General features: G+C 70.3%; 48 protein-coding genes, 3 pseudogenes and 1 riboswitch (2 of these 52 cut by a window edge). Of the genes and pseudogenes, 23 read left to right on the forward strand and 28 right to left on the reverse strand.

All coding sequences use genetic code 11. The annotated features are described in order from the left end of the window. Window positions 1-763: the beginning of a tetratricopeptide repeat protein gene (locus ACWBNA_RS14520; RefSeq protein WP_482704735.1), read on the reverse strand. 902 nt of this gene lie to the left of the window's left edge; only the first 763 of its 1665 coding nucleotides appear in the window; its start codon is at window positions 761-763; its stop codon lies beyond the left edge, outside the window. A 269-nt stretch (window positions 764-1032) separates the two neighbouring features. On the opposite strand from ACWBNA_RS14520, the gene ACWBNA_RS14525 reads away from it, so the two are divergent. From ACWBNA_RS14525 to ACWBNA_RS14535, 3 genes are read left to right on the forward strand one after another with little or no spacing between them, the layout of a single operon-like run. After that, window positions 1033-1578 carry a DUF6668 family protein gene (locus ACWBNA_RS14525; protein WP_482704736.1) on the forward strand — a complete coding sequence of 182 codons (546 nt, stop codon included), beginning with the start codon at window positions 1033-1035 and terminating at the stop codon, window positions 1576-1578. 34 nt (window positions 1579-1612) lie between these two features. Next, complete coding sequence (locus tag ACWBNA_RS14530) at window positions 1613-2824, forward strand: amidase (protein ID WP_482704737.1); 1212 nt, start codon at window positions 1613-1615, stop codon at window positions 2822-2824. A 60-nt stretch (window positions 2825-2884) separates the two neighbouring features. Next, a complete protein-coding gene (locus ACWBNA_RS14535; protein WP_482704738.1) occupies window positions 2885-3469 on the forward strand; it encodes a flavodoxin family protein in 585 nt (194 codons plus the stop codon). A 28-nt stretch (window positions 3470-3497) separates the two neighbouring features. Here ACWBNA_RS14535 and ACWBNA_RS14540 read toward each other — a convergent pair whose 3' ends face one another. The 3 genes from ACWBNA_RS14540 to ACWBNA_RS14550 are packed head-to-tail and all read right to left on the reverse strand — an operon-like array spanning window position 3498 to window position 6601. Continuing rightward, on the reverse strand, window positions 3498-4370 hold the full coding sequence (locus ACWBNA_RS14540; RefSeq protein ID WP_482704739.1) for an ABC transporter permease: 873 nt from the start codon (window positions 4368-4370) through the stop codon (window positions 3498-3500). After that, window positions 4357-5352 carry an ABC transporter ATP-binding protein gene (locus tag ACWBNA_RS14545; protein WP_482704740.1) on the reverse strand — a complete coding sequence of 332 codons (996 nt, stop codon included), beginning with the start codon at window positions 5350-5352 and terminating at the stop codon, window positions 4357-4359. Before ACWBNA_RS14545 ends, ACWBNA_RS14540 begins: the two co-directional genes overlap by 14 nt. 10 nt (window positions 5353-5362) lie before the next feature. Continuing rightward, entirely contained in the window at window positions 5363-6601 is a 1239-nt protein-coding gene (locus ACWBNA_RS14550; RefSeq protein WP_482704741.1) for a LolA family protein, read from the reverse strand. 421 nt (window positions 6602-7022) lie between these two features. Between ACWBNA_RS14550 and ACWBNA_RS14555 the strand changes: the two are divergent. Next, window positions 7023-8654: pseudogene (locus ACWBNA_RS14555) on the forward strand (nuclease/transposase family protein). A 50-nt stretch (window positions 8655-8704) separates the two neighbouring features. On the opposite strand, the gene ACWBNA_RS14560 reads toward ACWBNA_RS14555, so the two are convergent. Together ACWBNA_RS14560 and ACWBNA_RS14565 are read right to left on the reverse strand one after the other, a co-directional pair. After that, on the reverse strand, window positions 8705-9646 hold the full coding sequence (locus tag ACWBNA_RS14560; protein ID WP_482704742.1) for a CHRD domain-containing protein: 942 nt from the start codon (window positions 9644-9646) through the stop codon (window positions 8705-8707). Between the two features lie 126 nt (window positions 9647-9772). After that, the gene (locus ACWBNA_RS14565; RefSeq protein WP_482704743.1) at window positions 9773-10783 is read right to left on the reverse strand and encodes a polyprenyl synthetase family protein; all 1011 of its coding nucleotides are present in this window, start codon (window positions 10781-10783) and stop codon (window positions 9773-9775) included. Between the two features lie 207 nt (window positions 10784-10990). Here ACWBNA_RS14565 and ACWBNA_RS14570 point away from each other — a divergent pair, with 207 nt between their 5' ends. From ACWBNA_RS14570 to ACWBNA_RS14580, 3 genes are all read left to right on the forward strand, one after another. Further along, entirely contained in the window at window positions 10991-11146 is a 156-nt protein-coding gene (locus tag ACWBNA_RS14570; protein ID WP_482704744.1) for a hypothetical protein, read from the forward strand. Between the two features lie 18 nt (window positions 11147-11164). Continuing rightward, entirely contained in the window at window positions 11165-13183 is a 2019-nt protein-coding gene (locus tag ACWBNA_RS14575) for a CocE/NonD family hydrolase (protein WP_482704745.1), read from the forward strand. Between the two features lie 281 nt (window positions 13184-13464). Then, window positions 13465-13628, forward strand: a riboswitch (cyclic di-AMP (ydaO/yuaA leader). A 5-nt stretch (window positions 13629-13633) separates the two neighbouring features. After that, window positions 13634-14365 carry a LysM peptidoglycan-binding domain-containing protein gene (locus ACWBNA_RS14580; protein ID WP_482704746.1) on the forward strand — a complete coding sequence of 244 codons (732 nt, stop codon included), beginning with the start codon at window positions 13634-13636 and terminating at the stop codon, window positions 14363-14365. Window positions 14366-14383: 18 nt separating this feature from the next. On the opposite strand, the gene ACWBNA_RS14585 is transcribed toward ACWBNA_RS14580, so the two are convergent. The 5 genes from ACWBNA_RS14585 to ACWBNA_RS14605 all read right to left on the reverse strand — a co-directional run bounded on the left by ACWBNA_RS14585 (window position 14384) and on the right by ACWBNA_RS14605 (window position 19583). Beyond that, window positions 14384-15196, reverse strand: a complete 813-nt coding sequence (locus ACWBNA_RS14585; RefSeq protein ID WP_482704747.1) for an HAD family hydrolase — start codon at window positions 15194-15196, stop codon at window positions 14384-14386. A gap of 103 nt (window positions 15197-15299) precedes the next feature. Then, the gene (locus ACWBNA_RS14590; RefSeq protein ID WP_482704748.1) at window positions 15300-16328 is read right to left on the reverse strand and encodes a LacI family DNA-binding transcriptional regulator; all 1029 of its coding nucleotides are present in this window, start codon (window positions 16326-16328) and stop codon (window positions 15300-15302) included. A 35-nt stretch (window positions 16329-16363) separates the two neighbouring features. After that, window positions 16364-17251: a carbohydrate ABC transporter permease gene (locus ACWBNA_RS14595; RefSeq protein WP_482704749.1), complete on the reverse strand. Its 888-nt coding sequence runs from the start codon at window positions 17249-17251 to the stop codon at window positions 16364-16366. Then, window positions 17248-18249, reverse strand: coding sequence for a carbohydrate ABC transporter permease (locus ACWBNA_RS14600; RefSeq protein ID WP_482704750.1), 1002 nt, complete (start codon window positions 18247-18249; stop codon window positions 17248-17250). The genes ACWBNA_RS14595 and ACWBNA_RS14600 overlap by 4 nt, the downstream gene beginning before the upstream one ends. After that, window positions 18246-19583, reverse strand: coding sequence for an ABC transporter substrate-binding protein (locus ACWBNA_RS14605; RefSeq protein WP_482704751.1), 1338 nt, complete (start codon window positions 19581-19583; stop codon window positions 18246-18248). Before ACWBNA_RS14605 ends, ACWBNA_RS14600 begins: the two co-directional genes overlap by 4 nt. A gap of 280 nt (window positions 19584-19863) precedes the next feature. Between ACWBNA_RS14605 and ACWBNA_RS14610 the strand changes: the two genes are divergently transcribed. The 12 genes from ACWBNA_RS14610 (at window position 19864) to ACWBNA_RS14665 (ending at window position 34425) form a co-directional block, all read left to right on the forward strand. Then, a complete protein-coding gene (locus ACWBNA_RS14610) occupies window positions 19864-21864 on the forward strand; it encodes a beta-galactosidase (protein WP_482704752.1) in 2001 nt (666 codons plus the stop codon). A gap of 63 nt (window positions 21865-21927) precedes the next feature. Further along, window positions 21928-23079, forward strand: a complete 1152-nt coding sequence (locus ACWBNA_RS14615) for a glycoside hydrolase family 53 protein (RefSeq protein WP_482704753.1) — start codon at window positions 21928-21930, stop codon at window positions 23077-23079. Window positions 23080-23266: 187 nt separating this feature from the next. Beyond that, window positions 23267-23686 carry an SNARE domain-containing protein gene (locus ACWBNA_RS14620; protein WP_482704754.1) on the forward strand — a complete coding sequence of 140 codons (420 nt, stop codon included), beginning with the start codon at window positions 23267-23269 and terminating at the stop codon, window positions 23684-23686. 87 nt (window positions 23687-23773) lie between these two features. Further along, window positions 23774-24424 carry a hypothetical protein gene (locus ACWBNA_RS14625; RefSeq protein WP_482704755.1) on the forward strand — a complete coding sequence of 217 codons (651 nt, stop codon included), beginning with the start codon at window positions 23774-23776 and terminating at the stop codon, window positions 24422-24424. 220 nt (window positions 24425-24644) lie between these two features. Then, on the forward strand, window positions 24645-25877 hold the full coding sequence (gene fahA, locus ACWBNA_RS14630; RefSeq protein WP_482704756.1) for a fumarylacetoacetase: 1233 nt from the start codon (window positions 24645-24647) through the stop codon (window positions 25875-25877). 179 nt (window positions 25878-26056) lie between these two features. Beyond that, window positions 26057-26995, forward strand: a complete 939-nt coding sequence (locus ACWBNA_RS14635) for a M56 family metallopeptidase (RefSeq protein WP_482704757.1) — start codon at window positions 26057-26059, stop codon at window positions 26993-26995. Window positions 26996-27359: 364 nt separating this feature from the next. After that, window positions 27360-28148: a GntR family transcriptional regulator gene (locus ACWBNA_RS14640; RefSeq protein WP_482704758.1), complete on the forward strand. Its 789-nt coding sequence runs from the start codon at window positions 27360-27362 to the stop codon at window positions 28146-28148. A gap of 82 nt (window positions 28149-28230) precedes the next feature. Then, window positions 28231-28458 (forward strand): 4Fe-4S dicluster domain-containing protein, encoded by a 228-nt coding sequence (locus tag ACWBNA_RS14645; RefSeq protein ID WP_010986276.1) that lies wholly within the window; start codon window positions 28231-28233, stop codon window positions 28456-28458. Window positions 28459-28474: 16 nt separating this feature from the next. After that, window positions 28475-29821 carry an ABC transporter substrate-binding protein gene (locus ACWBNA_RS14650; RefSeq protein ID WP_482704759.1) on the forward strand — a complete coding sequence of 449 codons (1347 nt, stop codon included), beginning with the start codon at window positions 28475-28477 and terminating at the stop codon, window positions 29819-29821. Beyond that, entirely contained in the window at window positions 29818-30711 is an 894-nt protein-coding gene (locus tag ACWBNA_RS14655; protein ID WP_482704760.1) for an ABC transporter permease, read from the forward strand. Before ACWBNA_RS14650 ends, ACWBNA_RS14655 begins: the two co-directional genes overlap by 4 nt. Then, window positions 30695-31564, forward strand: a complete 870-nt coding sequence (locus tag ACWBNA_RS14660) for an ABC transporter ATP-binding protein (RefSeq protein WP_482704761.1) — start codon at window positions 30695-30697, stop codon at window positions 31562-31564. Before ACWBNA_RS14655 ends, ACWBNA_RS14660 begins: the two co-directional genes overlap by 17 nt. A gap of 83 nt (window positions 31565-31647) precedes the next feature. After that, window positions 31648-34425 (forward strand): fumarate reductase/succinate dehydrogenase flavoprotein subunit, encoded by a 2778-nt coding sequence (locus ACWBNA_RS14665; protein WP_482704786.1) that lies wholly within the window; start codon window positions 31648-31650, stop codon window positions 34423-34425. A 47-nt stretch (window positions 34426-34472) separates the two neighbouring features. Here ACWBNA_RS14665 and ACWBNA_RS14670 read toward each other — a convergent pair. The 16 genes and pseudogenes from ACWBNA_RS14670 to ACWBNA_RS14745 form a co-directional block, all read right to left on the reverse strand. Further along, a pseudogene (locus ACWBNA_RS14670) lies at window positions 34473-35075 on the reverse strand (HRDC domain-containing protein); the annotation flags it as partial. A 29-nt stretch (window positions 35076-35104) separates the two neighbouring features. Continuing rightward, a pseudogene (gene recQ, locus ACWBNA_RS14675) lies at window positions 35105-36601 on the reverse strand (DNA helicase RecQ); the annotation flags it as partial. 291 nt (window positions 36602-36892) lie between these two features. After that, window positions 36893-38542: an NADH-quinone oxidoreductase subunit NuoN gene (nuoN, locus tag ACWBNA_RS14680; RefSeq protein ID WP_482704762.1), complete on the reverse strand. Its 1650-nt coding sequence runs from the start codon at window positions 38540-38542 to the stop codon at window positions 36893-36895. Beyond that, window positions 38539-40110: an NADH-quinone oxidoreductase subunit M gene (locus tag ACWBNA_RS14685; RefSeq protein WP_482704763.1), complete on the reverse strand. Its 1572-nt coding sequence runs from the start codon at window positions 40108-40110 to the stop codon at window positions 38539-38541. The genes nuoN and ACWBNA_RS14685 overlap by 4 nt, the downstream gene beginning before the upstream one ends. Before the next feature lie 5 nt (window positions 40111-40115). Beyond that, window positions 40116-42080 carry an NADH-quinone oxidoreductase subunit L gene (gene nuoL / locus ACWBNA_RS14690; RefSeq protein WP_482704764.1) on the reverse strand — a complete coding sequence of 655 codons (1965 nt, stop codon included), beginning with the start codon at window positions 42078-42080 and terminating at the stop codon, window positions 40116-40118. 14 nt (window positions 42081-42094) lie between these two features. Continuing rightward, entirely contained in the window at window positions 42095-42394 is a 300-nt protein-coding gene (gene nuoK, locus ACWBNA_RS14695) for an NADH-quinone oxidoreductase subunit NuoK (protein WP_004927567.1), read from the reverse strand. Further along, window positions 42391-43233, reverse strand: coding sequence for an NADH-quinone oxidoreductase subunit J (locus ACWBNA_RS14700; protein WP_482704765.1), 843 nt, complete (start codon window positions 43231-43233; stop codon window positions 42391-42393). Before ACWBNA_RS14700 ends, nuoK begins: the two co-directional genes overlap by 4 nt. Further along, window positions 43230-43871, reverse strand: coding sequence for an NADH-quinone oxidoreductase subunit NuoI (gene nuoI / locus ACWBNA_RS14705; RefSeq protein ID WP_482704766.1), 642 nt, complete (start codon window positions 43869-43871; stop codon window positions 43230-43232). The genes ACWBNA_RS14700 and nuoI overlap by 4 nt, the downstream gene beginning before the upstream one ends. Then, the gene (nuoH, locus tag ACWBNA_RS14710; protein ID WP_482704767.1) at window positions 43864-45228 is read right to left on the reverse strand and encodes an NADH-quinone oxidoreductase subunit NuoH; all 1365 of its coding nucleotides are present in this window, start codon (window positions 45226-45228) and stop codon (window positions 43864-43866) included. Before nuoH ends, nuoI begins: the two co-directional genes overlap by 8 nt. Continuing rightward, on the reverse strand, window positions 45225-47729 hold the full coding sequence (locus ACWBNA_RS14715; protein ID WP_482704768.1) for an NADH-quinone oxidoreductase subunit G: 2505 nt from the start codon (window positions 47727-47729) through the stop codon (window positions 45225-45227). The genes nuoH and ACWBNA_RS14715 overlap by 4 nt, the downstream gene beginning before the upstream one ends. Next, the gene (nuoF, locus tag ACWBNA_RS14720; RefSeq protein ID WP_482704769.1) at window positions 47726-49075 is read right to left on the reverse strand and encodes an NADH-quinone oxidoreductase subunit NuoF; all 1350 of its coding nucleotides are present in this window, start codon (window positions 49073-49075) and stop codon (window positions 47726-47728) included. Before nuoF ends, ACWBNA_RS14715 begins: the two co-directional genes overlap by 4 nt. Beyond that, on the reverse strand, window positions 49072-49944 hold the full coding sequence (gene nuoE / locus ACWBNA_RS14725; protein ID WP_482704770.1) for an NADH-quinone oxidoreductase subunit NuoE: 873 nt from the start codon (window positions 49942-49944) through the stop codon (window positions 49072-49074). The genes nuoF and nuoE overlap by 4 nt, the downstream gene beginning before the upstream one ends. Beyond that, a complete protein-coding gene (locus tag ACWBNA_RS14730) occupies window positions 49941-51263 on the reverse strand; it encodes an NADH-quinone oxidoreductase subunit D (protein WP_482704771.1) in 1323 nt (440 codons plus the stop codon). Before ACWBNA_RS14730 ends, nuoE begins: the two co-directional genes overlap by 4 nt. Further along, complete coding sequence (locus ACWBNA_RS14735) at window positions 51260-52015, reverse strand: NADH-quinone oxidoreductase subunit C (protein ID WP_482704772.1); 756 nt, start codon at window positions 52013-52015, stop codon at window positions 51260-51262. Before ACWBNA_RS14735 ends, ACWBNA_RS14730 begins: the two co-directional genes overlap by 4 nt. Continuing rightward, the gene (locus tag ACWBNA_RS14740) at window positions 52012-52566 is read right to left on the reverse strand and encodes a NuoB/complex I 20 kDa subunit family protein (RefSeq protein WP_018528252.1); all 555 of its coding nucleotides are present in this window, start codon (window positions 52564-52566) and stop codon (window positions 52012-52014) included. Before ACWBNA_RS14740 ends, ACWBNA_RS14735 begins: the two co-directional genes overlap by 4 nt. Before the next feature lie 13 nt (window positions 52567-52579). Then, window positions 52580-52939, reverse strand: a complete 360-nt coding sequence (locus tag ACWBNA_RS14745; RefSeq protein WP_007383963.1) for an NADH-quinone oxidoreductase subunit A — start codon at window positions 52937-52939, stop codon at window positions 52580-52582. Window positions 52940-53684: 745 nt separating this feature from the next. Between ACWBNA_RS14745 and ACWBNA_RS14750 the strand changes: the two genes are divergently transcribed. Beyond that, the gene (locus ACWBNA_RS14750; protein ID WP_482704773.1) at window positions 53685-54494 is read left to right on the forward strand and encodes a C40 family peptidase; all 810 of its coding nucleotides are present in this window, start codon (window positions 53685-53687) and stop codon (window positions 54492-54494) included. A gap of 165 nt (window positions 54495-54659) precedes the next feature. Continuing rightward, window positions 54660-55286, forward strand: coding sequence for a peptide deformylase (gene def / locus ACWBNA_RS14755; protein WP_482704774.1), 627 nt, complete (start codon window positions 54660-54662; stop codon window positions 55284-55286). Between the two features lie 72 nt (window positions 55287-55358). Here def and ACWBNA_RS14760 read toward each other — a convergent pair whose 3' ends face one another. Continuing rightward, window positions 55359-56648 (reverse strand): geranylgeranyl reductase family protein, encoded by a 1290-nt coding sequence (locus tag ACWBNA_RS14760; RefSeq protein ID WP_482704775.1) that lies wholly within the window; start codon window positions 56646-56648, stop codon window positions 55359-55361. A gap of 70 nt (window positions 56649-56718) precedes the next feature. Between ACWBNA_RS14760 and ACWBNA_RS14765 the strand changes: the two genes are divergently transcribed. Together ACWBNA_RS14765 and ACWBNA_RS14770 are read left to right on the forward strand one after the other, a co-directional pair. Next, complete coding sequence (locus ACWBNA_RS14765) at window positions 56719-57276, forward strand: GNAT family N-acetyltransferase (protein ID WP_482704776.1); 558 nt, start codon at window positions 56719-56721, stop codon at window positions 57274-57276. Window positions 57277-57359: 83 nt separating this feature from the next. Continuing rightward, a protein-coding gene (locus ACWBNA_RS14770) for a PASTA domain-containing protein (protein ID WP_482704778.1) crosses the window boundary here: on the forward strand, window positions 57360-57671 show its 5' portion. The gene runs 42 nt beyond the window's last position; the window shows 312 of its 354 coding nt (coding positions 1-312); its start codon is at window positions 57360-57362; the stop codon falls past the right edge of the window.

The following is a 57671-nucleotide window of genomic DNA, read 5'->3' on the forward strand; positions in this document are numbered from 1 at the left end:
CGGCCGGATACGACTCGTCGGCCGGATACGACCCACCGGCCGAGGGCGCCCCCTCAGCCGGGGTGGATCCACCGGCATGGGGCAGCTCCCCGGTCGGAGACGTTCCACCGGCGTGGGGCGCCTCCCCGGCCGCCGGCGGAAACGCGGTGGCCGTGCCTACTCGCGGCTCAGGCTCGGCAGCCGCGCCCGGAGGAAAGCCAGGGCCCGCCGCGTCGCCCGGCTCCGCCTCCGGAACCGCCCGCATCCGGAACGTGGGGACCGCGTCCCGCACGGGCTCGTCGACCGGCCGTAGAAGGTGGGTGGGCAGATCATGCCGGGGCTGCTGCCCCTCCGCAGGCACCCCGGGCCGGCCCGAGTCCCCCGCCCCCGATGCCGGAGTCCCCGTGCCCGTCCCCGTCCCTCTGGAGTCGACCCCCGCGGCAGATCCCCGCTCCACCGGCGGAGCCAGCGGCGTCGGGTCCTCGGTGAAGCGGCTCGCGCCGTCCGGGTCGACCTGGAGGGGGACGACGTAGCCGATGCGCTCGTCGCGGATCGTGGCGAGGACGGCGTGGCCGGTGTCGGCGGCGAGGTGGTGGAGGTGGGTGAGGACGGCCTGCTGGACCTCCTCGCCGGGGGCCGCGACGATCCGTATGGCACCGATCCACGCCGCGCCCGCGCCCGGGCCGGACGCCGGGACGTGGACGTCGATCGGTGCCGCCGCCGGGGCGGCCGGGGACACGGCGCGCTGCTGGTCCCGCTTCTTGTCGCGGCTGAGTCGAGCCATCGGTTCCCTCACTCGGATGCGTCGGGGAGTCGCCGGGCGACGCGTTCGGATTCCATGGTGCTCCCTCCCGCCGCCGGTCTTCCGCACCCTCAGCGCAAGATCCGGTGGTACACGTACTGTCGAGTCTCTCCGCTCGCTCACGGTTCTCACGTCACCGCGACGTCACAGACTCGTTCCAGGAACTCATGCCTCGTCAGGACACGTTCAGGATGCCGTGCGTGTCGCCGGGTAGCAGGGGGGTGTCGGGGTTGACGAGGGAGGTCGCGGGCATGCGGACGGACGCGGGGACGGGAGTGCGGACGGAGAAGCGGCAAGGGCCCGAGATCTGGCTCCGCGGGCCGGTGGCCGCACGGCGGGACGGGCCGCCGGAGCCCGCCCACGCCTGCGCCACGCCCCCGCGCCACGCCTGCTCCTTCGTCGGAGTGCACGGCGGGGCGGGCACCTCCACGCTCGCCATCGTCTACGGCGGCCACGACTGCGGACGCGACTGGCCGGGCCCCGCCGACCCGAGGTCGGTCCTGCTCGTCGCCCGGACGCACGCGGCCGGACTGAGCGCCGCCCTGCGCACCGTGGACCTCTTCCGGCGCGGCGGGACTCCGCCCGGTCTCGGCCTCGACGCCGTCGTCCTGGTCGCCGACGCGCCCGGCCGGCTGCCGCGCCCCCTCGCCCAGCGGATCAAGGTGATCGAGTCGGCGATCGACGTACACCGCGTGCCCTGGGTGTCCGACTGGCGTCTTGGCGATCTGAGCGGGGCCGTGCCGCGCGGGACCGAGGCACTGGCCCGCCTCACGGGGGCGGCGGACCGGTCCCGCTGACGGGTGGACGGAGTGCGGTGCCGACAATCGCCGTATGACAGCCGCCAATCGCCGTACGACAGGCGCCGGGTCCGCGAGCCGTTCCTTCCCCTCCGACTTCGCCGCGCTCTCCGCCGAGGAGACCGCGGTCGCCGTACGGTCGCGTGCGCTGCGGGCGGTCGACGTGGTCGCGGCGGCCCTGGAGCGCATCGGTCGGCTGGACCCGGAGTTGTGCGCGTTCGTCGAGGTGTGGGGCGAGGAGGCGTTGCTGCGGGCGGAGGAGGTGGACGGGCGGGTCTCGGCGGGTGAGAGGCTGCCGTTGGCCGGGGTGCCGATCGGGGTGAAGGGCCAAGGCGGGCTGCGTACGGCGGCTCCGCTACTGGCGGCCGGGTGTGTGGCGGTGGGTGCCACGGCCGTACCGGGTCCCGGAACTCCCTGGCAGACCTGGGGACTTGGCGCCCATGGCCGTACGGTCAATCCCTGGCGGCCCGACCGTACGCCGGGTGGCTCCTCGGCCGGATCGGCCGCCGCGGTGGCGGCCGGGCTGGTGCCGCTCGCGACCGGGAGCGACGGGGCGGGGTCGGTGCGGATCCCGGCGGCGTGGTGCGGTGTGCTGGGGCTGAAGGTCACGAACGGACGGCTGCCGACGGCCGACCGTACGGGGCTCACGGCGCCCGGTGTGCTGACCCGGTGCGCCTCGGACGCGGCGGCGTACTGGCGGGTGGTCGCGGGAGACGCTCCGGCTGCGGGCGGCCGAGCGACTCCCACCGCCGTCTGGTCCGCGGACCTCGGCTTCGCCGTCCCCGACCCGGACATCGCGGCGGTCGCCCACGCCGCGGCCGTACGCCTCACGGAAACCGGCACCCTACGGCTCGTCCGACCGTCCGCGCCCTTCCGCCTCGAAGACCCGGCTCCGGCCTGGCTCGCCCTCCGGTCCCCCGGCACGGACCCCGCCTCCGCGCAGCGCATCCGTGCGGAGAACGATCGCCGTCTGGCCGCCCTGTTCCTGGACGCGGAGTTGCTGCTGACCCCGACGACGCCCAACCCGCCGCACGGCCACGAAGGCCCCGGCGACCGCTACTCGACCGCCCTGACCTGGGCGTTCAACCTGAGCGGGCACCCGGCGGTCAGCATCCCGGCGGGCTTCGGCGACGACGGGTGCCCGATCGGGCTCCAGATCGTGGCACCGCACGGGCGGGAAGACCTGCTGCTCCGGACGGCCGACCACATTGCCCGACCACTTCGCCCGTCCACATCCCCCTACTGATTGCGTGTGCATATAATGCAGGCGCATGATGTTGTCGCACGCCGACCACTGGGGGATCCCATGACCCGCCGCTTCCTGTTCGTCCTGGGCAGCAGCCGCACCGAGAGCAACACGGAGATGCTGGCCCGCAGGGCCGCCGAGCAACTCCCCACCGACGCCGAACAGCAGTGGATCAGCCTCGCCGGGCATCCGCTGCCCGACTTCGTGGACCTGCGCCACGACAGCGACCACACCCGCCCGACGGAGGGCAACGCCGCACTGCTGCTCGACGCGACCCTCGCGGCGACGGACATCGTGATCGCGTCCCCGCTGTACTGGTACGCGGTCTCCGCCCCCGTCAAGCACTACCTGGACCACTGGGCGGGCTGGCTGCGCACCCCGGGCGTGGACTTCAAGGCCACGCTGGCCGGGCGCACGCTGTGGGGCGTCACCGCGCTCGCGCACGAGGAGGGGGAGGTCGCCGACCCGCTGGTCGGCACGCTCAACAACTCGGCCGCGTACCTGGGGATGCGCTTCGGCGGGGTGCTGCTCGGCAACGGCAGCAAGCCCGGTGACGTACTCAAGGACACCGAGGCGCTGACCCGCGCCAAGACGTTCTTCGCGAGGGAGGCGCCGCTCGCGCGCTTCCCGTACGAGACCGCGTAAGGGCCCGGGCCACGAGGCGGAGAGACGGCTACGAGCCGATGTCCTTCGTCGTGAACCGCGCCCACGCCGCCGAACCGAACACCGCCGCGTACAGGGCCTGCAGGCCGAGGTTCTTCACCAGGTCGTCCCAGTAGACGGGCTCGCGCATGAGGTCGGCGAAGGACAGCCAGTAGTGGGAGAAGAAGTACGGCTGGATCGCGTGCAGTTGGGGGATCTGGTCCAGGATCTGGATGGTGATCAGCAGGCCGACCGTGGTCGCCATCGCCGCGATGCCGCTGCTGGTGAGGGTCGACACGAACAGGCCCAGGGCCGCCATGCCCACCAGGGACGCGGCGACGGCCAGGGCCATCAGCAGGGCCCTGCCCAGACCCTCGGCGAAGCTGATCTGCGTGCCGGAGATGGTCGTCAGGTCACCCAAGGGGAAGAGCAGCGCCCCGACCGTCAGGGCCGAGACCGCGACCACCAGGGTGGCGAGCAGACAGAAGGCCAGCACGGTCGCGTACTTGGTGAGCAGCAGGCGGGTGCGGCCGGCGGGGGCGACCAGGAGGTAGCGGAGGGTGCCCGTGCCCGCCTCGCCGGCGATCGAGTCACCGGCGATGACGCCGATGGCCATCGGCAGGAAGAACGGGAGCGTCGCGGCGAGCGCGGTGAAGACCAGGAACAGACCGTTGTTGGTGATCTGCGAGATGAACGCCGGGCCCCCGCCGCCGCCTCCGCCGCCGGGCCCCGATCCGTCCCCGGTCTCGATCTTCACGGCGACCCCGACCAGGACCGGCACGGCCGCCAGCACGCCCAGCAGGGCGAGGGTGCGCCAGCGCCGGAAGGTGGTCCACAGCTCGTTGCGGAGGAACCCGAAGGTCCACAGCACACTCGGCGTACGTACCGCTTCAGCCTGCGACATCGAAGCCCTCTCCGGTCAGCGCCACGAACGCGTCCTCCAGTGAGGCCCGTTCGACGCCGAAGCCGCGGACGCGGACGCCCGCCGTCACCAACGCGGCGTTCACGTCGGCCAGGTCGCGGTCCTGGGGCGGCTCGGCGCTCACCCGGTCGTCGACGATGACCACGTCGGCCGCGCCCTGCTCCTTCAGGGTCCGGGCCGCGTCCGCCGGGTCGGGGGTCGTCACGACCAGCCGGCCGCGCGTGCCCGCCGCCAGGTCGGCCACCGGGCCCTGGGTGATCAGGCGGCCCTGGGCCATCACCGCCGCGTGCGTGCAGACCTGCTCGATCTCGTCGAGGAGGTGGGAGGAGAGGAAGACCGTCGTGCCGTCCGAGGCCAGCTCCCGGATCAGGGAACGGATCTCGCGCATGCCCTGCGGGTCGAGCCCGTTGGTCGGCTCGTCCAGGACGAGGAGCCTGCGCGGCTGGAGCAGTGCGGCGGCGAGGCCCAGCCGCTGCTTCATGCCGAGCGAGTACGCCTTCGCCTTCTTGCCGGCCGCCGCCGCGAGGCCGACCCGGTCCAGCGCCGCCGCGACGCGGGTGCGCCGGGTGCGCGGGTCGGCGGTCGGGTCGGCGGCGTCGTAGCGCAGCAGGTTGTCGCGGCCGGAGAGGAAGCCGTACAGGGCGGGGCCCTCGATGAGCGCGCCCACGTGCGGGAGCACCGCGCGCGTCGCGCGCGGCATGGGCCGGCCCAGCACGTGGGCCGAGCCGGAGGTGGGCTCGATGAGGCCCATCAGCATGCGGATGGTGGTGGTCTTGCCGGAGCCGTTCGGACCGAGGAAGCCGAAGACGCTGCCCGCCGGGACGGTCAGATCGAGACCGTCGACGGCGAGTTGCCCTCCTCGGTAGCGCTTGGTGAGCGCGCGGGTGACGATCACGCCGTCACCCGCGCGCCGCTGCTCCGGTTCCGGCTCCGGCTCCGGCTCCGAGGCCGGCGTTTCGCTCATGGCTGCCTTACTACCCGGCGTTGGCGGCCTTCACCAGGGCGTCCTTGGTGACCGCACCGACGTAGACCTTGCCGTCGTCGGTGATCAGCGCGTTGACCAGGCGGGTCGAGAAGACCGTGCCCGAGCCGAACTTGCCGGTCACCTTGTCGCCGAGCGAGCCGAGGAAGCCGCCGAGGTCGCCGCCGGCGTCGGCGCCGGAGGGCATGCCCTCGCCGCCGCTGTCGAAGGTGGCGACGGAGTTCCAGCCCTCGCCGATGACCTTGAGGCCGTCGAGGCCCTTGCCGAGGTCCTTGTCCAGGTCCTTGCCGAGGTCCTCCTCGGACTTCCGGGTCGCCTTGTCGTGCGTGCCGTGCCCGCCGCCCTCGATGGCATCGCCCTCGGTGACCTTCGCGCCCTTGGGCGGCGTGAAGTCGAACGTGGACGCGGCCGGCTTGGCGAAGCTGACCTGGGTGAAGCCGGCGTCGATGACGGCGGCGCCGCCGCTCGCCGGGGTCAGCGTGAACTTGAGCGGCAGCCCGGTCTTCGCGTCCACGGCCACGGTGATCTGGCCGACCGTGGACCCGGAGCCCTTGGGCTTGACCACGAGCCGGTAGGCGTCGCGGCCCGCGACCTGCGCGGTGCCGTCGACGGTCACGGAGGTGGTGTCGTCGACCGCCTTCAGGGCCTCCTCGGTGAGGTCCTTGGGCGTGGCGGGGACGTCCTTCTCCTTCTCGGCCGCCGCGCTGTCGGACGCGGTGGCGTGGTAGACCTCGTTGGACTTGCTGTCGTAGCCCCAGACGTCCTTGCCGTCGTGGATCACGCTGTACTCGGAGCCGCTCTCCAGCAGAGACAGCTTCTGCCGGTCGGGGCCGTCGGCCGCGACCCGCAGGGTGTGCGTGCCGGACGCGAGCTCGGTGAGCTTGGTGGACGGGTCGGCGGAGGAACCGCCGTCGTCCGAGCCCATGGCGCCGGAGGTCAGGCTGCTCTCCAGACCGCCGAGGTCGGGCAGCCCGAGATCCGTGCTGATCTTCACCGTGCCGGACAGCTGCTGCACGTCCGAAGCGGCGATCTTCTCTATGAGTGCCTGTGCGCTGATCTTCGGCAGGTCGGGGTCGCCGGAGTCGGCGAGCGCCGGGACGAGCCCGATGGTCGCCGCCGCCACCCCCACCACCGCGACCGGGACGACGTACCGTGCGGCCTTGCGGCGCCCCGCGGGCCGGTCGTCGGCCTCCGCGGCGGTCGTGCTGTCGTCGGTTTCGTACGGTGCCATGTGTGCCTTACCTCCGTCGTCGGCGGCGGCTGCCCAACTCCCCTATGTCCACCCCGTAGCCGCCATTCTCACCCGAATCGGTGAGGAGTGGTGTTTTCCCTGGTGTCCATCTGACCAAATCGGCCGGGAGGAAGCGTCAGACCCCGGACTCAACTCCGCGTACACCTGCGGTATGACACACGGAGGCGGCGCCTCCCCCGACCCGTAGGGGTTGGAGCTGCTGCCGTTGGAGTGCGTTCAAAGGTGTTCTGGTACGCGGGAGTGAGTGTGGGTGGTCTGTGTCGTGTGTTGTGCCTCGGCCGTGTGGTCGCTTCCAGCAGGGAACTGATGTTCTTTCATCGAATACGTGACCTTCCTGGGGGGTGCTCGTTTGCCATGGCGACAGGGTTCTTCGGGTGGGGCCGGGCGGGGGTGTGACGGGGTGGGTGAGCTGAGGAGCATCGCGTCGCCGTTCGTCGCGTCCGGCCCAGGTGGTGTGGCTGTGCGGACCCGTCTCAAGCACCTGACGCCCGGCGATGAGAAGGTGCTGCGTCTGGTGGGCGCGCATCTGGGGTCGCTGGCCTCGAAGGACCTCAAGACGCGGTGCCGGGACGGCCTGGGGCATTCCGGTGAGAGGTGGGCGGTGCGTAAGCGGGAGCTGACGCCGCTGTCGTCATCACGGTGGGCGGGCAGCATCACCAAAGCGACGCACGACCAGTGGGTGCTGGCCCGCCGCTGCCAGCTCGCACACATCCACAACCTGGAAGCCGGCATCCGCACCATCGAGCACCGCCTGTCCCTGCCGGTCGGGCAGAAGGGGACGAGGAAGGCGCCAGGGGGTTACCGGTCCCAGCGGGAATGGCACGCGAAGTCAAGGCGCCTGCGGGTACTGGAGGACCGGCTGACTGCCGCGCGGGCCGAACGCGAGGTGGGCATCGTCCACGTCGTACGCGGCGGCAAACGCCTGGCTCGCACCCGGCACCACCTGGACGAGGCCGGGCTCACGGAGTCGCAGTGGCGTGGGCGTTGGGAAGCGGAGCGCTGGTTCTGCCAGGCGGACGGCGAGTCCGGCAAGCGCTACGGCAACGAGACCATCCGCATCAGCCCCGACGGCGAGGCCAGCATCAAGCTCCCCGCACCGCTCGCGCATCTGGCCAACGCCCCGCACGGCCGCTACATCCTCGCCAGCCGGGTCACGTTCGCACACCGGGGCACCGAGTGGGCCGACCGCGTCACGGCGAACCGGGCCATCGCCTACCGCATCCACTACGACACCGGCCGGGACCGCTGGTACCTGACCGCCTCCTGGCAGATCCCACTCACCCCCACCCTCCCCATCGAGGCTACCCTCGCGCACGGGGTGATCGGCGTCGACATGAACGCCGACCACCTGGCCGCCTGGCGCCTCGACACCCACGGCAACCCCACCGGCAGCCCCCGCCGCTTCTCCTACGACCTCACCGGCACCGCCGAACACCGTGACGCCCAGGTCCGCCACGCCCTGACCCGTCTCCTGCACTGGGCCACGGTCTGTGGTGTGCGGGCGATCGCGGTGGAGGACCTGGACTTCGCCGCGGAGAAGACCCGGGAGAAACACGGCCGCCGCAAACGCTTCCGCCAGCTGATCTCCGGCATGCCCACCGGCAAACTCCGCGCCCGGCTGTCCTCGATGGCCGACGCCACAGGTATCGCGGTCATTGCCGTGGACCCGGCCTACACCAGCCGCTGGGGCTCCCAGCACTGGCAGAAACCCCTCACCACCACAACCCGCACCATCACCCGCCACGACGCAGCCGCCGTGGCGATCGGAAGACGCGCCCAGGGACACCCGATCCGGCGACGGACGACACCGCCCCCACACGACCGGAGTGATCGTGCGGGGCATCGGACCGTCCAGGCCCGACCAGGTGAGCTTGGGCGTGAGGAAACCCGCCCCCGCATCCCCGGACCACGGACACGATCCGTGCCGCCCGGGCGCGGAGCGAACGCGGGCAACCAGAACGCCCAACACCGTCCGGGGCGTTCGGCCGAGCATGAGACCTGGCAACAGGACTCACTCCCGCTCAGTCTCTAGGAACGGTTGGGGTGCAGACGCCGCCGTCCGCGGTCGCTCTGCTCAGCTGCTCAGTCGCGCAGGAACACGTAGTCGGCCTGGTACGGCACACCGACGATCGCGCCCTGCGTGCAGGAGCCGGCCGGGGCGACGCCGCCGACGGTGTTCAGCCGCAGGATCTCCGTGACGCCGGCGAGCAGGCCGTGGTCCTTGCCGGACCCGGTGGCCTTGAGGTCGAGTTCGGGGATGTTGCCGGTCCCGTTGGGGGTCCTGGAGAGGACCGCCCCGGTGACCGCGCTGCGGTCGGGCGCGATCCACTGCGGCGTACCGGAGTTGGGCTGCACGAAGGAGTGCGCGATGCCGCCGCCGAGCACGGCGCTGACGTCCCGCTGGGCGAAGGCGTACCCGCCGCCCTCGGTCGGCTTGCACTCGTAGATCTGCTTGCCCTTGAGGACGGAGGCCTGGACGTTGTGGAGGGCGTCGCGGAAGTCGAAGGCGGCGACGGTGACCTTGTGGAGCCGGCCTCGGACGGCTCCGCCCGGGAACGCGGCGGTGTGCAGGTTGGCGTAGAAAGACCCGGGGTCGCTCGTGAGGGCGTCGAGCAGTGCCGCGTCCGTGACCTTGACGGTCCCGGTGACGGCATGATTCTTGCCGTTGCCCTTCAGGAGCTTGGTGAAGTCGATCTCGACGCCGCCGTTGGTGCCCTGGGCGCCCCGGTGGATGTGGAGGGCGGTCGGCCTGTCGGTGCCGCGCCACCTGACGGCGACGGAGACCTTGTCGCCCTTGACCTGGACGAACTGGAGCGCGGTGCCGTCCTTGTCGCCGACGGCGGGGCCGCCCTCGACGGGCACCTCGTTGGCGCCCCTCAGGCTCGCGGCGAGGACGGTGCCGTCACCGGCGCTGTCATCGGCGGCGACGGCGGGAACGGTGGTGACCGCGACACCGCCGACGGTGGTCAGGACGGCGGCGGTGACGAGCAGGGTGGTACGGCGCTTCGAGAACGTCGTGCTCATGCCCATGATGGTTTTTTCTTCCCGTTTCGCAGCCGACACACCCTGCGTCAGCTTCTGGGCATGCATACGGGAGCGATCTCACACGGGATCAGCCCCGCATGAGTGACCTACGTCACTTCCCGGCCGCTAGCCGGCCCGGTGCACCACCGCTTCGCACATCTCCATCAGCGCGGCCTTCGCGTCGCACTCCCGCAGCGGAGCCAGTGCCGCCCGCGCGTCCTCGGCGTACCGCACCGTGTCCCGCCGGGCCTGCTCCAACGCGGGATGCGCCCGCAGCGCCTCCAGTGCCTGCGCGTGCCGGGCGTCGTCGGTCAGGTCGGAGTCCAGCAGCTCGCACAGCGCGAGGTCCTCGGCCAGCCCCAGGCGCTCCGCCCGCTCCCGCAGACGCAGCACCGGAAGGGTCCGGATGCCCTCGCGCAGATCCGTGCCCGGCGTCTTCCCGGACTCGTGCGAGTCGGACGCGATGTCCAGGACGTCGTCCGCGAGCTGGAAGGCCACGCCCAGCCGCTCGCCGTACTGCGTCAGCACGTCGACGACCGTCTCGTCGGCGCCCGACATCATGGCGCCGAACCGGCACGCCACGGCCACCAGGGAGCCTGTCTTGCCGCCCAGCACGTCGAGGTAGTGCTCGACCGGGTCACGCCCGTCCGTCGGACCGGCCGTCTCCAGGATCTGGCCGGTGACCAGCCGTTCGAACGCCTCTGACTGGACCCGGACCGCCTCGGGGCCGAGGTCGGCCAGGATGTGCGAGGCGCGCGCGAACAGGAAGTCGCCGGTGAGGACGGCGACCGAGTTGCCCCAGCGGGCGTTGGCGCTGGCGACCCCGCGCCGCACCTCGGCCTCGTCCATCACGTCGTCGTGGTACAGCGTCGCCAGGTGGGTCAGCTCCACCACCACCGCCGACGGCACGATCCCCGGCGCGTAGGGGTCCCCGAACTGGGCCGCGAGCATCACGAGCAGCGGCCGGAACCGCTTTCCACCCGCCCGCACCAGGTGCTGGGCGGCCTCCGTGATGAAGGGGACCTCACTCTTGGTGGCTTCGAGCAGTCCCTCCTCGACAGCCGTCAATCCGGCCTGGACATCGGCTTCCAGAGCCTGGTCCCGCACGCTCAGCCCGAACGGCCCGACGACGGTCACGAGGGGTCTCCTGTCTGCTGGTGTCTACTGGCGATTACACGGTTTGTCGATAGGTCGCTGCCATCACTCAAGTCAGCGTATCCGGTCACGTTTCGATCACCGATAGCGCCCGCCCGTCCAGCCCGGGCGGTATCGGATCACGACGGGTATGTTTTTGATCACTTGAAAAGAACGGATATCTATCGACTTACATGGAAGTAGTGGAGTGTGTCCCGATCCTTCGTCGATACCCCGTCCAGCGGCCGGCCGCCACCCGGGGACGACACCGCCTTCTCCGGCCGGCCCAAGGGCCTGCTCACGGCCCACGACGGCATGGGCATGACGGCCACGCCCCTCTGCTTCCTGTCCCTCGCGGTCCACTGAACTCACGGGGTCACGCTCATGCACATCCGTACGTCCTTCCCCTACGAGACGGCCCACGAGGACCTCCGCATCCCACTCCCGGACGGGACCCTCCTCTACGCGCGCGTGTGGCGTCCCCTCACGGACGAACCAGTACCCGCGATCCTCGAATACCTGCCGTACCGCCTGACCGACTGGACCGCGCCCCGCGACTGGCAACGCCATCCCTGGTACGCGGGCCACGGTTACGCCTCCGTACGAGTGGACGTGCGCGGACACGGCAACAGCGAGGGCATGCCCGGCGACGAGTACTCGGCGACGGAGCTGGCCGACGGCGTCCACGTGATCGACTGGATCGCGGCGCAGCCCTGGTGCGACGGCAAGGTCGGCATGTTCGGCGTCTCCTGGGGCGGCTTCAACTCCCTCCAGATCGCGGCCCTCGCTCCCGAGCCGCTCAAGGCGATCGTCACGGTCAGCGCCACCGACGACCGCTATGACAACGACGTGCACTACATGGGAGGTTCGGTCCTCGCGGTGGACATGCACGCATGGGCGGCCACCATGCTGGCCTTCGTCTGCCGCCCGCCGGACCCGCGGTACGTCGGCGAGGCGTGGCGGGACATGTGGCTCAAGCGCCTGGAGGAGGTCGACCCCCTCATCCACACCTGGCTCGACCACCAGACCCGGGACCGCTACTGGCGCCACGCCAGCGTCTGCGAGGACTACGGCGCGATCGACGCCGCCGTCCTCGCGGTCGGCGGCTGGCACGACCCGTACCGCGACACGGTCCTGCGCCTCGTGGAGCATCTCCCGGCCGACCGGATCCGCGGCCTGATCGGACCCTGGTCCCCCCAGTACCCCGACCGCGGCCTGCCGCCCGGCCCGGCGATCGGCTTCCTCCAGGAGACCCTGCGCTGGTGGGACCACTGGCTCAAGGGCAAGGACACGGGCGCGATGTCGGAGCCCCTCCTGCGCGCCTACGTCAGCGACTCCCACCCCCCGGCGACGGTCTACGACACCCTGCCCGGCCGCTGGGTCGGCGAGCCGGCCTGGCCCTCCCCCAACGTCTCGACGATCTCGTACGGCCTTCAGGGCTCCCCCTTCCTCGTCCGCTCCCCGCAGCACACGGGCATCGACGCCGGCCGCTTCTTCCCGATCGGGAACGACGCCGACCTGCCGCCCGACCAGCGCGAGGAGGACGGCAGGTCGGTGTGCTTCGAGTTCGAAGCCTCCGAGGAGACCTGGGTGTTGGGGCGGCCGAGGGTTCGGCTCAGGCTGACCTCCCAGGTGCCGCGCGGCCAGGTGATCGCCCGGGTCTGCGACGTCGCCCCGGACGACTCCTCGACCCTGGTCACCCGGGGCGTGCTGAACCTGTCGGCGCGGCAGGGGCGGGACAGGGTCGTGCCGTGGGAGCCGGGTGTCACGCAGGACGTGGAGTTCGAGCTGAACGGCATCGGCCACGCCTTCCCTCCCGGTCACCGCATCCGCCTGTCGGTCTCCTCCACGTACTGGCCGTGGATCTGGCCGCAGCCCGACTCGGGGGCGGGCTTCACGCTGGACCCGGAGGGCAGCTTCCTCGAACTCCCGGTGCGGACAGGGGAACCCGCCGCCGACATCCCCTCCCCCATCACCTCCGGCATCACCTTCGAGGAACCGGAGCAGTCCGAGCCGCTCGGCGTCAACTCCCCGGTCACCCTGGACGAACCGCGGCCGGAGCGCCTGGTCGTGCGCGATGTGGCCAAGGGTGAGTGGCGGCTGGAGGTCGATCCGCGCCACGGCGGCACCCGCGTGTATCCCGACGGTCTGGAATGCACCGAGGACGCGCTGGAGACGTACACGATCAACGAGTCGGACCCCCTGTCGGCCCATGCCCGCTCGGACTGGTCGGTCGGGCTGCACCGCCCGGAGCTCGCCTGGGAGGCGACGGTCCGCACCCGGTCGGAGCTCGGCTGCGACGAAACGGGCTTTTTCACCTCCAACGAGGCGATTTGCATGGATGGTGGCGAGGTGGTCTTCCACCGGACCTGGGAGAAGCGGATTCCACGGACGGCCGGTTGACTCCGAGTTGGGCCCATTGCCCGATTTGACACTCTTGCGAACGCGCGTGAGTTGGGTCACTCGCGCCCCTTTTCGGCCTCGACGCCACCAGCCCGCTTTCACCCTTGCCCAATGCGCGAGTTGAGTCTTGGCAACCGCAAAGAATCAAGCGCCCCATATGCCTCAGACCAAGGTCAACAGGTTGATGTGTGATTCCGCCACTTGTTACGGACATGTGCTCTCGCATACGTTCCGGGCCTGTCGGGCGGACGCCTAATCCTGCCGCCGCCCCACAGGACACCCATCGACCATCACCGCACGGCAGGAGCGGGGGAACCAGGTAAGCCGCCGCACCGGAGATCACGCCGGTACGGCTAGGGGTGAAGTCGCGCCGCCTCACGGCGGCACGGCCGGGCAGCTCCCGCCCGAACCCGACAGCTCACCTCGTAGGCGCCGGAGAGGAACAGCGCCATGGCCGCACGAGGCAAGCACCGTCGTACCCGCACCAACCCGCTCACCCGAGGCGTCATCACAGCCGGAACGGGCATCGCCGCCCTCGCCCTCCCGCTCCTGGGCGCGACCACCGCGAGCGCCGCACAGCCGGCCAAGGCCCCCGCCACCGCGCAGGCCGCGGCGCAGGTCAAGTCCCTCAAATACACCACGGTCAAGGGCGACACGCTCTACGACATCGCGGACAAGTACGACACCCCCGGCGGCTGGCGGCAGCTCTACAAGGACAACCGCAAGGCCGTCGGTGACAACCCCCGGCTGATCCACGCGGGTCTCGATCTGACGGTCAGGACGGCCAAGAAGGCGAGCACGCCCGCCAAGAAGGCCACCCAGTCCGTGACCCAGGCCACCCAGGCCTCCGTCAAGACGTACGCGAACAACCTCGACGGCTGGATCAACGAAGCGCTGGACATCATGGCGCAAAAGGGAATTCCCGGCTCGTACGACGGCATTTACCGCAACGTCATGCGCGAGTCGTCCGGCAACCCGCAGGCCATCAACAACTGGGACTCCAACGCCGCCGCCGGCACCCCGTCCAAGGGCCTGCTCCAGACCATCGACCCGACCTTCCAGGCGTACCACGTGGACGGCACGTCGTGGGACCCGTACGACCCGGTCGCGAACATCACCGCGGCCTGCAACTACGCGGCCGCGCGGTACGGCTCGATCGACAACGTCTTCGGGGCCTACTGAGCCCTGCCGACCGCGGACCTACCGGCGGGGAAACAGTCTTTCGAGGACGACGGCGATGCCGTCGTCCTCGTTCGACAGGGTGATCTCGTCGGCCACCGACCGGAGTTCGGGGTGGGCGTTGGCCATGGCCACGCCGTGCGCGGCCCAGTCGAACATGGGGATGTCGTTGGGCATGTCCCCGAAGGCGATGGTGTCTTCGGGCCCGAGGCCCAGATGGTCGGCGGCCAGGGCGAGGCCCGTCGCCTTGGTGATGCCGCATGGCTGGAGTTCGACGGTCCCGGGGCCCGACATGGTGACCGTCGCCAGGGAACCGATCACTCCGCGGGCCGTCGCCGCCAACTCGTCGTCGGACAGGTCGGGATGGCGCAGCAGCACCTTGCTGATGGGCGCGCTCCACAGGTCGTCGCGCCGCCCGACCCGTACCGCGGGAAGGGTCGGGTGGGGCATCAGATAGCCCGGCTCGATGAGGGTCAGCCCGTCCACGCCGTCCTGGTCGACGGCCGCGTACACCTGGCCGAGTTCGGCCTCGATCTTGCCGAGCGCGGTCTCGGCCAGCTCCCGGTCCAGGGTGACCGACCACAGCAGACGGTGCGCGCCGGCGTCGTACACCTGCGCGCCCTGCCCGCACACCGCGAGCCCCTCGCTGCCGAGGTCGTCGAGGAGCGGCCGCACTCTGGGCGCCGGGCGGCCGGTCACCACCAGATGCCGGGCCCCGGCCGCCGCCACCCGCGCGAGCGCGGCGAGCGACCGGTCGGAGAGGGTGTCGTCGCCTCGGAGCAGCGTTCCGTCCAGGTCGGTGGCGATGAGTGAATATGCGGTGGGTGCGGCCATGATCAGAGAATACGGATGGAACGCGCCGGCGACTCGACGCGAACCGGACGGCTACAGCCTTCACATGCGTTGACGCCTGCTCCGGTTACGGCAGTTGGCACCCTCACGCGGAGTCCCGTACCACCAGTTCCGTGGGGAGTATCACTCCCGACGTGTCCTCCCCCGCGATCTGCGCGAGCAGCATGCGGACCATCTCGGCGCTGATGCGCTCGAAGGGCTGGCGGACGGTGGTGAGGGCGGGGGTGATGGCGGTGGCCGCGGGAGAGTCGTCGAAGCCTCCGACAGCGATGTCATCGGGGACCGAACGGCCGCTCTGCTGCAGGGCGTTGACGACGCCCTGGGCCATGAGGTCGGAGGCGACGAACACCGCGTCCATGTCGGGCGCCTGGGCGAGCAGCCGGTGGGCCGCCTGCTCGCCGCCGGTGCGGCGGTAGTCGCCCTCGGTCACCAGGGCCTCGTCGTAGGGCAGCCCCGCCTCGGCGAGCACCTCGCGGTAGCCCGCCAGCCGGTCCGTGCCGCCGGGGGTGTCCAGCGGACCGGTGATCATGCCGATGCGGCGGCGGCCGCCGCCAAGGAGGTGGCGGACCATCTCCCGGGCCCCGTCGCGGTCGTCGGCCGCCACGTAACTCACCCTGGAGCCGAGGCCCATGGGCTTGCCGCAGGCCACCAACGGCATCCCGGCCGCGCGCAGTTCGGCGGCGACCGGATCCCCGCTGTGGCTGGAGACCAGCAGGACGCCGTCGACGTGGCCCGAGGTGATGTAGCGGGTCACGCGGCGGCGGTCGTCGTCGGTCGCGGCGAGCATCAGCAGCAGCGGGATGTCGTGCCGGGCGAGGTGCTCGGTGCAGCCGCGCAGCAGCACGTTGAAGTTGGGGTCCTCGAAGAACTTCTCCTGCGGCTCGGTCAGGAGGTAGGCCACCGAGTCCGAACGTCCCGTACTGAGGCTGCGCGCATGCCGGTTGACCACGTACCCGGTCTTCCTGATGGCGGACTCGACCGCCCGGCGGGCGGCCGGGGAGACGTAGTGGCCGCCGTTCAGGAAGCGGGAGACGGTGCCCCGCGACACGCCGGCCTCCCGCGCCACGTCGTGGATGGTGGGCGGTCGGCGGCGTGCGTTGGCGCTGGTGGTCATGTTCCTCGTTCGTGACGGTGGGGTCGGCGGATACCTCAGGCCTTGACCGAGCCGCTCAGCAGGTCCAGGGACCAGAACCGCTGGATCACCAGGAAGAGCGCGATCAGCGGGATGATCGCCAGCAGACATCCGGTGATGACCAGGGTGTAGAGGGCGGGCTGCGAGGCGCCCTGCGCGAGCAGCGTGTAGAGCCCGAGGGTGAGCGGGAACTTGGTGTCGTCGGCCAGCATCACGTACGGCAGCAGGAAGTTGTTCCAGATGGCGACGAACTGGAAGAGGAACACCGTGATCAGGCCCGGCATCATCATCGGTACGGCGATCCGCGAGAAGATCCGCCACTCGCTCGCGCCGTCCATGCGGGCGGCCTCGAGGAGTTCGGCGGGCACCGCGGCGGCCGCGTAGATGCGGACCAGGTAGACGCCGTACGGGGAGAGGATGGACGGCAGCAGCATCGACCAGTACGAGTCGGCCATGCCCATCTTCGACAGCAGCAGGTACTGCGGGACGGTCAGCACGATGCTCGGTACCAGGACGCCGGCCAGGATGAGCTTGAAGATGGCCTCCCGCCCCCGGAAGGCGAACCGGCCCAGCGCGTAGCCGCCGCCGGCGGAGACCGCGGCGGACAGCAGGGCGCCGAAGCCCGCGTAGAGGGCGGAGTTGCCCATCCACGTCCAGTAGATGCCGTCCCGGTAGGCGTTCAGCTCGCTCAGATTGTCGAGGAAGCCGGTGCCGGGCGCGAAGGTGAAGGTGGAGAACAGTTCCGCGCGGTCCTTGGTCGCCGCCATCACGACCCAGGCGATGGGGACCAGGCAGTACAGCGCGCCGAGGATCAGCACGAGGGTGGGGACCCAGGCCGTGCGCCGCGCACGGCTTTTGACGGGAAGGTTGCCCGCGGTGTCGGCGGTGAGGGTGAGGGGGGTCATGCCCGGTCCTCCCGGGTGTAGCGGTCGGAGACGCGCAGCAGGGTGAAGGAGATGAGGTAGGTGGCCAGGGCCAGGACCACGGCGGTGGCGGAGGCACCGTAGATGTCGGACTTCAGGAAGGCGCTGTCGTAGATGGCCATCAGCGGACTCCAGGTGGTGGGGAGGCCGTTGGTCAGCGGCTTGAGCGTCATCGGCTCGGTGAAGACCTGGAGGGTGGCGATCACCGAGAAGAAGAAGGTGAGCACCAGGGAGGGCATCACGATCGGGATCTTGATCCTGAGTGCGATCTTGAGGTTGGACGCGCCGTCGATCCGCGCCGCCTCGTAGATGTCCGGCGGGATCGCCCGGAGCGCGGTGTAGATGACGATCATGTTGAAGCCGGTGCCGCCCCAGACAGCGATGTTCGCGAAGGAGAGGTACAGGTTGCCGCCGTCGAACAGGTCCGGCTGCGGCAGGCCGAACTTGTCCAGCAGGTAGTAGAAGGGGCTGACGGCCGGGAGGTACAGGAAGCCCCACATCAGGGCGGCGATGATGCCGGGCACGGCGTACGGCAGGAAGATCATCAGCCGGGCGAAGGGCGCGCTGCGTGCCTTCGGGGTGTCGAGCATCAGCGCGAACAGCAGCGCCAGCCCGAGCATCGTCGGGATGACGATGAGGCCGTAGCCGAAGGCGCGCAGCACGCTGTGGCCGAACTCCGAGTCCTGGAAGACGTCGGTGTAGTTGCCGAAGCCGTTCCAGACCTGTTCGCGGGCGCCCTTGCCGAGTCCGATGCCCTTGACCTTGACCTTGTGGAGGCTGAGCCAGATCGCGTACCCGATGGGGACGACGGTGAAGGCGGCGAACAGGACCAGGGTCGGCGTCAGGAACCAGTACGGTGCGCTGCGGCCACGACCACGGCGGCGGGGGCGGCTGGGGCGGACGGACTTGGCGGTGCCGGTGCCGTCCGCCAAGGGCCCGACCGCGATGCGGTCGGAGCCCTTGAGCGGAGCGCTGGTCATGCCTCGGTCACCTCGAAGCCCTGCTTCTTCATGTCGTCGAAGGTCTTCGACTGCATGGTGCTGAGGGCAGAGGTGAACTGGGCCTCCTTCTTCGCCTTGGTGGCTTTGCCGAAGCCGTCGTTGAAGGCGGTGTAGGCGGTCTGGACGTTCGGGCCCCAGGCGGCGGTGGCCGTGGTGGCGGCTATCGACGCGGCCGTGGTGTAGAAGTCCTTCTGGTTCGGGAAGAACGCGGGCGTGGTCAGGACGTCGCCGGACTGGCCCTGCGTGGCCGCCGGGTAGATGCCGACCTCCTTGACCAGGGCGGCCAGCGCCTCGGGGTCGGTGTTGATCCAGTGGGCGAACTTCGCCGCGGCCTCCGCGTGCTTGGAGTCGGTGGAGACACCGGTGGAGGAACCGCCCCAGCTGCCGGTGACGTTGTCGCCGGCCTTCCACTGCGGCAGCGGGGCCATGCGCCACTTGCCCTCGGTGGCGGGGGCGGAGCCGACCAGCACACCGGGCGCCCACACGGCGGAGACCCAGCCGATGTGGGTGCCCTTGTTCAGGGCGTTGTTCCAGGCCGGCGTGTACATCGGCTGGTTGTCGATGACGCCTTCCTGGACCAGGCCGCCCCAGAACTCGGCGACCTTGCGGCTGGCCGCGTCGTCGATGCCGACCGTCCACTTGCCGCTGGCGTCGACCGTCCACCACTTGGCGCCGGCCTGCTGGGTGAGGCCCGCGAACAGGCCCGGGTCGTTGGAGGAGAAGGTGGTCAGGTAGGCGTCCGGGAGGGCCTTCCTGGCGGCGCGCGCGGTCTCGGCGAACTCCGTCCAGGTCTTCGGCACGGACAGGCCGTGCTTCTTGAAGACGTCCTCGCGGTAGTAGAACATCAGCGGCCCGGAGTCCTGCGGGACGCCGTAGACCGCGTCGGTGCCGAGGGTGACCATGTCCCACAGTCCCGCGGCGAAGTCGCCCTTGGCGTCACCGACGTACTTCGAGATGTCGGCGAGGACGTCGTTGGAGACCAGGGTCGGCAGCGACTGGTACTCGGCCTGGATGAGGTCGGGCGCGTTGCCGGCCTTCTTCGCCGTGATCACCTTGGTGAGGATCTCGGCGCCGCTGCCCTGCTTCGACACGGTGACCGTGATGTCCGGGTTCTTCTTGTTCCAGATCGCGGCGACCTTCTCCATGTTCGGCGCCCACGACCAGTAGGTCAGCTTGACCGGCCCGCTGCTCTCTCCGGAGTCTCCGTCGTCGGAACCGCCGCAGGCGGCGAGGGTGCTGGTAAGGCCGAGGGCTGCGGCCCCGGCGAGGATGTTGCGCCTGCTGACCTGGCGGCGGTTGATCGACATCTTCATCTCCCCTGACTTGGACGAGCCGACCTCGTCAACGTCCCGCGTACGCGGCAACCGCCGTGGGGGGAGGTTCTGCGGGACGTGACCGAGGGGCTGTGCGCGAGGGCCGCGCGGCTCTGTGATCGTGCACAGTAGAGAATTGTTTCGGCCCCTTGTCAATGGCGAGTGCCTGGGGTTACCTACTTGTTGCTCGCGGATGTCAGCTGCCATCAGTACTGTGCACGATCACAGAAACCTGGCGTCACCTCCGCCGATCCCGTCCTCGATCCCTGGGAGCCACCGCATGCCCTCCGCCGCCCCGCACGACCGACTGCCACTCGCCTTCGGGGGCGACTACAACCCCGAGCAGTGGCCGCAGGAGGTGTGGGAGGAGGACGTACGGCTGATGCGCGAAGCCGGGGTCACCATGGTCTCGCTCGGCATCTTCGCGTGGTCCAAAATCGAACCCCGGCCCGGCGAGTACGACTTCGAGTGGCTCGACCTGATCATCGGGATGCTCCACGAAGCCGGCATCCTCGTGGACCTCGCGACCCCGACCGTCGTACCGCCCGCCTGGTTCTACCGCGCCCACCCCGAAGCCCTGCCCGTGACCCGGGAGGGCGTGCGGCTGGCGTTCGGCTCACGCGGCGCGATCTGCCACTCCGACCCGCACTACCGGGCCGCCGCGGCGGACATCACCTCGCGGATCGGCGAGCGCTACGGTCGGCATCCCGCCGTGGTCCTGTGGCACGTCCACAACGAGTACGGCGCCCCGGTCCTGAGCTGCTACTGCGACACCTGCGCCCAGGCCTTCCGGGCCTGGCTCCAGGACCGCTACGGCACCCTCGGCGCCCTCAACCAGGCCTGGGGCACCGCCTTCTGGGGCCAGCTCTACGGCGACTGGGAGGAGATCGGGGTGCCCCGGACCACGCCGACCGTCGGCAACCCGGCCCACCAGCTGGACTTCCAGCGGTTCGCCGACGGTCAGGCCCGCGCCAACTTCGCCGCCGAGCGGGACATCCTGCACCGCCTGTCCCCCGGTGTGCCCGTGACCACCAACTTCATGGTCGCGCCCAGCCAGTGCGCGTCCATCGACTACTGGGCCTGGGCGGGCGAGGTCGACCTCGTCACCAACGACCACTACCTGATCACCGACGGCCGCCGCACCCACGTCAACCTGGCTCTCGCCGCCGACCTCACCCGCTCCGTCGCGGGCGGCGCCCCCTGGCTCCTGCTCGAACACTCCACGTCGGGCATCAACTGGCAGCGCCACAACCCGGCCAAGGAACCCGGCCAGATGGCCCGCAACTCCCTCGGCCATGTCGCCCGCGGCTCCGAGGGCGCGATGTTCTTCCAGTGGCGCCAGTCCCGCAGCGGCGCCGAGAAGTTCCACTCGTCGATGCTGCCGCACGGCGGGACGGGCACGCGCGTGTGGCGGGAGGTCACCGATCTGGGCCGCCGGGTCGCGGACCTCGCCGACCTGCGCGGCACCCGCACCCGGGCCGACGTGGCCATGGTCTGGTCGTGGGACTCCTGGTGGGCGCAGGGTCTTCAGTGGCGGCCCAGCGAGGACCTGGACGCGCGGGAACGGCTCGACGCCTTCTACGAGGCGCTGTACGACCGGCACCTGACGGTGGACTTCTTCCCGCCGGCCGGGCTGGGCGAGGTCGATCCCTCCCGGTACCCGCTCCTCGTCGTCCCCCAGCTGTACTCGGCGCCCGCCTCCGTCGCCGCCGACCTGCAGCGGTACGTCGCACGCGGCGGCACGCTGCTGGTCTCCTTCTTCTCCGGCATCGTCGACGAGCACGACACCGTGCACCCCGGGGCGTACCCGGGGGCGCTGCGGGACGTGCTCGGGCTGACCGTCGAGGAGTTCGACCCGTTGCTGCCGGGCGAGCGGATCGCCGTACGCACCTCTCACGGTGACGCGTGGGAGGCCGATCTGTGGTCCGAGTACGTCGTCCCGGGCGAGGGCTGCGAGACCGTCGCCGTCTTCGCCGACGGCCGTACGGCCGGACGCCCGGCGCTCACCCGGCGCGCGCTCGGCGACGGGGCCGCCTGGTATCTGGCCACCCGGCTGAGCGGCGCGGATCTGGCGGCGGTCGTGGACCTGGCCCTCGCGGACGCGGGGGTCACGCCCCTGGACCTGCCCCGGGACGTCGAACTCGTCGTACGGGAGGGCGAGTCGGGGGTGTTCCGGTTCGCCGTCAACCACACCGACGCCGACGTGAAGGTGGTGCTGCCGGACGGGAGCCGGGCGGCCGTTCCCGCGGGCGCGGTCGAGGTGTTCCGCGAGCCGCGCTGAGCTTCCCCTCCCTTTTCCCCGTTTGGTTTTCCTCTGTGACTTTCACTGTGAAGGGACCCTGACATGCGCAGACGCAGTGTTCTGACCGCCGCCGGAGCCGCCGCGCTGGCGATACCCGTGCTGGGCGCGGCACCCGCCGTGGCCGCACCCGCCGACGCCGCACCGACCGGAGATCGACGCCGCCTGCAGATCCGCGGGGTGGACATCTCCTCGCTGCCCAAGAACGAGGACAAGGGTGCCGTCTACCGGCGGGCCGACGGCCGCCGCGACGACCCCCTGTGCATCCTCGCCGACGCGGGCGTCACCCACGCCCGCCTCAAGGTGTGGGTCAACCCGGCCGACGGCTACAACAACAAGGCCCACATACTTCCGCTGGCCCGTCGCCTGAAGCGGGCCGGCATCGGCATCTGGGTCGACTTCCACTACTCCGACACCTGGGCGGACCCGGCGCACCAGACCAAGCCCGCCGCCTGGACCGACCTGGACGTGGCGGGCCTGACCCGGGCCGTCTACGACCACACCGCCGACGTCCTCGGCGCGCTGAAGCGCCAGGGCACCCCGGCCGACCTGGTGCAGATCGGCAACGAACTCAACGGCGGCATGCTCTGGCCCGACGGAAACTGGGAGCACTGGGACAACCTCGCCGCCTTCCTCAAGGCCGGCCTCAGCGCGGCCCGCGACACCACCCCGCGCATCCGCACGATCCTCCACCTGGCCAACGGCGGCGACAACGGGCTGTACCGGTGGTGGTTCGACAACGCGGTCTCCCGCGGGGTCGACTTCGACGTCATCGGCCTCTCGTACTACCCCTTCTGGCACGGTCCGGTGGAGCAGGCCGCCGCCAACATGGCCGACATCACGGCCCGTTACGGCAAGCCGTGCGTCATCGCCGAGACGGCGTACCCGTTCACGCTGGAGAGCGAGGACGACGTCAACGACATCATGAACGACCCCTCGCAGCTCACCGAGGGCTTCCCCGCCACGCCCGAGGGCCAGGCGGCCTGGCTGCGCGCGGTGGCCGACCTCGCCGCCGCCGTCCCCGGCGGGCAGGGCCTCGGCTACTGCTACTGGGAAGGCGTGTGGACCTACCGCGCCGGCAGCGGCTGGAACCCCCAGGACCCGGCGTCCGGCAACGCGTGGGAGAACCTCGCGCTGTTCGACTTCGAGGACCGGGCGCTGCCGGGACTGAGGACGCTGGGCCGCTACCGGTCCTAGTCCGTAGGGCCTGTTCACCGGCGGCGACGGCGCTGTCGCCGCCGGACGGTGTAGTGGGCTACACCACCGATACGGGTGACCGTTCCCTCGTGGTGGCGGGCGGGCGACGGGATCGTGGCCGACAGAGATCCTCACGGATTTCCTCCACTCCTCTCTCCTCCTCTCCTCTACGAAGGGACCGGCCCCCATGTCCGCGAACCGCCCGCGCCGCCGCCGTATCACCCGCATCACCCGCTTCACCGGCGCCGTCGCCGCCGTCGTCCTGACCGCGGGGCTCGTCACCGCCTGCGGTCCCGACGACTTCGACAACTCGCTGGACTGCGTGTCCGACGCCGACACGATCTCCGACAGCCTCAAGGCGATCCACGAGGCCGGCTGGGACGCGGCGAGGGACCCCTCCCGCACGGACGAGTCGATCGACACGATCGAGAAGAACCTCGACAAGATCAACGACGACACGGACGACAGCGAGGTCGACAGGGCGGCCGACGAGCTCAACCAGGCGATCAAGGACTACAACAAGGCCGTCCTGAACGGCGACACCGACCCGGACACCGGCAGGATCGACGCGGCGGCCGACAAGCTGAAGGACGTCTGCACCTCGTGACCGGCCCCCCGTTCGCCACAGCTCGACCACGGTGCGGATACCGTTCGCTCTCGGTCTCACTGCACTGACCAAGGGGAGGCAGCGGTTGTGACGGACCGGCCGGAAGAAGTGCCGAGCGGTTTCCCGACGCATCTGCGTCAGGGCGCCGCCGGCATCCTGGACCGCTTCCCCGAGCCCCTGCGGCCCGAGATCTACGCCCTCTCCTTCCGCATCTGGCGCATCGACGACGACCGCCACCCGTACGTCGCCATCGGCTACAACACCGAGACCCAGTACGAGCGGGAGAGGTACCCGCAGGACCCCGGCGAGGCCCGCTGGAACTACGCCTGCTGGCTCCTCGACGGCTTCGAGATGCTCGGCAACGTCCCACAGGACCCGGCCGGCGGCCCCCTGTACGAGGACGAGGTCAAGCGGCTCGGCATCTGGTACGACGGCGAGCACGACATCATGCGGGTCGGCGAGGACGACGAGATCGACGCCAAGTGCGACCTCCTGCGTCTCCACTTCGCCGACGCCTGCCTCGACCTCGCCCGCCACCTGCACAGCAGCGGGCGGATCGAGAAACTCTTCGGCCGCCCCCTGCCGGTCGTGGTCTTCGACATGGACTGTCCCGGCTGGGAGATCGAGGCCACCGAGGCGGCCAACCCGCCGGAGCTGATCGAGGACTTCCTCGCCTGGCAGCGGGCGGGCGAAGCAGGCACGACGGCACCCTCCGTGGCGCCCGCGGATCCGGCGTGATGTCCGGCCCGCCGCCGCCGGGCCGAGACCGCCGGCCCCGCACGACGTGACGGGAGTCCGGCGGGTACTCCGCTCCACCTCGCGGGGGCTGGGCGACCGTCCGGACGGGGCAAGACCATTTTGTCTGTCCGCCCACGCAACTCAGCCGTAACGTGTGGCCCGACAGTGTGTGGCGCGACCACATCGAACGCACGGTACGCACGAGAGTGAGGCAGCACCCATGCCCCCCTTCGATGTCCCCGAGGGCGACCCCTTCGGCACGCACAACCTCCCGTACGGCGTGTTCTCGCTCCCCGGATCCGACGATCGCCGGGTGGGCGTCCGCCTCGGCGACCACGTCCTGGACGCGGGCGCGGCGGCCGTCGCCCTCGGCTCCCCGTACGTCACCCTGCTCGCGCGGCCCTCCCTGAACCCGCTGCTCGCCGCGGGCCGCACCGCCTGGTCGGACGTGCGGCGCGCGCTGACGGCATGGGTGACGGTGCCCTCGCACCGCGAGGCCATCGAGTCGCTGTTCCACCCCCTGTCCTCGGTGACCCTGCATCTCCCCTTCGAGGTGGCGGACTACGTCGACTTCTACGCCTCCGAGAACCACGCCCGCAACGTCGGCCAGATCTTCCGACCCGACGCCGCCGACTCCCTGACCCCCAACTGGAAACACCTGCCGATCGGCTACCACGGCCGCTCCGGCACGGTGGTGGTGTCCGGCACGGACGTCGTACGCCCGTCGGGGCAGCGCAAGGCCGCTTCCGACCCGGCGCCCGTCTTCGGACCCTCCGTCCGCCTGGACATCGAGGCCGAGGTCGGCTTCGTGGTCGGGGTGCCCTCGCACAGGGGCGAGCCCGTCGCCCTCACCGACTTCCGCGAACACGTCTTCGGGCTGTGCCTGCTGAACGACTGGTCCGCGCGTGACGTCCAGGCCTGGGAGTACGTCCCGCTCGGCCCGTTCCTCGGCAAGTCCTTCGCCACCTCGGTGTCGGCGTGGATCACTCCGCTGGACGCCCTGGAGTCGGCACGGGTGACGCCCCCGGAGCGGACCCACCCCCTGCTGCCGTACCTGGACGACACGGACGACGAACCCGGCGGCTACGACCTGCGCATCTCGGTCGCCGTCAACGGCCACGTCGTCTCCGAGCCCCCTTTCTCCACCATGTACTGGACGGCCGCCCAGCAACTGGCCCACATGACGGTCAACGGCGCCTCCCTGCGCACCGGCGACCTGTACGGCTCCGGCACGGTGAGCGGCCCCTCCGAGCGGGAACGGGGATCCCTCCTGGAACTGACCTGGAACGGCCGCGATCCCCTCGAACTCCCCGACGGCAAACGGACCTTCCTCGAGGACGGCGACGAGGTGACCCTGTCGGCCTGGGCCCCCGGCCCCGACGGTGTCCGGGTGGGACTGGGCGAGGTCTCCGGCCGGGTGGTGCCCACCCCACACCACCCCACGCCCCACTGAACGACTTCCGACACCTGCCGTACGCCGCCCGCCGCCGTCATACTGGCGACGGGCGGCGTGGCTTGCGAGGACGACGGACGATGCCGGCGCCGCTCCCACAGCCCGTACGGCGCTTGCCTTTTCGCGCACCGTGCACCCATAGCAGCCGTTTCTTCCGACCATGATCCGGAGCCCGTGGCATGACTGTCAGCCTGCTCCTGCTGAGCGCCGTCGCCCTGGCGGCCGCCGTACCGGCTCCCCGCGCGCTGACCCGGGCCGCGTGGCCCGAGCGGGACCCCGTGGTCGCGCTGTGGGTGTGGCAGTGCCTGGTCGCCACCGTCATGCTGTGCTGTCTGGCGGCCCTCGTGCTGGGCACCGCGGCGGTCTTCCACACCGTCCGCGACCACGTCTTCGCACCGGCACCGCCGGCCGTGACCGCGGCGTACGACCTCTCCGCCGCCCCGGCCTGGGCCGTCGCCCTCACCCTGCTGCTGGCCTGCGGGGCCGCCTGGACGACCGCGATGCTCGCCCGCGAGCTCGTCGAGGCCCGCCGATGCCGCGGCCAGGCCCGCGCCCACCTGCGCGAACGCGCCCCCGACCTGCCGGCCGGCCTGCCCGCCTCACGCGGACCCCTGCTCGTTCTGGAGGACGAGTACCCGGACGCCTGGTGGATGCCCGGCAACCCACCCCAGCTGATCGTGACGACCGGTGCCCTGCACCGCCTCACCGACCACCAGCTGGACGCCGTCCTCACCCACGAGCGCGGCCACGCCCGTGCCCGCCACGACTGGCTGCTCCACCTCTCCACCGCCCTCGCCACCGGCTTCCCCCGCATCCCGCTCTTCGCCCACTTCTGCGACCAGACCCACCGCCTGGTCGAACTGTCCGCCGACGACACGGCCTCCCGCCGCTGCGGCCACCTGACCACGGCCCTGGCCCTGATCGAGCTGAACCAACACCGAGGCGTCCTCTCCTGCGCCTCCACCCACCGCCTCCTCGGCGAACGAGTGGACCGCCTCCTGGAACCCCAGCCCCGCCTCGGCCCCCGCCACCGAGCCCTGACAACCACGCTGGCAACCCTGATCCCCCTCCTCCCCCTCCTGATCACCTTCGCCCCAGGCCTGACAGCACTGTCATAGGCCAGCCTGCGAGCGGTCGCGCCACTGGGGCGGCATGGGTGGCTCAGCCTGCGAGCAGTCGTGCCGCTGGGGCACCCAGCCCGCGGGCAGTCGTGCCGCTGGGGCGGCACGGGTGGGCGCAGGCGGCACCCCGTCAGCGCCGGGCTGCGCGACCCACCCCCGCCCAGCCCCACCCCGGCCACGCTGCACACCGACCGCACCGCACACCCGACCGCACCGCACACCCGGCCACGCCGCCCACCCGGTGGCAGATCTCCCCCACGACCACAAGAAACCCCAGCTCAACAGCCCCACCAACAGAGCCCCCGGTGGCGCAACAATCCCGCAACACGACTTTCCCTACCACCTCGGTATGGTTCGAACCATGCCCCCCTCCGACCGCATCCGCGACCACGCCGGCCAAGGCGCGACCACAGTCGCCGCCCACCGCACGCGTCGTCGGCTGCGCGCGGACCAGGCCCGCCAACTCGCCGACCTCCTACGCCACCAGCTCCTCACCGACGGCTTCCCGGACGGCACCCTCCCCCACGAGTCCGCCCTCGCCGCCGACTACCGCGCCTCCCGCAACACGGTCCGCCAAGCCCTGGACCTGCTGCGCGCCGAAGGCCTGGTGGAACGCCTCCCCGGCGTCGGCACGGTCGTCGTCGCCCAGAAGTACCCCCACGGCCTCGACCGCCTGATGGGCCTCGCGGAAACCCTCCGCGAACACGGCCGCGTCACCAACGAGGTCCGCACCATGGGCCCCGCCCCCGCTCCCGTCCCCGTCGCCGAACGTCTCCACGTCGCCCCCGGCACCGACGTCCTCTACATCGAACGCCTGCGCCGCCTCAACGGCCTCCCCCTCTCCCTCGACCTCACCTACGTCCCCCTCGACCTCGGCACCGCCCTGCTCGGCGCCGACCTGGAGAACACCGACGTCTTCCGCCTCCTGGAAGCCATCACCGGCCAGCCCCTGGGCCACGCCGAGATCACATTGGAGGCGGTGAACGCGGACGCCCACTCCGCCGCCGTGCTGGAAGCCCCGCGCGGCGCTGCCGTCCTCATGCTGGAACGGCTCACGCACCTCGCCGACGGCCGCCCGGTCGACCTGGAGTTCATCCGCTTCCGCGGCGACCGCATCACGATGAGCGGCCTGCTGCACCGGTCGCTGTAAGCCCCCGTTCCGCTCGAAACCCACCCCCGGTTCCGCTCGACATCCCTGCCTGCGCACCTTGCGCACCTTCCTGGAGACAGCCATGCCCTTGGCGCCCCAGCGGGCCGACGTGCCCGTGACCATCGACGAGTCGAAGTGCATCGACGGCTGCACGCTCTGCGTGGACATGTGCCCGCTGGACTCCCTCGCCATCGACGAGAGCAACGGCAAGGCCTACATGCACGTCGACGAGTGCTGGTACTGCGGCCCGTGCGCGGCCCGCTGTCCCACCGGAGCCGTCACGGTCAACATGCCCTATCTGCTCCGGTGAGAGGCCACCAACTCCCATGAAACGCACCGCAGTCGCCACCACCGCCGCCGTCACGCTCCTCCTGCCCCTCACCGCCTGCGGCGGCAGTGCGGAGGCCGGCGACGGCTCGACGGTCACCGTCACCGTCGGCTACCAGTCCAAGACGATCAACACGGTCACGGCCGGCACCCTCCTCCGCTCCCTCGGCTCCTTCGAGAAGCAGCTCAACGCCCTGGGCGACGGCATCACCTACAAGGTGGACTGGCAGGACTACGCCACCGGCGCCCCCATCACCGCCCAGATGACCGCCGGGAAGATCGACATCGGCTCGATGGGCGACTTCCCGCTCCTCATCAACGCGGCCCGCGGCAAGCAGCTCGGCAAGCCCACCCACCTGGTGTCCGTCACCGGCTACAACCTCCGCGGCGGCCTCAACACGATCGTCACCTCCCCGGACTCGAAACTCACCTCACTCGAAGACCTCCGCGGCAAGAAGGTCTCCACCAGCGTCGGCTCGGCCGCCGACGGAACCCTCGTACGCGCCCTGCAACGCGCCGGCATCGACCCCGACCGGGGCGTCGAGAAGCTCAACCAGCAGCCCGCGGTGGGCGCTTCGGCCCTCTCCGCCGGCAGCGCGGACGCGCTCTCGCAGTTCGTCGCCTGGCCCGGCCTGCTGGCCTTCCAGGGCAAGGCGAAGGCCCTGTACGACGGCGCCCTCCTGAACCTCCCCACCTTCCACGGCGTCACCGCCCGCGAGGACTTCGCCAAGAAGCGTCCGGCGGTCCTGGAAGCCTTCCTCAAGGCCCAGGCGGAGGCGACCGACTATCTGAACGCCCACCCGGTGGCCGCCGCCGAGAAGGTCGCGAAGGCCACCGGCCTGCCCGCCGAGGTCGTCTACCTCTACAACGGCGCCCACGGCATCGCCACCTTCGACCCGGCGCTGAGGCCCCAACTGGTCTCCGCCCTCAAGCAGGACGTCTCGGTCCTCAAATCGGCGAAACTCACCGGCGACGTGGACGTGGACGCCTTCGTCGACGACCATTACGTCAAGAAGGCCCTGGGCCCGGCCTACGCGAAGCGCCTGGCCGCCACCCCCGCCCCGGCCGCGAGCGAGGTCTGGCCCGAGAACTCGACGCGGACCCGGACCTTCAAGTCCCCCGCCGAGCTGCTGCGTTACGTCGCCCGGCACCAGGCCGGCATCCGCGCCGCCTACGTCCCCGACGCCACCACCGGCACCCTCTGGTTCGCCGACCAGGCCGTCTGGGTGAGCGACGGCGACCAACTCCTCCCCTTCGTCGCACCGGCGACCGCGAAGGCGTACGTCGCCGACCACGGCGGCGCCCGCGTCATCCCGTACGCCGACGCACTGGAACGGGCGTCATGACCCGGACCGCGTCCTATCGCTATCCGAGGCGGGCGGGCCGGCTCGCGCTGCGGGTCGGTTCGCTGGCCGCGGCCCTCGGCCTCTGGCAGCTGCTGACCAGCCTGGACATCGACCTGTGGCTGCGCTTCTCGCAGTTCCCCACCGTCACCGACGTGGCCAGCGCCTTCGCCGGCCGGCTGTCCGGACCCGACTACTGGACCGACCTCACCGACAGCCTCACCCGCATCCTCACCGGCTTCCTGCTCGCCGCCGTCCTGGGCGTGGCGACGGGCGTGCTCGTGGCGCGTTCCCGTCTCGCCGAGGACCTGCTCGGCCCGGTGCTGGAGGTGATCCGCCCGGTCCCGGCCATCGCCCTCGTCCCCGTCGCGATCCTCCTCTTCCCCTCCAACGAACAGGGCATCGTCTTCATCACCTGCACCGCCGCCTTCTTCCCGGTCCTGGTCTCCACCCGGCACGCGGTCCGCGCCCTGATCCCGGTGTGGGAGGAAGCGGTGCTCACCATGGGCGGCGGCCGGTGGCGGATCCTCGGCTCGGTCGTGCTGCCCGGCGCGCTGCCCGGCATCTTCGGCGGACTGTCGGTCGGCATCGGCGTCTCGTGGATCTGTGTCATCTCCGCCGAGATGATCTCCGGCCAGTACGGCGTCGGCTACCGCACCTGGCAGGACTACACGGTCGTCGACTACCCGGGTGTGTTCGTCGGCATGGCCACCATCGGCATCCTCGGCTGGCTGACCTCCACCGCCGTGGAACTGCTCGGCCGCCGCCTCACCCGCTGGCTGCCCCGCACGTCGTACGTCCCCGGCCCCCGGGCCCTGACCCGCCGCCCCACCACGCCGGCCGCCCCTACCGTGCCCGTGACCGAGGAGGCACGCGATGAGCACCTCGTCTGAAACGTCCAGGTCCCACCCGCGCGACCGGCTCCTCACCGGTCCCGAGACGGGCGCCCTTTCGCCCGGTGTGGAGACCGGCGCCTCCGCGACAGAGGCGGGGGCCGGCACGTCCTCGGCCGTCCGCGGTATCCGCTTCGCCCTCCGGAACGCCACGCTCGGCCGCCCCGACGCCTCCGCGCTGACCGGCGTGTATTTGGACGTCGCCCCCGGCGAGATCCTCACCGTCGTCGGCCCCTCCGGCTGCGGCAAGTCGACGCTCCTGCGGACGCTGGCCGGCCTGCTGTCCCCGCTCGCCGGGGAGATCAGCCAGGACGACCACCCGCTGGTGGGCCCCTGCGCCGACCGCGCCCTGGTCTTCCAGGAGGACGCCCTCCTCCCCTGGCGCACCCTGCGCGCCAACGTCGAACTGCCGCTCGCCATCCAGGGGTTGCCGCGCAGGCAGCGCAGGGAGCAGGCAGACGCCTGGCTCGACCGCGTCCAACTCTCCGATCGGGCCCGCCAGTTGCCGCACCACGTCTCCGGCGGCCAACGCCAACGCGCGCAACTGGCCCGCGCCCTCGCCGCCCGCCCGCGTGCCGTCCTCATGGACGAACCCTTCGGCGCCCTCGACGCCCAGACCCGCGCCGGCATGCAGGACCTGCTCGTGGAGGTACTGCACGGCACGGGCGCGACCGTCGTCTTCGTCACCCACGACGTGGACGAGGCCCTGTTCCTCGGCGACCGCGTCGCCCTCCTCGGCTCCGGCCGGCTGACCGCCGTACGCGACGTACCGCGCCCCCGCGACCGCACCGCGCACGACGACCCGGCGCGCCTGGCGCTGCGGCGCGACGTCCTCACCTCCCTCAGCACGTGAAAGGCACCCGCGTGGACACCACCCCGGACACCCCCACGGCCGGCGCCACGGACAGCCCTGCCGACAGGCCTGCCGACGGCCCGCTGGCGATTCCCGCTCTCGGCGACGCCGAGGAACTGACCTGCGACGTCCTCGTCATCGGAGGCGGCACCGCCGGCACCATGGCCGCCCTGACCGCGGCCGAGCACGGCGCGAACGTGCTGCTCCTGGAGAAGGCCCACGTCCGGCACTCCGGCGCCCTCGCCATGGGCATGGACGGCGTCAACAACGCGGTCGTCCCCGGCCGCGCCGAACCCGACGACTACGTCGCCGAGATCACCCGCGCCAACGACGGCATCGTCGACCAGTCCACCGTCCGCCAGACCGCCACCCGCGGCTTCGCCATGGTCCAGCGCCTGGAGTCGTACGGCGTGAAGTTCGAGAAGGACGAGCACGGCGACTACGCGGTCCGCCAGGTCCACCGCTCCGGCTCCTACGTATTGCCGATGCCGGAGGGCAAGGACGTCAAGAAGGTCCTGTACCGGCAACTGCGGCGGCGTGAGATGCGGGAGAAGATCCGCATCGAGAACCGGGTGATGCCGGTGCGCGTGCTGACGGCCGAGGGCCGTGCCGTGGGAGCGGCCGGCTTCAACACCCGCACCGGACGTTTCGTCACCGTCCGCGCGGGCGCGGTGATCCTCGCCACCGGAGCCTGCGGCCGCCTCGGCCTGCCCGCCTCCGGCTACCTGTACGGCACGTACGAGAACCCCACCAACGCGGGCGACGGCTACGCGATGGCGTACCACGCGGGCGCCGAGCTCACCGGCATCGAGTGCTTCCAGATCAACCCGCTGATCAAGGACTACAACGGCCCGGCCTGCGCCTACGTCGCCAACCCCTTCGGCGGCTACCAGGTCAACCGGCACGGCGAACGCTTCGTCGACTCCGACTACTGGTCCGGCCAGATGATGGCGGAGTTCGCCGCGGAGGTCGCCTCCGACCGGGGCCCGGTGTACCTGAAGCTGAGCCACCTCCCGGAGGAGTCGGTCGCGGCCCTGGAGTCGATCCTCCACTCGACGGAGCGTCCGACCCGCGGCACCTTCCACTCCGGCCGCGGCCACGACTACCGCACCCACGACATCGAGATGCACATCTCCGAGATCGGCCTGTGCGGCGGCCACTCGGCCTCCGGCGTACGCGTCGACGAGCACGCCCGTACGACCGTCCCCCGCCTGTACGCCGCCGGTGACCTGGCCTGCGTCCCGCACAACTACATGATCGGCGCGTTCGTCTTCGGCGACCTGGCGGGCGCGGACGCGGCCCAGTACGCGCCGTACTCCGGCAAGCTTCCCCTCGATCAGCTCCAGGAGGCCCACGAGCTCGTCTACCGTCCGCTGCACAACCCGGACGGCCCGCCGCAGCCCCAGGTCGAGTACAAGCTGCGCCGCTTCGTGAACGACTACGTGGCTCCGCCGAAGTCCGGCGCCCGGCTCTCCCTGGCTCTGGAGGCGTTCGAGCGGATGCGTGCCGACATCGCCGAGATGGGTGCCCGCACCCCGCACGAGCTGATGCGCTGCGCCGAGGTCTCGTTCATCCGTGACTGCGCGGAGATGGCCGCGCGCGCCTCCCTGGCCCGCACGGAGTCCCGCTGGGGTCTCTACCACGACCGTCTCGACCACCCCCGTCGCGACGACGCGTCCTGGTTCCACCACCTCGATCTGCACAAGTCCCCCTCTGGTGCGATGGAGTTCACGGCTCGTCCCGTGGCTCCCTATCTGGTCCCGATAGAGGAGTTCAACCCGACCGGCGGTCCTTCCCGTCACCTCGGCGAGGTCCACCCGGAACAGGTGGCGACCGCCGGGGCGCGGCAGGTGGCTCCGGTGGCGGCCGGGGCCGAAGGAGCCGAGCCGGCAGGGAGGAGTGCCCCGGAGAATCCCGCCTCCCGCCCGGCCCACGAGCAGTCCTCGGCCCGTCTCGTGGAGCTCGTCGCCCTCGCCGAGGAGCAGCCCGAACTCGACGCTCTGCGGCCGTACCTGACCGACCCGGCGCCCGCCGTCCGACGCGAGGCGGTCGCCGTGCTGACGGAGGCGCTGCCGCCGGGAACGGGCCCCGCCCTCGCCGAGGCGCTCCGCGACACCGCCGCGCAGGTGCGCGCCGCCGCGGCGGCCTCGATGCGCGAACTCGTCGAGACCCTGCCTCCCGAACCGGCCCTGCGCGACGGCCTGGTCGCGGCCCTGGCAGAGCCCGACCCGGTCGTTCGTGCCGCTTCACTGGACGTCCTGCGTGCCCTGCTCCTGGGCGACGCCGCACTGTTCGCTGGCTCCTTGACGGACTCCGACGTCGCCGTCCGTATCGAGGCCGTGCGCGCGCTGGTGTCGGTCGACGCCGCCGAGGACCTCGCCCGAGCCGCGACCGCCGACCCGTCGCGCGAGGTCCGCGTCACGATCGCCAAGGGCCTGGCCACGGTGTCCGCGGGACGCCTGGTCCCGGCGGGTCCGGCCTCCGTCGGGCCCGAACCCGATCCCGTCCGGGCCGCCCTCACCGAACTCATCGACGACCCCGACGCCCTGGTGCGTGCGGCCGCCTACGGCGCGCTCGGCACCACCGGCTGCCCGGCACCGCTCGCCGATCGGGCCACGGCCGCCCTGTCGGATCCGGCGTGGCAGGTCCGGGCCGGCGCGGCCACCGCGCTGTCCGCCGCGGCTCCCGAGGTGGCCGTCCCCGCCCTCGCCAAGGCCCTCGCGGATCCCAACGCCGACGTCCGCAAGGCGGCGGTCCTCGCACTGACCCGGCAGGCGAGCGAGGACGCCCGCGCGGCCCTGGCCACGGCCACGACCGACTCCGACGCCGACGTCAGGGCGTACGCGGCCCGAGCCCTGTGACCGAGCCCCTGTGACCTTGCCGGATACGCCCTACCTCCGGTCGTCCCTCATATCCAGTCGTCCGGTTCCGGCTCGGCATCCATCTCGGGCCAGTCGTCCGCGCCCGGGTCCGCCTCCTGCTGCGGGCCCGGCGCCGCGCCTGTGGGAGACCCGTCCAGGCCGGCGAGCACCCCGACCACGCCCTCCCCGTAGGTCACCAGCTTCTTCTCGCCGACGCCGCCGATCCCGCCGAGCTGTGCCACGGAAGTGGGCCAGACCGTCACGATCTCTCGAAGCGTCGCGTCGTGGAAGATGACGTACGCCGGAACCCCCTGCTCACGAGCCTGTTCGGCCCGCCACGCCCGCAGCGCCTCGAACGCCGGCACCAGCGCCTCGGGCAGCTCGGCCGCCGCGGCCTTGGCCTTGCGCTCTCCCCGCCCGGAGCCCGACGAACCCGAGGCCGTGCGCGCGGTCACCGCCTTCTTCGGCTCCTTCCGCAGCGGCACCTCCCGCTCCCGCCGCAGCACCGCCCCGCTCGCCTCGGTCAGCACCAACGTGCCGTAGTCCCCCTCGACCGCGAGCAGTCCCTGCGCCAGCAACTGCCGTACGACGCCCCGCCACTCCCCCTCGGAGAGGTCCTCCCCGATGCCGAACACGGACAGCTGGTCGTGNTCGCCTCGGTCAGCACCAACGTGCCGTAGTCCCCCTCGACCGCGAGCAGTCCCTGCGCCAGCAACTGCCGTACGACGCCCCGCCACTCCCCCTCGGAGAGGTCCTCCCCGATGCCGAACACGGACAGCTGGTCGTGGTCGAACTGGATGACCTTGGCCGAGCGCTTGCCCATCAGGATGTCGACGATCTGCACCGCGCCGAACTTCTGCCCACGCTCGCGCTGCAGCCGTACCACCGTGGACAGCACCTTCTGGGCCGCGACCGTGCCGTCCCAGGTCTCCGGCGGGGTGAGGCAGGTGTCGCAGTTGCCGCAGCCCACCGGGTCGGGGTCCTGGCCGAAGTAGGCGAGGAGCTGCCCGCGGCGGCACTGGACCGTCTCGCACAACGCCAGCATCGAGTCCAGGTGGGCGGCGGCCCGGCGCCGGAACGCCTCGTCGCCCTCGCTGGACTGGATCATCTTGCGCTGCTGTATGACGTCGTTGAGGCCGTACGCCATCCAGGCCGTGGACGGCAGTCCGTCACGGCCGGCGCGGCCCGTCTCCTGGTAGTAGCCCTCGACCGACTTGGGCAGGTCGAGGTGGGCGACGAAGCGGACGTCCGGCTTGTCGATGCCCATGCCGAAGGCGATGGTCGCGACCACGATCAGGCCGTCCTCCCGCAGGAAGCGGGACTGATGGGCGGCGCGGGTGCCCGCGTCCAGACCGGCGTGGTACGGCACCGCCTCGATGCCGTTGCGCGACAGGAACTCCGCCGTCGTGTCCACCGACCGGCGCGACAGGCAGTACACGATGCCCGCGTCACCCGCGTGCTCCTCGCGCAGGAAGCCCAGGAGCTGCTTCTTGGGATCGGCCTTGGGCACGATCCGGTACTGGATGTTGGGCCGGTCGAAGCTCGCCACGAAGTGGCGGGCCGTCGGCATGTTCAGCCGCTGGGTGATCTCCCGGTGCGTCGCGTCCGTGGCCGTCGCCGTGAGCGCGATCCGCGGGACGTCCGGCCAGCGCTCGCCGAGCAGCGACAGGGACAGGTAGTCGGGGCGGAAGTCGTGGCCCCACTGGGACACACAGTGCGCCTCGTCGATGGCGAAGACCGAGATCTTGCCGCGCGAGAGCAGGTCCAGGGTCGACTCCAGTCGCAGCCGCTCCGGCGCCAGGTACAGCAGGTCCAGCTCGCCGGCCAGGTACTCGGCCTCCACCACCCGCCGCTCGTCGAAATCCTGCGTGGAGTTCATGAACCCGGCGCGCACGCCGAGCGCCCGCAGCGCGTCCACCTGGTCCTGCATCAGCGCGATGAGCGGCGAGATCACGATGCCCGTGCCGGGTCTGACCAGGGATGGGATCTGGTAGCACAGCGACTTGCCGCCGCCGGTCGGCATCAGGACGACGGCGTCCCCGCCGGCCACCACGTGCTCGATGACCTCTTCCTGCGCGCCGCGGAAGGTCTCGTACCCGAAGACGCGGTGCAGCGTGGCCAGCGCCTCGCTGTCGATCGTCCCTGCCATCTCGGTGATCCCGCCCGTCCCGCTCATTGCCGTGTCCCCCGTACGTCGTCCCTCGACCACTGCCTCAACGATAGGGGTCCGGACTGACACCGCCGGAGTTATCCACAGGCCGGTTCGGCGACACTCCGTACTCAGCCCGATGGCCTGCGTCACATGGCGCGCCCACGACGGCCGGAACATGCTGCTCGGGCGGGGCGGGGGAGGCCCGCTTTGACGTGCACGGCCACCTGAGCGCACCGCACGCGCACGGGCCCCGGCTCCCATGAGGGAAACCGGGGCCCACCGCTCGAACACCGCAGGTCAGCGCATCTGTCGCGGTCAGCGCACGAACACTCCCGCCTGGTTCGCCAGGTCCAGGAAGTACTGCGGGGCCACACCGAGCACCAGCGTGACCGCCACGCCGACCCCGATCGTGGTCGTCGTCAGCAGCGACGGCACGGCCACGGTCGGGCCGTCGGGCTGCGGCTCGCTGAAGAACATCAGCACGATGACGCGGATGTAGAAGAAGGCCGCGATCGCGGACGAGATCACACCGACCACGACCAGCGGGGCCGCGCCGCCCTCCGCCGCCGCCTTGAAGACGGCGAACTTCCCGGCGAAGCCGGAGGTGAGCGGGATGCCCGCGAAGGCCAGCAGGAACACCGCGAACACGGCCGCCACCAGGGGTGACCTGCGTCCGAGCCCGGCCCACTTGGACAGGTGCGTCGCCTCGCCACCGGCGTCGCGCACGAGGGTGACCACCGCGAAGGCGCCAATCGTCACGAACGAGTACGCGGCCAGGTAGAAGAGGACCGAGGAGACCCCGTCCGGGGTGGTGGCGATGACACCCGCGAGGATGAATCCCGCGTGCGCGATGGACGAGTACGCCAGCAGGCGCTTGATGTCGGTCTGTGTGATCGCGACGATCGCACCGCCGAGCATGGTGACGATCGCGACGCCCCACATGACCGGCCGCCAGTCCCAGCGCAGGCCGGGCAGGATGACGTACAGGACGCGGAGCAGCGCGCCGAACGCCGCCACCTTGGTCGCCGCGGCCATGAATCCGGTCACCGGCGTGGGCGCGCCCTGGTAGACGTCGGGCGTCCACATGTGGAACGGCACCGCGCCGACCTTGAACAGCAGGCCCATGACGAGCATCGAGGCGCCGATGAGCAGCAGCGCGTCGTTGCCCATGGTGTCCGCGAGCGCCGGATTGACGGTCTGGATCTGGCCGTCGACGACCTGCGCGATCGTCGCGTAGGACATCGAGCCCGCGTAGCCGTACAGCAGTGCGATGCCGAACAGCGTGAACGCGGAGGCGAACGCGCCGAGCAGGAAGTACTTGACCGCCGCCTCCTGCGACAGGAGCCGCTTGCGGCGGGCCAGCGCGCACAGCAGGTACAGCGGGAGCGAGAAGACTTCCAGGGCCACGAAGAGCGTCAGCAGGTCGTTGGCCGAGGGGAAGATCAGCATGCCGGCGACGGCGAACAGCAGCAGCGGGAACACCTCGGTGGTGGTGAACCCGGCTTTCACCGCGGCCTTTTCACTGTCGCTGCCCGGCACCGAGGCGGCCTGCGCGGCGAAGGAGTCGACGCGGTTGCCGTGCGCCTCCGGATCGAGCCGCCGCTCGGCGAAGGTGAACAGGCCGACCAGGGCCGCCAGCAGGATCGTGCCCTGCAGGAAGAGGGCCGGTCCGTCGACGGCGATCGCGCCCATCGCCGCGATGCGCGCCTTGGTCGTGCCGTATCCGTCCGCGGCGAGCGCGACGACCGCGGCGAAGGCGGCGACCAGCGCGACGACGGACACGAACATCTGGACGTAGTAGCGGGACTTGCGCGGGACGAACGCCTCGACCAGAACCCCGACGATCGCCGCGCCGACGACGATCAAGGTGGGCGACAGTTGTCCGTATTCGAACGTCGGCGCGTCGATCTTGGTGATCGGCTCGACCGCGGTTGTCCACAGGCTGTGGACGGCTGTTGCGCTCACTTGGCCGCCTCCACCTCGGGCTGGGGGTCCTTCTTGTCCACGTCGGACATGGTCTGCTTGACCGCCGGGTTCACGATGTCGGTGACGGGTTTCGGATAGACGCCCAGGAAGATCAGCAGGACGACCAGTGGGGCGACCACCACGACCTCCCGGATCCTGAGGTCGGGCATCGCCGCGACCTCGGGTTTCACCGGGCCCGTCATCGTCCTCTGGTAGAGGACGAGGGTGTAGAGCGCGGCGAGCACGATGCCGAAGGTGGCGATGATCCCGATCACCGGGTAGCGCGCGAAGGTGCCGACCAGGACGAGGAATTCACTCACGAACGGCGCGAGCCCCGGCAGCGACAGGGTCGCCAGACCGCCGATCAGGAAGGTGCCGGCGAGCACCGGAGCGACCTTCTGCACTCCGCCGTAGTCGGCGATGAGCCGCGAGCCGCGCCGCGAGATCAGGAAGCCGGCCACCAGCATGAGCGCGGCGGTCGAGATGCCGTGGTTGACCATGTAGAGCGTCGCGCCCGACTGGCCCTGGCTGGTCATCGCGAAGATGCCCATGATGATGAAGCCGAAGTGCGAGATCGACGCGTACGCCACCAGCCGCTTGATGTCCCGCTGGCCGACGGCGAGCAGCGCCCCGTAGATGATGCTGATCACGGCGAGGACGAGGATGACGGGCGTCGCCCACTTCGACGCCTCCGGGAACAGCTGGAGGCAGAAGCGGAGCATCGCGAAGGTGCCCACCTTGTCGACGACCGCGGTGATGAGGACGGCGACCGGGGCGGTGGCCTCCCCCATCGCGTTGGGCAGCCAGGTGTGCAGCGGCCACAGGGGCGCCTTCACCGCGAAGGCGAAGAAGAAGCCCAGGAACAGCCAGCGTTCGGTGTTGGTCGCCATGTCCAGCGAACCGTTGGCGCGCGCCTCGGCGATCTCCTGGAGGCTGAAGTTCCCGGCGACCACGTACAGGCCGATCACCGCGGCCAGCATGATCAGACCGCCGACCAGGTTGTAGAGGAGGAACTTCACGGCGGCGTACGAGCGTTGGGTCGCCGCGTTCTCGTCCGAGCCGGCGTGGGCACGGTCTCCGAAGCCGCCGATGAGGAAGTACATCGGGATCAGCATGGCTTCGAAGAAGATGTAGAAGAGGAAGACGTCGGTGGCCTCGAAGGAGATGATCACCATCGCCTCGACGGCCAGGATCAGGGCGAAGAAGCCCTGAGTGGGCCGCCAGCGCTTGTTGCCGGTCTCCAGCGGGTCGGCGTCGTGCCAGCCGGCGAGGATGATGAACGGCATCAGCAGTGCCGTCAGCGCGATCAGCGCCACCGCGATGCCGTCCACGCCCAACTCGTACCTGACGCCGAAGTCCGCGATCCAGGCGTGGGACTCGGTGAGTTGGTAGCGGTCGCCGCCCGGGTCGAAGCGCACCAGGACCGTGATCGCGAGGGCGAGTGTGGCGAGCGAGACGAGCAGCGCCAGCCACTTGGCGGCGGTGCGCCGCGCGGCGGGCACGGCGGCCGTGGCGACCGCCCCGACCGCCGGTAGCAGCGCCGTCGCTGTCAGCAGGGGAAAGGACATCGGTATCAGACCGCCCTCATCAGCAGGGTCGCGGCGACGAGGACCGCCGCACCGCCGAACATCGAGACCGCGTACGACCGCGCGAAGCCGTTCTGCAGCTTGCGCAACCGCCCGGAGAGGCCACCCATCGAGGCCGCCGTGCCGTTGACGACGCCGTCGACCAGGGTGTGGTCGACGTACACCAGAGAGCGCGTGAGGTGCTCGCCGCCGCGGACCAGGACCACGTGGTTGAAGTCGTCCTGCAGCAGGTCGCGCCGGGCGGCCCGGGTGAGCAGCGACCCGCGCGGGGCGATGACCGGGACCGGACGGCGCCCGTACTGGCCCCAGGCGATCGCCACGCCGACGACCAGCACCACCATCGTGGCGAGGGTCACCGTCAGCGCGCTGACCGGCGAGTGTCCGTGGTCGTGGCCGGTGACGGGCTCCAGCCAGTGCAGGAAGCGGTCGCCGATGCTGAAGAAGCCACCCGCGAACACCGATCCGAAGGCCAGCACGATCATGGGGATCGTCATCGACCTGGGCGACTCGTGCGGGTGCGGTTCCGTGTGCTCGCCGCGGTGCTCGGCGGCTGGCTCCACGCTCGGCTCGGCCGGGGACGGCGCCGGGGTGTGACGCCAGCGCTCCTCTCCGAAGAACGTCATCAGCATCACGCGCGTCATGTAGTACGCCGTGATGGCCGCGCCCAGCAGGGCGCAACCGCCGAGGATCCAGCCCTCGGTGCCGCCCTTGGCGAAGGCCGCCTCGATGATCTTGTCCTTGGAGAAGAAGCCTGACAGGCCCGGGAAGCCGATGATGGCGAGGTAGCCGAGGCCGAACGTGATGAAGGTGACCGGCATGTACTTCCTGAGGCCGCCGTACTTCCTCATGTCGACCTCGTCGTTCATGCCGTGCATGACCGAACCGGCGCCGAGGAACAGCCCGGCCTTGAAGAAGCCGTGCGTCACCAGGTGCATGATCGCGAAGACGTAGCCGATGGGGCCGAGGCCCGCGGCGAGGACCATGTAGCCGATCTGCGACATGGTCGAGCCGGCCAGCGCCTTCTTGATGTCGTCCTTCGCGCAACCGACGATCGCACCGAACAGGAGCGTGACGGCACCGACGATGGTGACCACCAGCTGCGCGTCGGGCGCCGCGTTGAAGATGGCCCCGGAACGGACGATCAGGTAGACACCCGCGGTCACCATCGTCGCGGCGTGGATGAGGGCCGAGACCGGGGTCGGGCCCTCCATCGCGTCCCCGAGCCAGGACTGCAGCGGCACCTGGGCGGACTTGCCGCAGGCGGCCAGCAGCAGCATCAGCGCGATGCCGGTGAGCGTGGCCTCGGAGGCGTCACCGACGAGCCCGGGCTCCTCCTGGGTACCGAGCACCGGGCCGAAGGCGAAGGTTCCGAAGGTCGTGAACATCAGCATGATCGCGATCGACAGGCCCACGTCGCCGACACGGTTGACCAGGAAGGCCTTCTTCGCGGCGGTGGCGGCGCTGGGCTTGTGCTGCCAGAAGCCGATCAGCAGGTACGACGCCAGACCGACGCCCTCCCAGCCGACGTACAGCAGGAGGTAGTTGTCGGCGAGGACGAGCAGCAGCATCGCCGCGAGGAACAGGTTCAGGTAGCCGAAGAAGCGGCGGCGCCGCTCGTCGTGCTCCATGTACCCGACCGAGTACAGGTGGATCAGCGAGCCGACACCGGTGATCAACAGGACGAACGTCATCGACAACTGGTCCAGCTGGAAGGCGACGTCCGCCTGGAATCCCTCGACCGGCACCCAGCTGAACAGGTGCTGGGTCAGTGTCCGGTGTTCGGGGTCCTTGCCGAGCAGGTCGACGAAGAGGATCGCACCGAACACGAAGGACGCGGCGGCCAGGGCCGTGCCGATCCAGTGGCCGACGGCGTCCAGTCGCCGGCCGCCGCACAGCAGGACCGCCGCTCCGAGCAGAGGCGCCGCGATCAGCAGCGCAATCAGGTTCTCCACGATTCAGCGACCCCTTACAGCTTCATCAGGCTGGCGTCGTCGACCGAGGCCGAGTGGCGGGAACGGAACAGCGACACGATGATCGCGAGCCCGACCACGACCTCCGCGGCGGCGACGACCATCGTGAAGAAGGCGATGATCTGGCCGTCGAGGTTGCCGTGCATCCGGGAGAAGGCGACGAACGCGAGGTTGCAGGCGTTGAGCATCAGCTCGACGCACATGAAGACCACGATCGCGTTGCGCCTGATCAGCACGCCGGTGGCGCCGATCGTGAACAACAGGGCGGCGAGATAGAGGTAGTTGACGGGGTTCACTTCGACGCCTCCTCGGCCCGCTTGAGGTTCGCCTGCTCGATCCCGGTGCGCTCCAGGCGCTCCTCGGCGCGCTGTTCCAGGGCCCGCAGGTCGTTGAGCGCCTCCTGCGACACGTCACGGATCTGTCCGCGTTCCCGCAGCGTCTTGCTGACGGTGAGGTCGGACGGGGTGCCGTCGGGCAGCAGGCCCGCGATGTCCACGGCGTTGTGCCGGGCGTACACGCCGGGGGCCGGCAGCGGCGGCAGGTGCTTGCCCTCGCGGACGCGCTCCTCGGACAGCTCGCGCTGGGTCTTGGCCCGCTCGGTGCGCTCGCGGTGGGTGAGCACCATGGCGCCGACGGCGGCGGTGATGAGCAGGGCGCCGGTGATCTCGAAGGCGAAGACGTACTTCGTGAAGATGAGGGCTGCCAGGCCCTCCACGTTGCCGCCCGCGTTCGCCTGCGCGAGGCCGTTGAACTCGTTCAGGGAGGCGTTCCCGATGCCCGCGAACAGCAGGACCCCGAAGCCGAGACCGCACACAAGGGCCAGCCAGCGCTGACCCTTGATGGTCTCCTTCAGGGAGTCCGCCGCGGTGACGCCGACGAGCATCACCACGAACAGGAACAGCATCATGATCGCGCCGGTGTAGACGACGATCTGCACGACGCCCAGGAAGTAGGCCCCGTTGGCGAGGTAGAACACCGCCAGGATGATCATGGTTCCGGCGAGACAGAGCGCGCTGTGCACGGCCCGCTTCATGAAGACGGTGCACAGGGCGCCGATCACGGCGACGGTCCCGAGGACCCAGAACTGGAAGGCCTCACCCGTGGAGGTGGAGTAGGCGGCGAGTTGCGCGCTCATCGGCCGACCACCTTTTCCGAGGTCGGCTCGTCCTCGCCGAAGGTCGACGCGGCCTCCTGCGGAACCTCGCCCTTGGAGAGAGCGACCTGCTGCACCGTGCCCGGCGCGGCCTCCGTCACCAGACCCCGGTAGTAGTCCTGCTCGTCCGTCCCCGGGAAGATCGAGTGCGGACTGTCGACCATCCCCTCTTCGAGGCCGGCGAGCAGTTGCTCCTTGGTGTAGATGAGGTTGGCGCGGCTGGAGTCGGCGAGCTCGAACTCGTTCGTCATCGTCAACGCGCGCGTGGGGCACGCCTCGATGCACAGGCCGCACAGGATGCAGCGGGCGTAGTTGATCTGGTAGACGCGGCCGTACCGCTCGCCCGGCGAGTAGCGCTCCTCGTCCGTGTTGTCGGCGCCCTCCACGTAGATGGCGTCGGCGGGACAGGCCCAGGCGCACAGTTCGCAGCCGACACACTTCTCCAGGCCGTCCGGATGGCGGTTGAGCTGATGCCGTCCGTGGAACCGGGGGGCAGTGGTCTTCTGCTGCTCCGGGTACTGCTCGGTCAGCCGCTTCTTGAACATGGCCTTGAAGGTCACACCGAAGCCGGCCACGGGGTTCTGGAAACCGGGTTTGGTCTCCTTCGGCTCCTCAGCCATCGGACGCCTCCTTTCCATCCGAAGATCCGTCACTCGCAGTATCCGGTCCACCACTGACAATCAACTCCCGCTCGCGGTGCGAGCGGCGCCGCGGCACGGGCAGGAGCTCCTGTCCCGGCAGCGGAGGTACGGGGAACCCGCCCGCCATCGGGTCGAAGCCGACCGGTTCCTCGGCGGGCCGCTCGGCCTCCTTCGCCTTCTCGCGGAACATGTCGAAGACGAACGAGAGCAGCAGCAGGACGAGGACGCCGCCGCCGATGTAGAGGGCGATGTCGGCGAAGTCGTAGTTCTCGTTCCTGAGGGTCCGCACGGTGGCCACGAGCATCAGCCAGACCAGCGAGACCGGGATGAGGACCTTCCAGCCGAGCTTCATCAGCTGGTCGTAGCGGACACGGGGGAGCGTGCCGCGCAGCCAGATGAAGAAGAACAAGAGCAGCTGCACCTTGATCACGAACCAGAGCATCGGCCACCAGCCGTGGTTCGCGCCCTCCCAGAAGGTGCTGACCGGCCACGGGGCCCGCCAGCCGCCCAGGAAGAGCGTCACCGACACGGCCGAGACCGTCACCATGTTCACGTACTCGGCGAGCATGAACATCGCGAACTTGATCGACGAGTACTCGGTGTTGAAGCCGCCCACCAGGTCGCCCTCGGACTCCGGCATGTCGAAGGGGGCGCGGTTGGTCTCGCCCACCATCGTCACGATGTAGATCAGGAAGGAGACCGGCAGCAGGACGATGTACCAGCGATCGTGCTGCTGCTCGACGATCGTCGACGTGGACATCGAGCCCGAGTAGAGGAACACCGAGGCGAACGCGGCGCCCATGGCGATCTCGTACGAGATCATCTGCGCGCAGGAGCGCAGGCCGCCGAGGAGCGGATAGGTGGATCCGGAACTCCAGCCCGCGAGGACGATGCCGTAGATGCCGACCGAGGCGACCGCGAGGATGTAGAGCATCGCGATCGGCAGGTCGGTGAGCTGCATCGCGGTGCGGTGCCCGAAGATCGAGATCTCGTTGCCGGCCGGGCCGAAGGGGATGACCGCGATCGCCATGAAGGCCGGGATGGCCGCGACGATCGGCGCGAGGACGTAGACCACCTTGTCCGCGCGCTTGACGATGACGTCTTCCTTGAGCATCAGCTTCATGCCGTCGGCGAGCGACTGGAGCATGCCCCAGGGGCCGTGCCGGTTGGGGCCGATGCGCAGCTGCATCCAGGCGACGACCTTGCGCTCCCACACGATGGAGAAGAGCACGGTCAGCATCAGGAAGGCGAAGCAGAACACCGCCTTGACGACGACCAGCCACCAGGGATCGGTGCCGAACATCGAGAGGTCTTCAGCGGCGAGGTACGGGCTCATGCCTCCACCTCCTGGGGGGCTTCGGCGGCGGGCTTCGCCGGGCCGATGCGGACGAGTGAGCCGGGCAGCGCCCCGGTGTCGGAGGCGACGCCCCCGCCCGAGGAGTTCAGCGGGAGCCACACCACCCGGTCGGGCATCTCGGTGACCCGGAGCGGGAATTCGGCCGTCCCGGCGGTTCCGGTCACGGCGAGCAGATCGCCGTCCTTCACGCCCGCCTCGGCGGCCGTGGCGGGCGACACGCGCGCGTGCACCGCGTGCCGCGTCCCGGCGAGCGCCTCGTCGCCCTCCTGGAGGACGCCCTGGTCGAGCAGCAGCCGGTGTCCGGCGAGTACGGCCTCCCCGGCGGCCGGCCGTGGCAACCGCGCGGCACTCTCCAGGGGTTCGGTGGCCCGGGGTCCGTCCCAGGCCCCGAGCCGGTCCAGCTCCGCGCGCACGGTGCGCAGGTCCGGCAGACCCAGGTGTACGTCCATGGCGTCGGCCAGCATCTGCAGCACGCGCGCGTCGGTGGGAGCCAGGCGGCGGGTCATCTGGTCGGGCTTGAGCGCGGCCTCGAAGAAGCGCACCCGGCCCTCCCAGTTGAGGAACGTACCGGCCTTCTCGGCGACCGCCGCCACCGGCAGGACCACGTCCGCCAGTTCGGTGACCTCGCCGGGCCGCAGTTCCAGCGACACCAGGAAGCCGACCTCGCGCAGCGCCTCACGCGCGCGTGCCGGGTCGGGCAGATCGGCGACCTCGACGCCCGCGACCACCAGCGCCTGGAGTTCACCGCCCGCGGCGGCCTCGACGATCTGGCCGGTGTCACGCCCGTAGCGGTGCGGGAGTTCGGCAAGGCCCCAGGCCGCGGCGACCTCGTCCCGCGCGCGCGGGTCGGTGGCCGGACGGCCACCCGGCAGCAGCGTGGGCAGCGCGCCCGCCTCGATGGCACCGCGTTCCCCGGACCGGCGCGGGATCCACACCAGCTGGGCACCGGTCGCTGAGGCGGCCCGTGCGGCGGCGGTCAGCCCGCCCGCCACGGCGGCCAGCCGCTCGCCCACGGCGATCACCGCGCCCTCGGTGCGCAGCGCCTCCGAGGCCCTCGCACCGTCGTCCTCCAGGCCGGCCCCGCTCGCGAGCGCGTCCAGCCACTCGGTCTCGGTGCCGGGAGCGGCGGGCAGGAGCGTGCCGCCCGCCTTCTCCAGGCCGCGCGTCGCGTGCGTGGCGAGGGAGAACACCTTCTGCCCGTGCTTGCGCCAGGCCTTGCGCAGCCGGAGGAAGACGCCGGGCGCTTCCTCCTCGGCCTCGAACCCGACCAGCACAACGGCGGGCGCCTTCTCCAGAGCGGTGTACGTGACGCCCGTACCGTCGAGGTCCCGTCCCCGCCCGGCGACCCGGGCGGCCAGGAAGTCGGCCTCCTCACCGCTGTGCACGCGTGCGCGGAAGTCGATGTCGTTGGTGTCGAGCGCGACGCGCGCGAACTTGCTGTACGCGTAGGCGTCCTCGATAGTGAGCCGGCCGCCGGTCAGGACACCGGTCCGGCCCCGTGAGGCGAGCAGCCCCTGGGCGGCGATCTGCAGCGCCTCCGGCCAGGACGCCGGCACCAGGTCGCCTTCGGCGTTGCGCACCAGCGGGTGCTGGAGCCGGTCCCGCTGTTGCGCGTACCGGAACGCGAACCGGCCCTTGTCGCAGATCCACTCCTCGTTGACCTCGGGGTCCTCGGCCGCGAGTCGCCGCATGACCTTGCCGCGCCGGTGGTCGGTGCGGGTCGCGCAACCGCCGGAGCAGTGCTCGCAGACCGACGGCGAGGAGACGAGGTCGAAGGGGCGGGAGCGGAATCGGTACGCCGCAGAGGTGAGGGCGCCGACCGGGCAGATCTGGATGGTGTTGCCGGAGAAGTACGACTCGAAGGGGTCGCCCTCACCGGTGCCGACCTGCTGGAGCGCGCCCCGCTCGATCAGTTCGATCATCGGGTCGCCCGCGACCTGGTTGGAGAACCGGGTGCAGCGGGCGCACAGCACGCACCGTTCGCGGTCGAGCAGCACCTGCGTGGAGATCGGCACGGGCTTCTCGTACGTCCGCTTCTTTCCCTCGAAGCGGGACTCGGACTGGCCGTGCGACATGGCCTGGTTCTGCAGGGGGCACTCGCCGCCCTTGTCGCAGACCGGGCAGTCCAGCGGGTGGTTGATGAGGAGCAGCTCCATCACACCGTGCTGTGCCTTCTCGGCGACCGGCGAGGTGAGGTGCGTCTTCACCACCATCCCGTCGGTGCACGTGATGGTGCAGGACGCCATGGGCTTGCGCTGGCCCTCGACCTCGACGATGCACTGGCGACAGGCGCCGGCCGGGTCGAGGAGGGGGTGGTCGCAGAACCGGGGGATCTCGATGCCGAGTTGCTCGGCGGCCCGGATGACCAGGGTGCCCTTGGGCACGCTGATCTCCACGCCGTCGATCGTCAGCGACACGAGGTCCTCCGGCGGGACCGCCGCCTCTCCCCCGCCGGCGGGAGCGTTGGTGGTCACAGTCATGCGTTCACCTCCGTGCGGTCGGCCCAGGCCGTCGACTTGGCCGGGTCGAAGGGGCAGCCGCGGCCCGTGATGTGCTGCTCGTACTCCTCACGGAAGTACTTGAGCGAGGAGAAGATCGGCGAGGCCGCGCCGTCGCCGAGGGCGCAGAAGGACTTGCCGTTGATGTTGTCGGCGATGTCGTTCAGCTTGTCGAGGTCGGACATGACGCCCTTGCCGGCCTCGATGTCGCGCAGCAACTGCACGAGCCAGTAGGTACCTTCGCGGCACGGCGTGCACTTGCCGCAGGACTCGTGGGCGTAGAACTCGGTCCAGCGGGTCACGGCACGCACGACGCAGGTCGTCTCGTCGAAGCACTGCAGAGCTTTTGTGCCGAGCATGGAACCCGCGGCGCCCACTCCTTCGTAATCAAGAGGGACGTCGAGGTGCTCCTCGGTGAACATCGGCGTCGAGGACCCGCCGGGTGTCCAGAACTTGAGCCGGTGCCCGGCTCGCATGCCGCCGCTCATCTCGAGGAGCTGGCGGAGTGTGATGCCGAGCGGGGCCTCGTACTGACCGGGACTGGTGACATGGCCGCTGAGCGAGTAGAGCGTGAAGCCCGGGGACTTCTCGCTGCCCATCGACCTGAACCATTCCTTTCCTTTTTGCAGAATCGCGGGAACCGACGCGATCGACTCGACGTTGTTCACAACAGTCGGGCACGCGTAGAGGCCCGCGACGGCGGGGAAAGGGGGACGGAGCCGCGGTTGACCCCGGCGGCCTTCGAGCGAGTCGAGCAGTGCGGTCTCCTCACCGCAGATGTACGCGCCGGCGCCCGCGTGCACGGTGAGCTGGAGGTCGAGTCCGCTGCCCAGGATGTTCTCGCCCAGGTAGCCCGCCGTGTAGGCCTCACGCACGGCCTCGTGCAACCGTCGCAATACAGGGACGACTTCACCGCGCAGATAGATGAAGGCATGCGAAGACCTGATGGCATAACACGCGATGACAATGCCCTCGATGAGGCTATGCGGGTTCGCGAAGAGGAGCGGAATGTCCTTGCACGTTCCGGGCTCCGACTCGTCGGCGTTGACAACTAGATAGTGCGGCTTTCCATCCCCCTGGGGAATGAACTGCCATTTCATTCCCGTGGGGAATCCCGCACCGCCGCGGCCGCGCAGACCGGAGTCCTTGACGTACGCGATCAGGTCGTCCGGTGACATGGCCAGCGCCTTGCGGAGTCCCTCGTATCCCTCGTGCCTTCGGTAGACGTCCAGCGTCCAGGACTTGTCCTCGTCCCAGAAGGCCGACAGCACGGGTGCGAGCAGCTTCTCGGGGCTGGTGTCTTTGATCTCGGGTGCCAAGGTCATCACTCCCCCTCCTCGGCGGTAGGCCCTGCCGGGTGGGCCGGGTCGGAGGCCGACGTGTCCTGCGGCGCGTCGTGTGAGCTCAGGTGCTCTGTCGGTGACGGGTGGTGCACCGCCTTGTCCTGCGGCTCCTTGTGCGGTCCGCCGTCGCGCGGATGGACCACGCGTGCGGGTGCGGCCTCTCCCCTTGCCAGGCGAAGGCCCACCAGCGAAGCGGGTCCCGCGCCGCCGCTCGCCTCGACGGCCCCGGGCCGCTCGTCGGGGAAGCCCGCCAGGATCCGGGCCGTCTCCTTGAAGGTGCACAGTGGCGCCCCGCGCGTGGGCTCGACCGGCCGTCCCTCGATCAGGTCGTCGACGAGGCGTTTGGCGCTCGCCGGGGTCTGGTTGTCGAAGAACTCCCAGTTGACCATCACGACGGGCGCGAAGTCGCAGGCCGCGTTGCACTCGATGTGTTCCAGGGTGACCTTGCCGTCCTCGGTGGTCCCGCCGTTGCCGACACCCAGGTGCTCCTGGAGGGACTCGAAGATCGCGTCGCCGCCCATCACCGCGCACAGGGTGTTGGTGCAGACGCCGACCTGGTAGTCACCGCTCGGCCGGCGCCGGTACATGGTGTAGAAGGTGGCGACCGCGGTCACCTCGGCGGTGGTCAGGTCCAGGACGTCCGCGCAGAACTTCATCCCGGTGCGCGTGACGTGGCCCTCCTCCGACTGCACGAGGTGCAGCAACGGCAGCAGGGCGGAGCGGGAGTCCGGGTAGCGGGCGATGATCTCGCGCGCGTCCGTCTCCAGCCTTGCTCGGACGTCGTCCGGGTACGCGGGCGCGGGCAGCTCGGGCATGCCCAGGCTGACGCCCCGCTCCGAAGAAGAGGTGGTCACCGGTCGACGCCTCCCATCACGGGGTCGATGGACGCGACGGCGACGATGACGTCGGCGACCTGGCCGCCCTCGCACATCGCCGCCATGGCCTGCAGGTTGGTGAAGGACGGGTCCCGGAAGTGGACCCGGTAGGGGCGGGTGCCTCCGTCGGAAACGGCGTGCACCCCGAGTTCGCCCTTGGGCGACTCGACGGCCACGTACGCCTGTCCCGGCGGGACCCGGAAGCCCTCGGTGACCAGCTTGAAGTGGTGGATCAGGGCCTCCATGGACGTGCCCATGATCTTCTTGATGTGGTCGAGGGAGTTGCCGAGCCCGTCCGGTCCCAGGGCGAGCTGGGCGGGCCAGGCGATCTTCTTGTCGGCGACCATGACCGGACCGGGCTGCAGCCGGTCCAGGCACTGCTCGACGATCCTGAGGGACTGGCGCATCTCCTCCAGCCGGATCAGGAAGCGGCCGTAGGAGTCGCAGGTGTCGGCGGTGGGGATGTCGAAGTCGAACGTCTCGTAGCCGCAGTACGGCTGCGCCTTGCGCAGGTCGTGCGGCAGGCCGGTCGAGCGCAGGATCGGGCCGGTGGCGCCGAGGGCCATGCAGCCGGCCAGGTCGAGATAGCCGACGTCCTGCATGCGGGCCTTGAAGATGGGGTTCCCGGTGGCGAGCTTGTCGTACTCCGGGAGGTTCTTCTTCATCTTCTTCACGAACTCGCGGATGTGGTCCACCGCGCCGGGCGGCAGGTCCTGGGCGAGTCCGCCGGGGCGGATGTACGCGTGGTTCATCCGAAGGCCCGTGATGAGCTCGTAGATGTCGAGAATCATTTCACGATCACGGAATCCGTAGATCATGATCGTGGTCGCGCCGAGTTCCATGCCGCCGGTGGCGATGCACACCAGGTGCGAGGACAGCCGGTTCAGCTCCATCAGGAGCACCCGGATGAGGGTGGCGCGGTCGGTGATCTGGTCCTCGATGCCGAGGAGCTTCTCGACGGCGAGACAGTAGGCGGTCTCGTTGAAGAAGCTCGTCAGGTAGTCCATGCGCGTCACGAACGTGGTGCCCTGCGTCCACGTGCGGAACTCGGTGTTCTTCTCGATGCCGGTGTGGAGGTAGCCGATGCCGCAGCGGGCCTCGGTCACCGTCTCGCCGTCGATCTCCAGGATGAGGCGGAGCACGCCGTGCGTGGAGGGGTGCTGGGGGCCCATGTTGACGACGATGCGCTCGTCGTCGGCGCGGGCCGCGGACTGGACGACCTCGTCCCAGTCGCCGCCGGTGACCGTGTATACGGTGCCCTCTGTGGTCTCCCGGGGGGAGGCATGCGAAGTGCTCACGAGTACGACCTCCGCTGGTCCGGAGCCGGGATCTGGGCGCCCTTGTACTCGACGGGGACGCCGCCGAGGGGGTAGTCCTTGCGCTGCGGGTGGCCCTGCCAGTCGTCCGGCATCATGATCCGCGTCAGGGCCGGGTGACCGTCGAAGACGATGCCGAAGAAGTCGTAGGTCTCGCGCTCGTGCCAGTCGTTGGTCGGATAGACCGGGACCAGGGACGGGATGTGCCGGTCGGTGTCCGGAGCGCTGACTTCGAGGCGGATCAGCCGGTTGTGGGTGATCGAGCGCAGGTGGTAGACGGCGTGCAGCTCACGGCCCTTGTCGTGCGGGTAGTGGACCCCGCTCACGCCGGTGCACAGTTCGAAGCGCAGGGCCGGGTCGTCGCGCAGGGTGCGGGCGACGCGCGGCAGGTGCTCGCGTTCGATGTGGAAGGTGAGTTCGCCGCGGTCGACGACCGTCTTCTCGATCGCGTTGCCGGGGAGGAGACCCTGCTCCTCCAGCGCGCCCTCGAGTTCGTCGGCGACCTCGTCGAACCAGCCGCCGTACGGCCGGCCGGCCGGGCCCGGGAGCCGGACCGAGCGGACCAGGCCGCCGTAGCCGGAGGTGTCGCCGCCGTTGCTGGCGCCGAACATGCCGCGCTGGACGCGGATCTCCTCGCCGCCCTCGCCGCGCCGGCCGGGGAGGTTGGAGGCGCCGAGGTCCTTTTCGGGGTTCACCCCGTTCGACGCCCCGTTGGTGCCGTTCGCGTCGCTCACCGCAGCAGCCCCTTCATCTCGATCGTCGGCAGGGCCTTGAGCGCCGCTTCCTCCGCCTCACGGGCCGCCTCCTCGGCGTTCACGCCGAGCTTGGAGGACTGGATCTTCTGATGGAGCTTGAGGATGGCGTCCATCAGCATCTCGGGCCGTGGCGGGCAGCCGGGCAGATAGATGTCGACCGGGACGATGTGGTCGACGCCCTGGACGATGGCGTAGTTGTTGAACATGCCGCCCGAGGAGGCGCAGACCCCCATGGAGATCACCCACTTCGGGTTCGGCATCTGGTCGTAGACCTGCCGGAGCACCGGCGCCATCTTCTGGCTGACCCGGCCGGCGACGATCATCAGGTCGGCCTGGCGCGGCGAACCGCGGAAGACCTCCATGCCGAAGCGCGCCAGGTCGTAGCGGCCGGCGCCGGTGGTCATCATCTCGATGGCACAGCAGGCGAGGCCGAAGGTGGCGGGGAAGACGGACGACTTGCGCACCCAGCCCGCGGCCTGCTCGACGGTGGTCAGCAGGAAACCGCTCGGCAGCTTTTCTTCGAGTCCCATGTCTAAAGGCCCCTCAGTCCCATTCCAGGCCGCCGCGCCGCCATACGTACGCGTACGCGACAAAGACGGTGAGCACGAAGAGCAGCATCTCCACGAGCCCGAAAACACCCAGGGCGTCGAAGGTGACGGCCCAGGGGTAGAGGAAGACGATCTCGATGTCGAAGACGATGAAGAGCATCGCCGTCAGGTAGTACTTGATGGGGAAGCGCCCGCCGCCGGCCGGCGTGGGGGTCGGCTCGATTCCGCACTCGTAGGCCTCGAGCTTGGCGCGGTTGTACCGCTTCGGACCGATCAGCGTGGCCATGACCACGGAGAAGATCGCAAAGCCTGCCCCGAGGGCTCCCAGTACGAGGATGGGCGCATACGCGTTCACCGCTCCTCGCTCCTCTCAGTCGGCACTGACTGCTGGCGATGGCACATCGGGCTCACAGCGCCCCACGTGTCTCACGAACCCCGCCCATCCCGGCGAAGATCGCGAACATGTGAAGCAGGTCACAAGCCCAACTGCCTCGCATCCTATGCCTGCCGCTCTGTGATCTGCGACACGGGGTATTGCACAAGCTTTGTGATCTCCACCACCTGATGAAGGATCATGAAGCCGGATGAGTGTCGATCTTCGTACGAGAAGCGTCCGAGTGATCACGAGAGGTGACATTTCCGCTCGTCGGCGCAGGTCGAAGGACGCGTCTCAATATCAAGAGACTTCCCTTGCATGCAAATTGGTGTTGGACGAGGCGCCTTGGTAGAGGATCGCGTTCACACATCAGGGGGAGCCGCGATGCGCGATGTGGACACGTGCACACATTCACGAGCCCGGGCCGGCGGATTCCGCACACAGGACGCACCCGTTCCCGTAACCGTTGCGTGACCTCCACCACATCCATGAGAAGCACCTGGGAAGCGGGGTTGGCCACCTGTCCCAACCAGTGGTAGGTGGCGGGCAATTCGGACGTAACAACGAAAGAGCGTGATCACGGGCTTGATGACCCGTGCCCGCAATGTCCGTTACGGCGTCAATAAGGAACCGTGCGGCAGGTGTTCGGGGGGTCGATTGAACAACTGTGGCGCACCACACGTTTCTTGAAGGTATGGAGGAGCCCCTGATACCGGTTGTTCTCATGTCCCACACCGCTCACATACGCAGCCACCGGAAACCCCGCCGCAGCGCGTCGAAAATCGCGATGCGGGCCGGAGTTGCCGGTGGCGTTCTCAGCACCCTGGCAGTGGCCGGGGCGTCAGGTTCGGCGAACGCTGCCGAACCGGTGACGCAGACGCTCGAACTGCCCACCCTGACGGCCGACCTGGCCGCGCAGGTCGCCGAGTCCGCCGACGCCACACAGCAGGCGGCGGCGAACTACCAGCTGCAGGCTGAGCGTGACGCAGCCGCCGCAAAGGCCGCGAAGCAGGCCAAGGCGGACCTCGCGGAGGCGAAGCAGAAGGCCGAGGCCAAGAAGAAGGCCGCCGAGGAGGCCGCTCGCAAGGCCGCTGCCGAGCGCGCGACCCGCAGCACCGAGCGGGCCACCCTGTCCGCCTCGGCGAGCGCCGGCACGTCCACCAGCACGTCCACGGCCACCGGTTCGGCCGCCGCGGTCATCGCCTTCGTCAAGGCGCAGGTCGGCGACGCGTACGTCTCCGGCGGCACCGGCCCCAATTCGTGGGACTGCTCCGGCCTCGTCCAGGCCGCCTTCAACCAGATCGGCGTCAGCCTGCCGCGCGTCTCGCAGGACCAGTCGACCGCCGGCACCCAGGTCTCGCTCGACAACCTGCAGCCGGGCGACATCCTGTACTGGGGAAGCGCGGGCAGCGCGTACCACGTGGCGGTGTACGTCGGCGACGGCATGTTCGTCGGCGCGCAGAACCCGTCCACGGGTGTCGCCGAGAAGCCGATGTCCTACGACCCGCCCACCGGAGCGGTGCGGGTGCTCTGACGCACAACCGTACGGAAGGGGCCGCAGCCGCTCGGGGGCAGCGGCCCCTTCCGGGTTCACGGCCCACCTCGTCGAGCCGGTCTGGCCGGTCTGGCCGGTCTGCTTCTGGGGATGCTGTGCCTGTTCTGATGTCCTGTGCTTCCGCACAGGACAGGAGAAACAGTCATGCCGAGCGTTTTCGTCCAGGGCAAGCCCGTCGACGCGTATCCCCCGCTCTCACCCGAGGCCCGGCGCGGGTCGGTCCGGCGTATCACCGAGGTGGGTGAGGAGGTTCTGCACAAGCCGTGCCGGGACGTGACCGAGTTCGGTCCCGATCTCGCCGCGCTCATCGACGACATGTTCCTGACGATGTACGTCGCCGACGGCGCGGGACTTGCCGCCAACCAGGTCGGCGTCGATCTGAGGCTGTTCGTCTACGACTGCCCGGACGACGACGGTGTCCGGCATGTCGGGCACATCGTCAACCCGGTGCTGGAACCGCTCGACCCAGCCGGGCGGCGGCTGCTCGACGAGCACGAGGGGTGCCTGTCGGTGCCCGGCGCCGTGATGGACGTACCGCGTCCGGACCTGGCCGTCGTGCGCGGGCTCGACAAGGACGGCGAGCCGCTCGTCATCGAGGGCACGGGGTACTTCGCCCGCTGCCTGGCCCACGAGACCGACCATGTGAACGGGCACGTGTATCTCGACCGGCTCTCCAAGCGGGAGCGGAAGGACGCGCTGCGGCAGGTGGCGGACCGGCGCGACGAGGTCTTCGCCCGCCGGGCCGCCAACATCGAGGCCCTCAACGGGTAGTCGCACCCCGCTTCAGCGCTGCCCATCGGCGGGGGAACCCTCGACAGGCCCTCGTCGCACCCGTCACCCGCCTCACGCCTTCGGCGCCACCTTGCTCAGGCCGTTGATGATGCGGTCCATCGCGTCGCCGCCCGTCGGGTCGGTGAGGTTCGCGAGCATCTTCAGCGTGAACTTCATCAGCAGGGGGTGCGACAGTCCGCGCTGGGTCGCGATCTTCATGACCTTCGGGTTGCCGATGAGCTTCACGAAGGCGCGGCCCAGCGTGTAGTAGCCGCCGTAGGTGTCCTTGAGGACACGCGGGTAGCGCTGGAGGGCCAGTTCCCGCCCCGCGGGGGTCGAACGGGCGTGGGCCTGGACGATGACGTCGGCGGCGATCTGGCCGGACTCCATGGCGTAGGCGATGCCCTCGCCGTTGAAGGGGTTCACCAGGCCGCCGGCGTCGCCGACCAGGAGCAGGCCCTTGGTGTAGTGCGGTTGGCGGTTGAAGGCCATGGGGAGCGCGGCACCGCGAATGGGGCCGGTCATGTTGTCCGGGGTGTAGCCCCAGTCCTCCGGCATGGACGCGCACCAGGCCTTCAGGACCTCGCGCCAGTCGAGTTCCTTGAAGGAGGCCGAGGTGTTCAGGACGCCGAGTCCGACGTTCGAGGTGCCGTCGCCCATGCCGAAGATCCAGCCGTAGCCGGGCAGGAGACGGTCCTCGGCGCCCCGCCGGTCCCACAGTTCCAGCCAGGACTCCAGGTAGTCGTCCTCGTGGCGAGGCGAGGTGAAGTACGTACGGACCGCGACGCCCATCGGGCGGTCCTCGCGGCGGTGCAGGCCCATCGCCAGCGAGAGCCGGGTCGAGTTGCCGTCGGCGGCGACGACGAGCGGCGCGTGGAAGGTGACCTCGCGCTTCTCCCCGGTGTCACCGAGCTTGGCGTGCACGCCGGTGATGCGGCCGGTGCGGTCGTCGATGATGGGCGCGCCCACGTTGCAGCGCTCGTACAGCCGCGCGCCCGCCTTCTGCGCCTGGCGCGCGAGCTGCTCGTCGAAGTCGTCGCGCTTGCGGACGAGGCCGTAGTCCGGGAAGGAGGCGAGATCCGGCCAGTCGAGCTGGAGGCGGACGCCGCCGCCGATGATGCGCAGGCCCTTGTTGCGCAGCCAGCCGGCCTCCTCCGAGATGTCGATGCCCATGGCGACGAGTTGTTTGGTGGCGCGCGGGGTGAGTCCGTCACCGCAGACCTTCTCGCGCGGGAACTCGGTCTTCTCCAGCAGGAGTACGTCGAGCCCGGCCTTGGCGAGGTGGTAGGCGGTGGTGGAGCCGGCTGGCCCCGCGCCGACGACGATCACATCGGCGGTGTTTTCGGAGAGGGGCTCGGTCACGGCGGGATCTCCCCAAGTTCGGAATCTGCGTGCCGACGGGCACTGGACATGGGCAGTCTATTCAGCAGAATTGATCACCCGGCTGAAGGGCTGCCCAGTGAACCGAGCTCTCCCCGTAGTACGGCTGCGTGTCCCCACCGACGAGGACGCCGTCGCCTGGCACCGGACCTTCGCCCACCCGGACGTCATGGAGTTCCAGGGCGGCAAGCCCGCGGAGTTGTCCGTCTACGAGGAGCTCACCGCCCGCCAGCGCCGGCACGACGCCGAGCGCGGGTACTGCCTGTGGACCATGCTCGACGAGTCCGGGCAGGTCATCGGCTTCACGGGTGCCCAGCCGTGGGAGCGGACCTGGGGGCCGACGGGCGAGATCGAGATCGGCTGGCGGCTCGGGCGCGAGCAGTGGGGTCGCGGATACGCCACCGCGGCCGCGCGGATCACCTTGGAACGGCTGCGTGCGGTGGGCGTGCCGAGCGTGGTCGCCATGGTCGACGCGCGCAACACCCGGTCCGTGGCGGTCACCCGGCGGCTGGGCATGCGCCTCGCCGAGGTGTTCCGGACGCCGACGTCGGAGCGGGAAGGCCACTGCTACCGGCTCGATCTGGACCCAGCCGAAGGTGACCGACAGTAACCGACTGTCACAGAAAGACACTTGATGCTTCCGGGCGCTGTACGGCCGGGGTTACCCTGCCAGTACCGCTGGGGGTGACATCTGTGCGCATAACACCCAATTCGCCCGAGGTGCGGGTGCCGAAGCTGGTCGGTCTGATGGCCGTCGACGCGCGCGAGGCGGCCGAGACGGGCGGCGTGCGCCTCGCCGCCCCCGACCGGCCCGACTTCCGCCGCACGGTCGTGGAGTACGTCGTACGGCAGTACCCACCACCCGGCGCCCCGGTGCCGCGAGGGGCCGTGGTCACCGTGTGGTTCGACTTCGGCGAGGGTGAGGGCGGCGGCGGCGCGGGCGTGCACGAGCCCCGCATACCGCGCCCGGGCGGCGGCGGCATGCAGCGCGAACTCGACGAGCCG

This window comes from Streptomyces sp. Q2 (assembly GCF_056820935.1).

Bases quoted from the DNA above. Each gene is read 5' to 3' on its own strand.
- ACWBNA_RS14525 (WP_482704736.1), top strand. From the start codon at position 1,033: ATGCGGACGGACGCGGGGACGGGAGTGCGGACGGAGAAGCGGCAAGGG.
- ACWBNA_RS14530 (WP_482704737.1), top strand. From the start codon at position 1,613: ATGACAGCCGCCAATCGCCGTACGACAGGCGCCGGGTCCGCGAGCCGT.
- ACWBNA_RS14535 (WP_482704738.1), top strand. From the start codon at position 2,885: ATGACCCGCCGCTTCCTGTTCGTCCTGGGCAGCAGCCGCACCGAGAGC.
- ACWBNA_RS14540 (WP_482704739.1), bottom strand. From the start codon at position 4,370: ATGTCGCAGGCTGAAGCGGTACGTACGCCGAGTGTGCTGTGGACCTTC.
- ACWBNA_RS14545 (WP_482704740.1), bottom strand. From the start codon at position 5,352: ATGAGCGAAACGCCGGCCTCGGAGCCGGAGCCGGAGCCGGAACCGGAG.
- ACWBNA_RS14550 (WP_482704741.1), bottom strand. From the start codon at position 6,601: ATGGCACCGTACGAAACCGACGACAGCACGACCGCCGCGGAGGCCGAC.
- ACWBNA_RS14560 (WP_482704742.1), bottom strand. From the start codon at position 9,646: ATGAGCACGACGTTCTCGAAGCGCCGTACCACCCTGCTCGTCACCGCC.
- ACWBNA_RS14575 (WP_482704745.1), top strand. From the start codon at position 11,165: ATGCACATCCGTACGTCCTTCCCCTACGAGACGGCCCACGAGGACCTC.
- ACWBNA_RS14580 (WP_482704746.1), top strand. From the start codon at position 13,634: ATGGCCGCACGAGGCAAGCACCGTCGTACCCGCACCAACCCGCTCACC.
- ACWBNA_RS14585 (WP_482704747.1), bottom strand. From the start codon at position 15,196: ATGGCCGCACCCACCGCATATTCACTCATCGCCACCGACCTGGACGGA.
- ACWBNA_RS14590 (WP_482704748.1), bottom strand. From the start codon at position 16,328: ATGACCACCAGCGCCAACGCACGCCGCCGACCGCCCACCATCCACGAC.
- ACWBNA_RS14595 (WP_482704749.1), bottom strand. From the start codon at position 17,251: ATGACCCCCCTCACCCTCACCGCCGACACCGCGGGCAACCTTCCCGTC.
- ACWBNA_RS14600 (WP_482704750.1), bottom strand. From the start codon at position 18,249: ATGACCAGCGCTCCGCTCAAGGGCTCCGACCGCATCGCGGTCGGGCCC.
- ACWBNA_RS14605 (WP_482704751.1), bottom strand. From the start codon at position 19,583: ATGAAGATGTCGATCAACCGCCGCCAGGTCAGCAGGCGCAACATCCTC.
- ACWBNA_RS14610 (WP_482704752.1), top strand. From the start codon at position 19,864: ATGCCCTCCGCCGCCCCGCACGACCGACTGCCACTCGCCTTCGGGGGC.
- ACWBNA_RS14615 (WP_482704753.1), top strand. From the start codon at position 21,928: ATGCGCAGACGCAGTGTTCTGACCGCCGCCGGAGCCGCCGCGCTGGCG.
- ACWBNA_RS14620 (WP_482704754.1), top strand. From the start codon at position 23,267: ATGTCCGCGAACCGCCCGCGCCGCCGCCGTATCACCCGCATCACCCGC.
- fahA (WP_482704756.1), top strand. From the start codon at position 24,645: ATGCCCCCCTTCGATGTCCCCGAGGGCGACCCCTTCGGCACGCACAAC.
- ACWBNA_RS14635 (WP_482704757.1), top strand. From the start codon at position 26,057: ATGACTGTCAGCCTGCTCCTGCTGAGCGCCGTCGCCCTGGCGGCCGCC.
- ACWBNA_RS14640 (WP_482704758.1), top strand. From the start codon at position 27,360: ATGCCCCCCTCCGACCGCATCCGCGACCACGCCGGCCAAGGCGCGACC.
- ACWBNA_RS14645 (WP_010986276.1), top strand. From the start codon at position 28,231: ATGCCCTTGGCGCCCCAGCGGGCCGACGTGCCCGTGACCATCGACGAG.
- ACWBNA_RS14650 (WP_482704759.1), top strand. From the start codon at position 28,475: ATGAAACGCACCGCAGTCGCCACCACCGCCGCCGTCACGCTCCTCCTG.
- ACWBNA_RS14655 (WP_482704760.1), top strand. From the start codon at position 29,818: ATGACCCGGACCGCGTCCTATCGCTATCCGAGGCGGGCGGGCCGGCTC.
- ACWBNA_RS14660 (WP_482704761.1), top strand. From the start codon at position 30,695: ATGAGCACCTCGTCTGAAACGTCCAGGTCCCACCCGCGCGACCGGCTC.
- ACWBNA_RS14685 (WP_482704763.1), bottom strand. From the start codon at position 40,110: ATGTCCTTTCCCCTGCTGACAGCGACGGCGCTGCTACCGGCGGTCGGG.
- ACWBNA_RS14700 (WP_482704765.1), bottom strand. From the start codon at position 43,233: ATGAGCGCGCAACTCGCCGCCTACTCCACCTCCACGGGTGAGGCCTTC.
- nuoI (WP_482704766.1), bottom strand. From the start codon at position 43,871: ATGGCTGAGGAGCCGAAGGAGACCAAACCCGGTTTCCAGAACCCCGTG.
- nuoH (WP_482704767.1), bottom strand. From the start codon at position 45,228: ATGAGCCCGTACCTCGCCGCTGAAGACCTCTCGATGTTCGGCACCGAT.
- ACWBNA_RS14715 (WP_482704768.1), bottom strand. From the start codon at position 47,729: ATGACTGTGACCACCAACGCTCCCGCCGGCGGGGGAGAGGCGGCGGTC.
- ACWBNA_RS14740 (WP_018528252.1), bottom strand. From the start codon at position 52,566: ATGGGACTCGAAGAAAAGCTGCCGAGCGGTTTCCTGCTGACCACCGTC.
- ACWBNA_RS14750 (WP_482704773.1), top strand. From the start codon at position 53,685: ATGTCCCACACCGCTCACATACGCAGCCACCGGAAACCCCGCCGCAGC.
- def (WP_482704774.1), top strand. From the start codon at position 54,660: ATGCCGAGCGTTTTCGTCCAGGGCAAGCCCGTCGACGCGTATCCCCCG.